The 50,249-nt window shown below is 72.3% G+C and carries 50 protein-coding genes; 28 read left to right on the plus strand and 22 right to left on the minus strand.

All coding sequences use genetic code 11. The features are described 5' to 3' along the window. Window positions 1-1,109, minus strand: a 1,109-nt coding sequence (locus tag JFN87_RS12225; RefSeq protein ID WP_209340027.1) for a LacI family DNA-binding transcriptional regulator, incomplete at its 3' end; no start/stop codon positions are given. 250 nt (window positions 1,110-1,359) lie between these two features. Next, a complete protein-coding gene (locus JFN87_RS12230; protein ID WP_209340028.1) occupies window positions 1,360-2,064 on the minus strand; it encodes an ABC transporter substrate-binding protein in 705 nt (234 codons plus the stop codon). 39 nt (window positions 2,065-2,103) lie between these two features. Between JFN87_RS12230 and JFN87_RS12235 the strand changes: the two genes are divergently transcribed. Next, window positions 2,104-3,261, plus strand: coding sequence for an RNA-guided endonuclease InsQ/TnpB family protein (locus JFN87_RS12235; protein ID WP_209340029.1), 1,158 nt, complete (start codon window positions 2,104-2,106; stop codon window positions 3,259-3,261). A gap of 194 nt (window positions 3,262-3,455) precedes the next feature. Here JFN87_RS12235 and JFN87_RS12240 read toward each other — a convergent pair whose 3' ends face one another. Then, the gene (locus JFN87_RS12240) at window positions 3,456-3,608 is read right to left on the minus strand and encodes a hypothetical protein (RefSeq protein WP_209340030.1); all 153 of its coding nucleotides are present in this window, start codon (window positions 3,606-3,608) and stop codon (window positions 3,456-3,458) included. A 379-nt stretch (window positions 3,609-3,987) separates the two neighbouring features. On the opposite strand from JFN87_RS12240, the gene JFN87_RS12245 reads away from it, so the two are divergent. The 6 genes from JFN87_RS12245 to JFN87_RS12270 all read left to right on the plus strand — a co-directional run bounded on the left by JFN87_RS12245 (window position 3,988) and on the right by JFN87_RS12270 (window position 8,880). Beyond that, complete coding sequence (locus tag JFN87_RS12245) at window positions 3,988-4,224, plus strand: HFCD family protein (RefSeq protein WP_209340031.1); 237 nt, start codon at window positions 3,988-3,990, stop codon at window positions 4,222-4,224. A gap of 63 nt (window positions 4,225-4,287) precedes the next feature. Beyond that, window positions 4,288-4,737, plus strand: a complete 450-nt coding sequence (locus tag JFN87_RS12250) for a cupin domain-containing protein (RefSeq protein ID WP_307865413.1) — start codon at window positions 4,288-4,290, stop codon at window positions 4,735-4,737. A 115-nt stretch (window positions 4,738-4,852) separates the two neighbouring features. Further along, window positions 4,853-5,533 (plus strand): ABC transporter permease, encoded by a 681-nt coding sequence (locus JFN87_RS12255; protein ID WP_209340033.1) that lies wholly within the window; start codon window positions 4,853-4,855, stop codon window positions 5,531-5,533. Further along, entirely contained in the window at window positions 5,530-6,204 is a 675-nt protein-coding gene (locus JFN87_RS12260) for an ABC transporter permease (RefSeq protein ID WP_209340034.1), read from the plus strand. The genes JFN87_RS12255 and JFN87_RS12260 overlap by 4 nt, the downstream gene beginning before the upstream one ends. After that, window positions 6,201-7,169 (plus strand): ABC transporter substrate-binding protein, encoded by a 969-nt coding sequence (locus tag JFN87_RS12265; RefSeq protein ID WP_209340035.1) that lies wholly within the window; start codon window positions 6,201-6,203, stop codon window positions 7,167-7,169. Before JFN87_RS12260 ends, JFN87_RS12265 begins: the two co-directional genes overlap by 4 nt. A gap of 172 nt (window positions 7,170-7,341) precedes the next feature. Then, entirely contained in the window at window positions 7,342-8,880 is a 1,539-nt protein-coding gene (locus JFN87_RS12270; protein WP_209340036.1) for an APC family permease, read from the plus strand. Between the two features lie 4 nt (window positions 8,881-8,884). On the opposite strand, the gene JFN87_RS12275 is transcribed toward JFN87_RS12270, so the two are convergent. After that, window positions 8,885-10,048: an ABC transporter ATP-binding protein gene (locus JFN87_RS12275; protein WP_209340037.1), complete on the minus strand. Its 1,164-nt coding sequence runs from the start codon at window positions 10,046-10,048 to the stop codon at window positions 8,885-8,887. Window positions 10,049-10,151: 103 nt separating this feature from the next. On the opposite strand from JFN87_RS12275, the gene JFN87_RS12280 reads away from it, so the two are divergent. The 6 genes from JFN87_RS12280 to JFN87_RS12305 all read left to right on the plus strand — a co-directional run bounded on the left by JFN87_RS12280 (window position 10,152) and on the right by JFN87_RS12305 (window position 15,198). Beyond that, complete coding sequence (locus JFN87_RS12280; protein ID WP_209340038.1) at window positions 10,152-10,892, plus strand: PIG-L deacetylase family protein; 741 nt, start codon at window positions 10,152-10,154, stop codon at window positions 10,890-10,892. Window positions 10,893-11,061: 169 nt separating this feature from the next. Next, window positions 11,062-11,331 carry a DUF5133 domain-containing protein gene (locus JFN87_RS12285; RefSeq protein WP_307865414.1) on the plus strand — a complete coding sequence of 90 codons (270 nt, stop codon included), beginning with the start codon at window positions 11,062-11,064 and terminating at the stop codon, window positions 11,329-11,331. A 198-nt stretch (window positions 11,332-11,529) separates the two neighbouring features. Continuing rightward, entirely contained in the window at window positions 11,530-12,495 is a 966-nt protein-coding gene (locus JFN87_RS12290) for an NADPH:quinone oxidoreductase family protein (protein WP_209340039.1), read from the plus strand. Next, on the plus strand, window positions 12,495-13,730 hold the full coding sequence (locus tag JFN87_RS12295) for an acyl-CoA dehydrogenase family protein (protein ID WP_209340040.1): 1,236 nt from the start codon (window positions 12,495-12,497) through the stop codon (window positions 13,728-13,730). The genes JFN87_RS12290 and JFN87_RS12295 overlap by 1 nt, the downstream gene beginning before the upstream one ends. Next, window positions 13,727-14,875 carry an acyl-CoA dehydrogenase family protein gene (locus JFN87_RS12300; RefSeq protein WP_209340041.1) on the plus strand — a complete coding sequence of 383 codons (1,149 nt, stop codon included), beginning with the start codon at window positions 13,727-13,729 and terminating at the stop codon, window positions 14,873-14,875. Before JFN87_RS12295 ends, JFN87_RS12300 begins: the two co-directional genes overlap by 4 nt. Before the next feature lie 128 nt (window positions 14,876-15,003). Then, window positions 15,004-15,198, plus strand: a complete 195-nt coding sequence (locus JFN87_RS12305; RefSeq protein ID WP_209340042.1) for a hypothetical protein — start codon at window positions 15,004-15,006, stop codon at window positions 15,196-15,198. Window positions 15,199-15,222: 24 nt separating this feature from the next. On the opposite strand, the gene JFN87_RS12310 is transcribed toward JFN87_RS12305, so the two are convergent. The 3 genes from JFN87_RS12310 to JFN87_RS12320 all read right to left on the minus strand — a co-directional run bounded on the left by JFN87_RS12310 (window position 15,223) and on the right by JFN87_RS12320 (window position 18,801). Next, complete coding sequence (locus JFN87_RS12310) at window positions 15,223-15,477, minus strand: Smr/MutS family protein (RefSeq protein ID WP_209340043.1); 255 nt, start codon at window positions 15,475-15,477, stop codon at window positions 15,223-15,225. Window positions 15,478-15,520: 43 nt separating this feature from the next. Beyond that, window positions 15,521-16,606: a L,D-transpeptidase gene (locus JFN87_RS12315; RefSeq protein ID WP_209340044.1), complete on the minus strand. Its 1,086-nt coding sequence runs from the start codon at window positions 16,604-16,606 to the stop codon at window positions 15,521-15,523. 335 nt (window positions 16,607-16,941) lie between these two features. Further along, entirely contained in the window at window positions 16,942-18,801 is a 1,860-nt protein-coding gene (locus tag JFN87_RS12320; RefSeq protein WP_209340045.1) for a glycoside hydrolase family 2 protein, read from the minus strand. A 130-nt stretch (window positions 18,802-18,931) separates the two neighbouring features. Here JFN87_RS12320 and JFN87_RS12325 point away from each other — a divergent pair, with 130 nt between their 5' ends. The 4 genes from JFN87_RS12325 (at window position 18,932) to JFN87_RS12340 (ending at window position 23,293) form a co-directional block, all read left to right on the plus strand. Continuing rightward, window positions 18,932-19,966, plus strand: a complete 1,035-nt coding sequence (locus JFN87_RS12325; protein ID WP_307865415.1) for a LacI family DNA-binding transcriptional regulator — start codon at window positions 18,932-18,934, stop codon at window positions 19,964-19,966. 129 nt (window positions 19,967-20,095) lie between these two features. Beyond that, entirely contained in the window at window positions 20,096-21,436 is a 1,341-nt protein-coding gene (locus tag JFN87_RS12330) for an extracellular solute-binding protein (protein ID WP_245179292.1), read from the plus strand. A 12-nt stretch (window positions 21,437-21,448) separates the two neighbouring features. Then, the gene (locus JFN87_RS12335) at window positions 21,449-22,408 is read left to right on the plus strand and encodes a carbohydrate ABC transporter permease (RefSeq protein WP_209340046.1); all 960 of its coding nucleotides are present in this window, start codon (window positions 21,449-21,451) and stop codon (window positions 22,406-22,408) included. Between the two features lie 12 nt (window positions 22,409-22,420). Then, the gene (locus JFN87_RS12340) at window positions 22,421-23,293 is read left to right on the plus strand and encodes a carbohydrate ABC transporter permease (protein WP_209340047.1); all 873 of its coding nucleotides are present in this window, start codon (window positions 22,421-22,423) and stop codon (window positions 23,291-23,293) included. Between the two features lie 89 nt (window positions 23,294-23,382). On the opposite strand, the gene JFN87_RS12345 is transcribed toward JFN87_RS12340, so the two are convergent. The 3 genes from JFN87_RS12345 to JFN87_RS12355 form a co-directional block, all read right to left on the minus strand. Beyond that, complete coding sequence (locus JFN87_RS12345) at window positions 23,383-23,643, minus strand: hypothetical protein (RefSeq protein WP_209340048.1); 261 nt, start codon at window positions 23,641-23,643, stop codon at window positions 23,383-23,385. Next, window positions 23,640-24,341: an RNA polymerase sigma factor gene (locus JFN87_RS12350; RefSeq protein ID WP_209340049.1), complete on the minus strand. Its 702-nt coding sequence runs from the start codon at window positions 24,339-24,341 to the stop codon at window positions 23,640-23,642. The genes JFN87_RS12345 and JFN87_RS12350 overlap by 4 nt, the downstream gene beginning before the upstream one ends. Before the next feature lie 71 nt (window positions 24,342-24,412). Next, window positions 24,413-25,786 carry a hypothetical protein gene (locus JFN87_RS12355; RefSeq protein ID WP_209340050.1) on the minus strand — a complete coding sequence of 458 codons (1,374 nt, stop codon included), beginning with the start codon at window positions 25,784-25,786 and terminating at the stop codon, window positions 24,413-24,415. A 308-nt stretch (window positions 25,787-26,094) separates the two neighbouring features. On the opposite strand from JFN87_RS12355, the gene JFN87_RS12360 reads away from it, so the two are divergent. The 6 genes from JFN87_RS12360 (at window position 26,095) to JFN87_RS12385 (ending at window position 31,224) form a co-directional block, all read left to right on the plus strand. After that, on the plus strand, window positions 26,095-27,381 hold the full coding sequence (locus tag JFN87_RS12360) for a molybdopterin-dependent oxidoreductase (RefSeq protein ID WP_209340051.1): 1,287 nt from the start codon (window positions 26,095-26,097) through the stop codon (window positions 27,379-27,381). Next, window positions 27,378-27,947: a hypothetical protein gene (locus JFN87_RS12365; protein ID WP_245179294.1), complete on the plus strand. Its 570-nt coding sequence runs from the start codon at window positions 27,378-27,380 to the stop codon at window positions 27,945-27,947. The genes JFN87_RS12360 and JFN87_RS12365 overlap by 4 nt, the downstream gene beginning before the upstream one ends. A 1-nt stretch (window position 27,948) precedes the next feature. Then, complete coding sequence (locus tag JFN87_RS12370; RefSeq protein ID WP_209340052.1) at window positions 27,949-29,010, plus strand: NAD-dependent epimerase/dehydratase family protein; 1,062 nt, start codon at window positions 27,949-27,951, stop codon at window positions 29,008-29,010. 74 nt (window positions 29,011-29,084) lie between these two features. Further along, window positions 29,085-29,801: a glycosyltransferase family 2 protein gene (locus JFN87_RS12375; protein WP_209340072.1), complete on the plus strand. Its 717-nt coding sequence runs from the start codon at window positions 29,085-29,087 to the stop codon at window positions 29,799-29,801. Window positions 29,802-29,806: 5 nt separating this feature from the next. Further along, window positions 29,807-30,430, plus strand: coding sequence for a TIGR04282 family arsenosugar biosynthesis glycosyltransferase (locus tag JFN87_RS12380; RefSeq protein WP_209340073.1), 624 nt, complete (start codon window positions 29,807-29,809; stop codon window positions 30,428-30,430). Then, the gene (locus JFN87_RS12385) at window positions 30,427-31,224 is read left to right on the plus strand and encodes a methyltransferase domain-containing protein (RefSeq protein WP_209340053.1); all 798 of its coding nucleotides are present in this window, start codon (window positions 30,427-30,429) and stop codon (window positions 31,222-31,224) included. Before JFN87_RS12380 ends, JFN87_RS12385 begins: the two co-directional genes overlap by 4 nt. 39 nt (window positions 31,225-31,263) lie before the next feature. Here JFN87_RS12385 and JFN87_RS12390 read toward each other — a convergent pair whose 3' ends face one another. Then, a complete protein-coding gene (locus JFN87_RS12390; RefSeq protein ID WP_209340054.1) occupies window positions 31,264-32,898 on the minus strand; it encodes an ABC-F family ATP-binding cassette domain-containing protein in 1,635 nt (544 codons plus the stop codon). A gap of 282 nt (window positions 32,899-33,180) precedes the next feature. Continuing rightward, window positions 33,181-34,578, minus strand: a complete 1,398-nt coding sequence (locus JFN87_RS12395) for an MFS transporter (protein WP_209340055.1) — start codon at window positions 34,576-34,578, stop codon at window positions 33,181-33,183. A 161-nt stretch (window positions 34,579-34,739) separates the two neighbouring features. Between JFN87_RS12395 and JFN87_RS12400 the strand changes: the two genes are divergently transcribed. Next, on the plus strand, window positions 34,740-35,201 hold the full coding sequence (locus JFN87_RS12400; RefSeq protein ID WP_209340056.1) for an RrF2 family transcriptional regulator: 462 nt from the start codon (window positions 34,740-34,742) through the stop codon (window positions 35,199-35,201). 12 nt (window positions 35,202-35,213) lie between these two features. Here the strand turns inward: JFN87_RS12400 and JFN87_RS12405 are convergent, their stop codons facing one another. The 7 genes from JFN87_RS12405 to JFN87_RS12435 all read right to left on the minus strand — a co-directional run bounded on the left by JFN87_RS12405 (window position 35,214) and on the right by JFN87_RS12435 (window position 44,806). Continuing rightward, window positions 35,214-36,437, minus strand: coding sequence for a globin domain-containing protein (locus JFN87_RS12405; RefSeq protein WP_209340057.1), 1,224 nt, complete (start codon window positions 36,435-36,437; stop codon window positions 35,214-35,216). Window positions 36,438-36,553: 116 nt separating this feature from the next. Next, window positions 36,554-37,669, minus strand: a complete 1,116-nt coding sequence (locus JFN87_RS12410) for a sulfite oxidase (protein WP_209340058.1) — start codon at window positions 37,667-37,669, stop codon at window positions 36,554-36,556. A 25-nt stretch (window positions 37,670-37,694) separates the two neighbouring features. Further along, window positions 37,695-38,876: an FAD-dependent oxidoreductase gene (locus JFN87_RS12415; RefSeq protein WP_209340074.1), complete on the minus strand. Its 1,182-nt coding sequence runs from the start codon at window positions 38,874-38,876 to the stop codon at window positions 37,695-37,697. A gap of 136 nt (window positions 38,877-39,012) precedes the next feature. Continuing rightward, window positions 39,013-40,599, minus strand: a complete 1,587-nt coding sequence (locus JFN87_RS12420; RefSeq protein ID WP_209340059.1) for a GMC family oxidoreductase — start codon at window positions 40,597-40,599, stop codon at window positions 39,013-39,015. Window positions 40,600-40,683: 84 nt separating this feature from the next. Beyond that, a complete protein-coding gene (locus tag JFN87_RS12425; RefSeq protein ID WP_307865418.1) occupies window positions 40,684-42,231 on the minus strand; it encodes an APC family permease in 1,548 nt (515 codons plus the stop codon). Further along, window positions 42,228-43,697, minus strand: coding sequence for an aldehyde dehydrogenase family protein (locus JFN87_RS12430; RefSeq protein WP_209340061.1), 1,470 nt, complete (start codon window positions 43,695-43,697; stop codon window positions 42,228-42,230). Before JFN87_RS12430 ends, JFN87_RS12425 begins: the two co-directional genes overlap by 4 nt. A 95-nt stretch (window positions 43,698-43,792) precedes the next feature. Next, window positions 43,793-44,806, minus strand: a complete 1,014-nt coding sequence (locus tag JFN87_RS12435) for an acetamidase/formamidase family protein (RefSeq protein WP_209340062.1) — start codon at window positions 44,804-44,806, stop codon at window positions 43,793-43,795. A gap of 331 nt (window positions 44,807-45,137) precedes the next feature. On the opposite strand from JFN87_RS12435, the gene JFN87_RS12440 reads away from it, so the two are divergent. Further along, complete coding sequence (locus JFN87_RS12440) at window positions 45,138-46,235, plus strand: fatty acid desaturase family protein (RefSeq protein WP_209340063.1); 1,098 nt, start codon at window positions 45,138-45,140, stop codon at window positions 46,233-46,235. Between the two features lie 90 nt (window positions 46,236-46,325). Then, the gene (locus JFN87_RS12445) at window positions 46,326-46,508 is read left to right on the plus strand and encodes a tail-anchor membrane protein (protein WP_209340064.1); all 183 of its coding nucleotides are present in this window, start codon (window positions 46,326-46,328) and stop codon (window positions 46,506-46,508) included. Between the two features lie 99 nt (window positions 46,509-46,607). Here JFN87_RS12445 and JFN87_RS12450 read toward each other — a convergent pair whose 3' ends face one another. The 3 genes from JFN87_RS12450 to JFN87_RS12460 all read right to left on the minus strand — a co-directional run bounded on the left by JFN87_RS12450 (window position 46,608) and on the right by JFN87_RS12460 (window position 48,669). Beyond that, window positions 46,608-47,489 (minus strand): hypothetical protein, encoded by an 882-nt coding sequence (locus JFN87_RS12450; RefSeq protein WP_209340065.1) that lies wholly within the window; start codon window positions 47,487-47,489, stop codon window positions 46,608-46,610. Window positions 47,490-47,578: 89 nt separating this feature from the next. Further along, window positions 47,579-48,211, minus strand: a complete 633-nt coding sequence (locus JFN87_RS12455; RefSeq protein ID WP_209340066.1) for a class I SAM-dependent methyltransferase — start codon at window positions 48,209-48,211, stop codon at window positions 47,579-47,581. Window positions 48,212-48,240: 29 nt separating this feature from the next. Beyond that, window positions 48,241-48,669, minus strand: coding sequence for a PPOX class F420-dependent oxidoreductase (locus JFN87_RS12460; RefSeq protein ID WP_209340067.1), 429 nt, complete (start codon window positions 48,667-48,669; stop codon window positions 48,241-48,243). A gap of 164 nt (window positions 48,670-48,833) precedes the next feature. Here JFN87_RS12460 and JFN87_RS12465 point away from each other — a divergent pair, with 164 nt between their 5' ends. Together JFN87_RS12465 and JFN87_RS12470 are read left to right on the plus strand one after the other, a co-directional pair. Further along, entirely contained in the window at window positions 48,834-49,244 is a 411-nt protein-coding gene (locus JFN87_RS12465; RefSeq protein ID WP_030904621.1) for a roadblock/LC7 domain-containing protein, read from the plus strand. 126 nt (window positions 49,245-49,370) lie between these two features. Then, the coding region (locus JFN87_RS12470; protein WP_209340068.1) for a DUF6397 family protein at window positions 49,371-50,249 on the plus strand (879 nt) is incomplete at its 3' end.

A 50,249-nucleotide genomic window follows, 5' to 3' on the forward strand; every position in this document is an offset into this window, starting at 1 on the left:
GGCGCCTGGCGCACGGCGGCGGCCCCGGGCCCTGCCGTGGAGGCGCGGACGACCAGCCGCGGCGCGACGGTCACGCGCCCGACGGCGCCACCGGTGACGGCACCGCCGGAGGCGGCACCACCGGCGACGGGGCGACCCGACGTGGCGCCACCGGCCACCGCCGCGGCGGGTTCGAGGCGCGCGACCAGCATCTCGGCCGCGAGCCTGCCGCGTTCACCCGATCCCAGGTCGACGCTGGTCAGCGCGGGATGGCTGGCGCGGGCCAGCTCGCTGTCGTCCATACCGACGACCGCCAGGTCCTCGGGTATGCGCAGCCCCCGGTCGTGCGCCGCGTGCGCCGCGCCCAGCGCGAGCTGGTCGTTGGCGCAGAACACGCTGTCGATGCCGAGCCCGGCGTCGAGCAGCCGTCCCGCCGCGGCCGCGCCCGCCTCGACGGAGAAGTCGGTGGCCACGGTCAGCGCCGGCTCGGGGGCGAGGCCCGCCTCCACGAGCGCCGAGCGGTAGCCGGCCGCGCGGTGGGAACCCGGCACCGTGTCGGCGGGGCCGTTGACGAACCCGATCCTGCGCCGCCCCAGCTCCACCAGGTGGCGCACCGCCAGCATCGCGCCCGAGACCGAGTCGGCCCGCACGCTGTCCACGCCCGCGCCCTCCGGCAGCGAGCCGATCACGACCACGGGTCCTGAGGCCGAGGCGAGCGCGGCCAGATGCGCGTCCGTCACCCGGATGGGGCAGATGATGAGCCCGTCGCTCGTACGGTCGGCGAGGCTGCGCACGACGTCCAGCTCGTCCTCGGCGACGGCGTCGGTGGAGTGCAGCAGCAGCCGGTAGCCCAGCGGCTTCGTCACCGTCTGTATCTGCCGCACCATCGAGACATAGGCCGGGTTGCCGATGTCGGGCATGGCGAAGGTGAGTTGGCGGGTCCTGCCGCCCTTCAGCGACCTGGCGACCCTGTTCGGCACGTAGCCGAGCTCGGCCGCGGCCCGCTCCACGCGCCGCACGGTGTCGGGGCGACCCCCGTGACCATTGAGAACGCGGGAGACGGAGGCGATGGAGACCCCCGCAGCCTCGGCGATGGTCTCCACGGTCGGCGGCCCGCCCGAACTCGTCATTGATCGCCCCTTCGCGAATCGGCACGTCATCCCCCGCGAACTGGAAACGTTTACAGTTTCGGCGCTCGTGCCCGTCCGCGAGTGAGGTGGTTTCCCCAATGTTGCGCGGGAGTTTCACTGTCCGTCAATGGAATGTGAGGTCCGTCCCACATGGATGCAAGGCTCTTGACATGCGGGAGGGTGCGGTGCGTCGACGCACGCGTGCCGCGGCCCGTCAGGGCGCCGCGGCGCCGCGGCGCCCTGACCGGGGTCAGTGCCCGGGCGGGAAGTACGTGTCGTCCACGATCTTCGACAGGTCGAGGCCGGAGACTCCGGGTGTCTTCGCCAACGCGTCCTTCGACGTTTGGAGTTGGGCGACGGTCGGTGTCGGCCGGCTCGGCAGGACCTCCTTGGCGAAGTACTCCCACGTCTGCTTGAGCGCCTTCGGATCGCTGGTCTTCAGATGCTTCGCCAGCTCGCTCTCGGCGTACTTCTCATCCGACTTCTCGCGGTCGATGGCCTGCTGGAGCGCCGTCATGAACTTCTTGATCTCCTTCTTGTGGCCCGTCGCGTAGGCGGTGGTCGTCGCGAGACCCACGTTGGAGGTGGGTATCTTCTGCTTGGCCAGGTCGAGGATGCTGTGGTAGCCGGCGGCCTCGATGCGCGTCGACGCCGGCGGGTGCGAGAGCGCCGCGTCCACACTGCCCGCGACCAGGGCGTTGTTGACGTTCGTCACGGAGCCCAGCGAGACCAGGTGCACGTCCTTGGGACTGAGGCCCAGCTGCTTCAGCGCCGCCAGGGTCGCCACGTAGATGGAGCCGCTGCTGGTCGTGACGCCGATGCGCTTGCCTGGGGCTCGTCGGCGCTCCTCACCTGGCTTCTCGCTTAAAGGCCTGCCCTTCAGGGCTAGGAGGAAAAGCGTCCTCGGGCCGGAGTCGCGCAGCTTTCGGGGGCGACCTGCCCCGATCTGCACCACGATTTGATGGCCCGTCAGGATTTGCGTTAAGGTGTCTGCGTGAAGATTGTTGCGCAGGTGAAGTTGTCGCCTGCGTCCGCTCATGACGCGGACGCACTGGCGGCGACCCTGCGTGCCTGCAACCGGGCCGCGAACCACGCGTCCGAGGTGGCGTTCGCCAAGAACCTCAAGCGGCGCAACGGGTTGCAGGATGCCGTGTACCACCGGCTGAAGGCCGACTTCGATCTCGGGGCGCAGGCTGCCGTGCGTACCATCACGAAGGTGTGCGACGCCTACGCCACGCTCAAGGCGAACCTCAAGGCCGGGAACTACGGGCCGGAAGGGTCCGGGCGCCGGGCCAGGGTCGTGTCGAAGTCGATCCGTTTCCGTGAGTCGTCGGCGCAGCCGTTCGACGACCGGATGCTGACCTGGAACCTCGACCAGAGGTCGGTGTCCATCTGGACGCTGGCCGGACGGTTGAAGGGCATCCCGTTCGTCTGCTCCGACGAGGCGATGAAGCTGCTGGCCTCTCGCAAGGGGGAGTCGGATCTGGTGATGCGGGACGGCATGTTCTTCCTGTACGCCACCATCGACATCCCCGAAGGCGAGAGGTATGAGCCCAGCGGCTTCTTGGGCGTGGACCTCGGCATCGTCAACATCGCCACCACCTCTGACGGCCGGATCATGTCGGGCCGGCAGGTCAACCGCTACCGGCAGCGCAAGCGTGACCTGCGGACCAAGTTGCAGAAGAAGCGCACGAAGTCGGCTGCCCGTGCGCTCAAGCGCAATCGGCGCAAGGAAGCCCGGTACGCCACGCAGCGCAATCACATCATCGCCAAGAAGCTCGTCGCCCACGCTGAACGCACCTCGCGGGGTATCGGTCTGGAAGATTTGACCGGTATCCGGCAGAGGGTCACGGCCAAGAAGGACCAGCGGGCACGACTGCACTCCTGGGCATTCGCCCAACTCGGTACGTTCATCGAGTACAAGGCCCGGCGTGCCGGTGTTCCAGTGGTTCGTGTGGATCCGAGGAACACCTCCCGTCAGTGCTCGGAGTGCCGGCACACCCACCGCTCCAACCGGGTGACTCAGGCACGGTTCGTGTGCAGGTCCTGCGGGACGGTTCTGCATGCGGACCACAACGGCTCCCGCAACATCGCCCACCGGGCCGATGCTGTGTGGCAGCGGGGCGCAGTCAACCGCCCCCGTACCGCATAGCGGTACCGGACGCAGGAGAACACAGTGAGACCTCACGTCACACTCTGCCTGCAAACCCAGCCCCTCGGGGCCGGGTAGTTGACCTTGGAGAAGAACTTGTACGGGAACCACCGGTGTCAGTGTGGCGAAGTAGCTGACCTTGGCGCCCGAGGCGGCGGACGAGACCGTCTCCGCCATCTGTGTCCGCCCGGAGATCAGCACGGGAAGCAGTCGGAGCCGCTGAGGCTCGTCAGGGTGACGTCGAGCCCCTGCTTGAACAGACCGGAGCCAGAGGCGGTCCGCAACGGCAGTTCGTCGGCGACTACCTGGCTGTGGCTCATCGTCGCCGCGCCGCCCTTCCCGGACACGGAGCCACCGCTGTGCGCACGCACCCCTGGCGCGCACACCGTGGCCGTGCGTGCCACGGCGGCTGCGGCAGTCAGGAGGCCGAGTGTTCCTCTCTGCTGCGTTCTGTGAATCGTGGTGCCCTTTTCGCTGTGAAGCGCCGGGTCAGCGAATGTTTTGCGCCAGGAGTCGAAGCGCTGCTCAACCCGCTGGGGGAGGGTGTTCAAGGTCACAACGCTGAGAGCGAAGATGGCAGCGCTTGGCTTGCCGCGAGCCCGAGGTTGCGGTGATGAACGGCACGGTTCCCGGCAGGGCGATCGTGCGGAAGATCTGCGGGTCGGTGCCGCCGAAGCACCGCGCCTCTCGCAGCACGGGGTTCAGGCTGCGCACTCCGCTGTCGAGTTGATCAGGGTGGAAGGCCCTCAAAGGCGGCTGGTCATCGGGGTGTCGGGGTCCAGCGCCCCGCAACTCGCGGTGGTCTTCCTCGAACTCACCCGGGAACTGGGCACCATCCTCCCGCCCGTCCTGTCCTTCTACCACCGGCCGCGGTCCGTCGACGACCTGCTGCGGCAGACCTACGGAAAGGTGCTCGACCAGTTCGGCATCGACAACGAGGCGTTCCCGCGCTGGACGGGCTGACCCCGCCCGGGCACCGTCGCACGGCGGCGCATCGCGCCCCGGGGCCGTGCGATGATGCCGGGCGTGACCGATGACATCTCGCCACTCGTCCACCAACTCGGCCTCGAACCGCACGTGGAGGGCGGCTGGTTCAAGGAGACCTGGCGCACCGCGGCCACGGCGCGCCCCGACGGCTACCAGGGGACGCGCGCGTACGCGACCGGCATCCACTACCTGCTCCACCCGGGCGAGCGCTCGCGCTGGCACCGCGTGCGCTCCGACGAACTGTGGCTCTGGCACAGCGGCGGCCCGCTCCTGCTCCGCCTCGGCGGAACGGGTGAGGCCGCCGCCGAGCGCACCACCGCGCTGCTCGGCATGGACGTCGAGGCCGGCGAGCGCCCCCAGGTCCTCATCCCGGCGGGGGAGTGGCAGGCCGCGGAGCCCGCGGGCGACGAGCCCGTGCTCGTGTCCTGCGTGGTCGCGCCCGGCTTCGACTTCCAGGACTACGAGGACGACAGCGACCACACGGACTGACAGGGCGCCGCGGGCAAGCCGCGGCCGGCGGTGACGGCCCACGGGCCGGTGCGCGCGCCACCCGGACGGCCCACCGCGGCGCGCGCACCGGACGGCCCGCCGCTGGAATGGACGGATGACGGCCGCTCCGCACGACTGCCTCGCGCGCAACGAGTGGATCTGCGGCACGTACCTGTCCACCCGCCGCCACATCCTGGCGGACGCGGTGGTCCAGCACCTCCAGCTCACCGCCGTCTCGATCGGCATCGCCGTCGTCATCGCCGTGCCGCTGGCGCTCGCCGCGCGTCACCGGCGGTGGGCCGCGGGGCCGGTGCTCGGCGTCACGACGGTCCTCTACACCATCCCGTCCCTCGCCATGTTCTCGCTGCTGCTGCCGGTCTACGGCCTCTCGGCGTCCCTCGTGGTGGCGGGGCTCGTGCTCTACTCCCTGACCCTGCTCGTGCGCAACATCCTCGCCGGGCTGCGCGCCGTGCCCGAGGAGACACGCCAGGCCGCGCGCGGCATGGGCTACGGCCCGCTCCGCCTGCTGTTCGCCGTGGAACTGCCCCTCGCGCTGCCCGCCGCCATGGCCGGGCTGCGCATCGCGACGGTGTCCGCCGTCTCGCTCGTCACGATCGGCGCGATCGTCGGCCACGGCGGGCTCGGCAACCTCATCTACGCGGGCATGAACACGTTCTTCAAGGCGCAGGTGCTCACCGCGTCCGTCCTGTGCGTGGTCATCGCCGTACTCGCCGATCTGCTGCTGCTCGGCGTGCAGTGGCTGATCACCCCGTGGGCGAGGAGGCAGCGCCCGTGAACGTCCTCACCGGATCCTGGTCGTGGCTGACGAGCACGGCACACTGGGAGGGCCCCGACGGCATCGCGCACCGGCTCGCGCAACACCTGTTCCTCACCGTGGTGTGCCTCGCCCTCAGCTGCGCCGTCGCCCTGCCGGTCGCGCTGGTGCTCGGACACCTGGGCAAGGGAGGCGCTCTCGCCGTCAACCTCTCCAACGTCGGCAGGGCGGTGCCCACCTTCGCCGTCCTGGTGCTGCTGCTCCTCACCCCGATCGGCACCTACGGGCAGTGGCCGACGATCATCGCGCTCGTCCTGTTCGCGATCCCGCCCCTGCTCACCAACGCCTACGTCGGCATGCGCGGCGTCGACCACGACGTCGTGCGGGCGGCGCGCGGCATGGGGATGACCGGCGCCCAGCAACTGCGCGGTGTGGAACTGCCGCTCGCCCTGCCCATGGTCCTCACGGGTGTGCGGATCGCCGCCGTGCAACTCGTGGCGACGGCCACGCTCGCCGCGCTGGTGGGCGGCGGCGGGCTCGGCCGGATCATCACCGCCGGGTTCAGCCTGGCCTCCACCCCCGAGGTCGTGGCGGGCGCCGTCCTCGTCGCCGTACTCGCCCTGCTGGTGGAGGGCGCCTTCGCGCTCGTCCAGCGGCTGTCACCGCACCGGGCGGGGGACGCGGCGCGGTGAGACCCACGCACACCTTCGCGCTCGTCGCCGCCGCGCCGCTCACCGCCCTCGCGCTGCTGCTCGCCGGGTGCGGCACCGGGCCGTCGCTGGAGAACCAGGGCACGGTGACGGCACCGCCCGGAGACTCCACCCACCTGACGATCGGATCCGCCGGCTTCACCGAGAGCGACCTGCTCGCCCAGATGTACGCCCTGCTGCTCGACCACGCCGGCTACCGCACACGCGTCCTGTCCGTCACCAACAGGGAGATCTACGAACCGGCGCTGGAGAGCGGCCAGATCGACGTCGTGCCCGAGTACGCCGCGACCTTCGCCGACTGGCTGAACGCCAAGGTCCACGGCTCCGGCGCCGCGCCCGTCGGCTCGCCCGACCTCGCCACCACCATGAAGGCCCTGCGCCGCCTCGCCGCCGGCCGCGGCCTCGCTGTCCTCACCCCCGGCAGGGCCGTGGACCAGAACGCGTACGCGGTCACCAGAGCGTACGCGAGGAAGCACGGGCTGAAGAACCTCAGCGACGTCGGCAGGGCGGGGCTGCGCGTCAGGCTCGCGGCAGGCGACGAATGCGTGTCACGGCCCTACTGCGCGCCTGGCCTGCGGGGGACGTACGGCATCAGCGTCACCGGGATCGACCCCAAGGGGATCGGCACCACCCCGTCGAAGCGTGCCGTCCAGCGCGGCAAGGACCAGATGCTGGTCACCACGACCACCGACGCGACCCTCGACGACTTCGGGCTCGTCCTCCTCGACGACGACAAGCACCTGCAGAACGCCGACCACGTCGTGCCGGTCGTGGGCAGGGCCCGGGCAGGCAGCCACCGCATCGCCGCCGCGCTCGACCCCCTCGGGCGCGTCCTGACCACCCGTGACCTGGCGTCGATGAACGAGCAGGTCGACAGCTGGCGCAGGCTTCCCGAGGACGTGGCACGCGCCTACCTGCGCGCTAAGGGCCTGCTCCCGGCCGGCTGACCCGGAAGCACACCGGGGCGGCCCGGCCGCTCGCCGCGGTGGGGACACGGTCCGCGGCCGTGGCGTACGCGCCCTGTTCACCCGGCAGGCGCCGCCCTAGGCTCTGCCTCCGGCCGGGGGCCGAAGCCCCTGCCGCCCGCCGTACGCGGCGGGCCGGAGAGGGAGGAGCGCGATGACGGGCATTCCGGCGGACCCCGCGCGTGCGGGACGAGAAGAGGCGGCTCCCGGCGGCGGCACGGGCCCCGAGGGCATGGGCACGGGCGCCGAGGACACGGGCGCGGGCCCCGAGGACACGGGCGCGGGCCCCGAGGACATCGAAAAGTACGGCTACCAGCAGCAGTTGCGCCGCTCGCTCTCCTTCCGCGACCTGCTGGTCTACGGTCTCGTCTTCATGGTGCCCATCGCGCCCATGGGCATCTTCGGCAGCGTCTTCGAGGCGAGCGGCGGCATGGTCGCCCTCGCGTACGCGGTCGGCATGGTCGCCATGATGTTCACGGCGCTCTCGTACGCGCAGATGTCGCGCGCCTTCCCCATGGCCGGCTCCGTCTACTCGTACGCGGGCCGGGGGATCGCGGCGCCCGTCGGCTTCCTGTCGGGCTGGATGCTGCTGCTGGACTACGTACTGATCCCCAGCCTGCTCTACCTGACCTCCGGGGTCGCGATGAACTCGCTGGTCCCGGCGGTGCCCGTGTGGGCCTGGGTGGTCTTCTTCGTCGTCCTCAACACCGTGGCGAACTACCGGGGCATCGAGATGACGGCGCGCCTCAACAAGATCATGCTGGTCTTCGAGGCGGTCGTGCTCGCGGTCTTCCTCGTGGTCGCCGTCGTCGCGCTCGCGCAGGGCAAGGGCCACGGGTTCAGCTGGTCACCGGTCTACGACGCGCACACCTTCTCGTGGTCGCTCGTCTTCGGCGCGGTGTCGGTCGCCTGCTTAAGCTTCCTCGGCTTCGACGGCATCTCGATGATGGCCGAGGAGAGCAGGGAGTCCTCGCGCGCGATCGGGCGTGCCATGGTCGGGGCACTGCTGCTGGCGGGCACGCTGTTCATCGTCCAGACGTTCGTGGCCTCGCTGCTCGTCCCCGATCCGGGGCGCCTCGTCAGTCAAGGCGACCCGGGCGGCACGGCCTTCTACGACGCGGCGCGCGTCGCCGCGGGCGGCTGGCTCGCCGACCTCACGGCGCTCGCCACCGCCATCGCCTGGGGGTTCGCCAACTCGCTGGTCGCACAGGCGGCCACGTCACGGCTGCTGTACGCGATGGCACGCGACCGCCGGCTGCCCGCGTTCCTCGCGAAGATCCACCCCACCCGCAGGGTGCCGGTCAACGCGACGCTGCTGGTGGCCGCCGTGTCCCTGCTGCTCGGCCTGTGGATGGCCTCGCGGGACGACGGGATCACCCTGCTCTCCACGCTCGTCAACTTCGGCGCGCTGACCGGCTTCCTGGTGCTGCACGTCGCGGTCGTGTGGCACTACGTCGTACGCGGCCGCAGCCGCCGGTACTTCAGCCATCTCATCGCGCCGGTCATCGGCTTCGCCATCCTCGCCTACGTCGTCGTCAACGCCCAGGTCGCGGCCCAGCGCCTCGGGTTCGTCTGGCTGGGCGTCGGCGTCGTGCTGCTGCTCGGCCTGCTCCTCGCGGGACGCAAACCCGACCTGTCGGCCATGGGACCACCCCCACGGGACGGGGACGACGACCGCCACGACAGGACGTGACTGACTAGGCGTCCGACACCGACGAGAAGTCGACGTCGCCGCGCGTGACGCCCCGCGCGTCGGCGTCGACCGACCTGCGCAGGGCCTCGTGCAGGCCGGCCGGGGTCAGGACGCCCGCGAACCGCTCGCCGTCCAGCACGGCCACCCACCCCGCGTCATGCTGGAGCATCTCGCCGAACGCCCGCTTCAGCGGAGAGCCGAGCGGCACCCACGCCTCCATCCGCCGCGCCCACTCGCCGACGCGGTCCGCGTCACGCGCCCGGGACAGCTCACGCGCCGAGGCCCAGCCGTGCGGCTCGCCGCCGCTGCCGAGCACCACCGCCCAGCGCGCGCCCGCCGCTTCGAGGCGCGCCGCCACGTGGCGTGCCGGCTCGTCGGCCCGCGCCACCTGCGGCTGCTCCAGGTCGCCGGCCATGACGGCCGTCACCGACAGCCGCTTCAGCCCACGGTCGGCGCCGACGAACCGCGCCACGTACTCCGAGGCGGGAGCGCCGAGCACCGCCGCCGGTGTGTCGTACTGCTCGACGCGGCCCTCTCCGTACACGGCGATCCGGTCGCCCATCCTGACCGCCTCCTCGAGGTCGTGCGTCACGAACAGCACCGTCTTGCGCACGGTCGCCTGCAGGGCGAGGAACTCGCTCTGCAGCCGCTCCCGCACCACCGGGTCGACCGCGCCGAACGGCTCGTCCATCAGCAGGACCGGAGGGTCGGCCGCGAGGGCGCGCGCCACCCCGACGCGCTGGCGCTGGCCACCGGAGAGCTGCGCCGGGTAGCGGTGGCCGTACGTGCCGGGGTCGAGCCCCACCAGGTCCAGCAGCTCCGCGGCCCTGGCCCGCGCCTTCGCCCTCTTCCACCCCGCGAGCACCGGTACCGTCGCCGCGTTGTCGAGGACGGTGCGGTGCGGGAAAAGACCGCCCTGCTGGATGACGTAGCCGATACCGCGCCGCAGCCGCACCGGGTCGGCGCCGGCGATGTCCTCGCCGCCGACGAGGACCCGCCCCGACGTCGGCTCGACCAGCCGGTTGACCATCATCATCGTGGTCGTCTTCCCGCACCCCGACGGACCCACCAGCGTGACGAGTTCGCCCTCCCGTACGTCGAACGACAGCCCGTCGACGGCGGTCGTACCGTCCGGGTACACCTTGCCGACGTCCTCGAAGCGGATCACCTCCTCACCGTAGAAGCGGCCGGGCGGCGCCGCGAACGGTCCGTGGCCGGCCGGGGGACCCTTCGCCACGGCGGGTGCGCGCGTGCATGCCTATAGTCACCCCATGACGGAGCCGACCGAGCAGCTGTCCCCGATGCCGACCGACTGGGAGCGCGCGCTCGCCGTCGTCGCGCACCCCGACGACCTGGAGTACGGCTGCGCCGCGGCCGTCGCCCAGTGGACGGACGAGGGCAGGGAGGTGACCTACGTCCTGGCGACGCGCGGCGAGGCAGGCATCGACACGATCGCCCCCGACGCCTGCGCACCCCTGCGCGAACGCGAGCAGCGGGCCAGCGCCGCCGTGGTGGGCGTGAGCGCCGTCGAGTTCCTCGGCCACCGCGACGGCGTCATCGAGTACGGCACCGGCCTGCGCAGGGACATCGCCGCCGCGATCCGCGCGCACCGCCCCGAGCTCGTCGTCACACTGAACCACCGCGACACCTGGGGCGGCGCCGCCTGGAACACACCGGACCACCGTGCCGTCGGCCGCGCGGCGCTCGACGCCGCGGGCGACGCGGGCAACCGGTGGATCTTCCCCGAGCTGGCCGAGCGCGGCCTCGCGCCGTGGGACGGGGTGCGATGGGTGGCCGTAGCGGGCTCCGACACGCCCACCCACGCCGTCGACGCGGGCCCGGGGCTCGAACGCGCGGTCGCCTCGCTGCTCGAACACCGCACGTACATCGAGGTCCTCACCGACCAGGAGCCCGAGGACTACTGCCGCTCCTTCCTCACCGGGGTGGCGCAGGCGGCGGCGGACCGCTTCGGCGGCCGGCCCGCGGTCACCTTCGAACTCCTGCCGCGGTGAGCCGGGCCGCACCGGCCCCACCACGCGTCTCGACATGCGCGGACGCGGCGACCGGGTGACACTGGGGTGGGGGACGGAGCGTCGCTGCGCGCGGCGCACGGCCCGTACCCCACCCGCGTCGCCACGTCCGAAGACGCACGGCTCGAAACGGCGAGCGGGACCACAGACCATGCTGGAACTGGAAGTGGTAGAGATGCTGCTGCCGGACCGACACCTGGTCGCCGACCTGCTGGGCCGTTACCGGGCATGGGAACGGCTGGTGCTCGCCGACCCGCAGGACGACGCGACCCGAAGGCGCTTCGAGGACGTGGCCTACACGCTCTGTGTGCTGATGGGGCAGCGCACGGCACGCGAGGCGATCCTCAAGGCGGAGTCCTATCTGCGCCACATGCGGCCCGTGCCGCTCCTCGCCGACGCGGAGCGCCGCGAGAAGGCGTGACCTCCACTCCCGGCCCGCCGGCCGGACCAGTGGCGCAGGGCGTGAAGGAGGCGGCCCGGCCGGGGCATCCGGCCGGGCCGCCCCCTGCGCACCCGGCCCGGCGCCCCGGGCACTCCCGCCTCCCTGTTCCCACACGCGCAAGCGACCGCTTAGTATGCGACGGGACGCCCTACTGCCCATCGTGTGTGGAGGCCCTGAATGCAGGCATGGCGAGTGCACCGCAACGGCGAGCCGGCCGAGGTGATGCGGCTCGAGTCCACCGAGCCGCCCGAGCCGGCGAAGGGCCAGGTCACCCTGGCGGTCAGCGCCGCCAACGTGAACTTCCCCGACGCGCTGCTGTGCCGCGGGCAGTACCAGATCACACCGCCGCTGCCCTTCACACCGGGCGTGGAGATCTGCGGCAGGACCGAGGACGGGCGCCGCGTCATCACCACCGTCGCCCTCCCGCACGGCGGCTTCGCCGAGTACGCGCTCGCCGACGAGGCGGCCCTGCTGCCCGCGCCCGCCTCCCTGGACGACGCCCAGGCCGCCGCGCTGCACATCGGCTACCAGACCGGCTGGTTCGCTCTGCACCGGCGCGCGCACCTCCAGGAGGGCGAGACGCTGCTCGTGCACGCCGCCGCCGGGGGAGTGGGCAGTGCCGCCGTCCAGCTGGGCAAGGCTGCCGGGGCCCGGGTCATCGGCGTCGTCGGAGGCCGCGAGAAGGCCGCCGTCGCCGAGGGGCTCGGCTGCGACCTCGTCCTCGACCGGCACACCGACGACATCATCGCCGCCGTCAAGGACACCACCGGCGGCCGCGGGGCCGACGTCGTCTTCGACCCGGTCGGCGGCGACGCCTTCACCAAGTCGGCCAGGTGCGTCGCCTTCGAGGGCCGCATCGTCGTCATCGGCTTCACCAGCGGCACCGTCCCCGCGCCCGCGCTCAGCCACGCCCTCGTCAAGAACTACTCGATCCTCGGCCTGCACTGGGGCCTGTACGCCGCGAAGGACCCCGCAGCCGTCCTGCGCTGCCACGAGCGCCTCACCGAACTCGCCGACCAGGGCAGGATCGCGCCCCTGGTCAGCGAACGTGTCGGCCTCGACGCCGCGGCCGACGCGGTCCAGCGCGTCGCCGACGGCACCACCACGGGACGCGTCGTGGTCGTACCGGAAGGAGCCAAGTGATGGCACCCACCACCGGCGCGCCCGAAGCCACCCCGCCGGGCGCCACCCCGCCGGACGCCGTGCAGCTGCGCGAGCGTACGCGCCGGCTGCTCGCCGAGCATCCGCCCGCCACCACCGCACCCGCGGACTTCCTGGACGCGCGCTTCGACGCCGGCCTCGCGTGGGTGCACTTCCCGGCCGGACTCGGCGGCCTCGACGCTCCCCGCGCCCTGCAGCCCGTCGTGGACGCCGAACTCGACGCCGCCGCCGCGCCCGGCAACGACCCGCGCCGCATCGGCATCGGCCTCGGGATGGCCGCGCCGACCCTGCTGCGCTACGGCACCCGCGAGCAGCAGGAACGCTTCCTGAAGCCCCTGTGGACGGGGCGCGAGGTGTGGTGCCAGCTCTTCAGCGAGCCGGGCGCCGGATCCGACCTCGCGGCGCTCGCCACCCGCGCCGTACGCGACGAGGGCACCGGCGACTGGATCGTCAGCGGCCAGAAGGTCTGGACGTCCAGCGCGCACCTCGCCCGCTGGGCCATCCTCATCGCCCGCACGGACCCCGGCCTGCCCAAGCACCGCGGCATCACGTACTTCGTCTGCGACATGACCGACCCCGGCGTGGACGTCAGGCCGCTGCGCCAGATCACCGGCGAGGCCGAGTTCAACGAGGTCTTCCTCACGGACGTGCGCATCCCCGACGCCCACCGGCTCGGCGACGTCGGCGAGGGCTGGGGCGTCGCCAGGACCACCCTGATGAACGAGCGGGTCTCGATCGGCGGCGCGCGCCTGCCACGCGAGGGCGGCATGATCGGCCCCGCCGCCGCGACCTGGCGCGAGCGCCCCGAACTGCGCACCCACGACCTGCACCGGCGCCTGCTCGACCTGTGGGTCGAGTCGGAGGTCGCCCGGCTCACCGGCGAACGCCTCGGGCAGCAGCTCGTCGCGGGCCACCCGGGGCCCGAGGGCAGCGGCATGAAGCTGACCTTCGCCCGCCTCAACCAGGCCGTCAGCGGCCTGGAGGTCGAACTCCTCGGCGACGAGGGGCTGCTGTACTCGGACTGGACCATGCGCCGGCCGGACCACGTCGACTTCACCGGGCGCGACGCCGGCTACCGCTACCTGCGCTCCAAGGGCAACTCCATCGAGGGAGGCACCAGCGAGGTGCTGCTCAACATCATCGCGGAACGCGTCCTCGGCCTGCCGCCCGAGCCGCGGGACGACAAGGACGTCGCATGGAAGGACCTGGCGCGATGACCACGGAACAGACAGCGAGCGCCGCGGAGACCGAGCGCACCGCGGCGGAGACCGCGCCCGACCTGCTGTACGGCGCCGCCGAGGAGGACCTGCGCGCCGCGGTGCGCGCGCTGCTCGCCGACCGCGCCGATCCGGCCGCCGCGCTCGCCCGCGCCGAGTCGGGCGACCCGTACGACGCGGGCCTCTGGGACCGGCTCGCCGGCTCCATCGGCGCCGCCGGCCTGCTCGTGCCTGAGGAGCTCGGCGGGCAGGGCGCGAGCGCCCGCGAGGCCGCCGTCGTGCTGGAGGAGCTGGGACGCGCCGTCACGCCCGCGCCGTACCTCACGAGCTCCGTCGTCGCCACGCAGACCCTGCTCGGCTGCGACACCGGCGAGCCCGACGTCGCCGGTCTCGTCACGGCGCTCGCCACCGGCACCCGCGTGGCCGTGCTCGCGCTGCCGCTCACGACCGCGCCCGGCGACCCGCTGCCAGGCACCACGGACACCGTCACGAGCGTCGCCGACGCGGCGCGCGCCGACGTCCTGCTGCTCGTGCGCGACGACGGCCTGTACGCGGTCGAGACCGGCGACCCGGCCGTCACCGTCGCGCCGCTCACGCCACTCGACCTCACGCGCCCGCTCGCCGCCGTCACCGCGGGCCCCGCGGCGGGGCTCAGGCTCGCCGACGCGGCCACGGCACGCACGGCGGTGCGCCGCGGCCTGCTCAGCGGGGCGGGGCTCCTCGCGTCCGAACAGCTCGGCATCGCCGAGTGGTGCCTGGAGGAGACCGTCAGGTACACGAAGGAGCGCCACCAGTTCAACCGGCCCGTCGGCTCGTTCCAGGCGCTCAAGCACCGCATGGCCCAGCTGTGGGTGGAGGTCGTCTCGGCGCGCGCCGCCGCGCGGGGCGCCGCGGACGCGCTCGCCACCGGACGCCAGGACGCGCCGCTCGCCGTCGCGGTGGCCGGTGCCTACTGCGGCCGGGTCGCCGTCCACGCCGCCGAGGAGTGCGTGCAGCTGCACGGCGGCATCGGGATGACCTGGGAACACCCCGCGCACCTCGCCCTCAAGCGCGCCAAGGCGGACGAGGCCGCGTTCGGTACCGCGGGCCGTCACAAGGACACGGTCGCCGCCCTCGTCGACCTGCCCGCCCCCGCACCCCGCTGACCGGCCGTAACGGCGCCCGGGACACTGTCACCCGAACGGCCGACGCGTCATTCGCCCGGACGGCGCTCGCCCTCCGCCACACTGGCGCCCACATGCCGCGACAGGGTGCGGCGGAGGAGAGGTGCACGATGGCGATCACGGTCTCCCTGTTGCTGCTGCTCGCGGTCATGACGGTGGCCTTCATCCGCAGCGGCGGCCTCAAGGTCTGGCACGCGGTGATCTGCGTCCTGCTGGGATTCATGCTGGCCAGTACGAGCATGGCGCCGACCATCAGCAACGGCGTCTCGGCGACCGCCGACATGGTCAGCGGCATCAGGCCCTGACGGCGGTCGCGGCGTGCGCCAGGCTCAGGCGGAGGCCCTGAGGTGGACCAGGATGCGCCCGCCGTTCTCCGGGTCGACCTCGAAGCGGTCGTAGAGCCGCTTGACGTGCGGCTGGCCGAGGAACGCGATCACGCGCGCCTTGAGCTTGCCCGACCCCTTGCCCGGGATCAGTTCCAGCACGGGCTCGCCCGTGGCGGCCGCCCTGAACAGAGCCTGACGCAGGGCCAGTTCGATGTCCCGGTTGTTACGGAAGATCGGATGCAGGTCGACCGTGATCATCGGCGCGCCCAGGGGTGAAGGCGCCGCGCGCGGCCCGGTGCCGTCACGAGCCGGCCGTGTGCGCGCCGCTCGCACTCCCTGACAGCCACTGCGACCACGACAGGTTGTAGTCGGCGTAGCCGTTGTCGGGGGCCGCCTTGCCCCGGGGGGAGCCGGTGATGGTGATCGGGTCGCCCTGCTTCACGATGTTGTAGAACCACTTCGCGTCCTTGAGCGACAGGTGCACGCAGCCGTGCGAGCCCACGCTGTGACCCGGGTACGGGTCGCCGCTCGAGTAGTGCAGGTACGTGCCCGAGTTGGTCAGGTGGACGTCCCAGGGCAGGGTCAGGTCGTAGTAGTCCTTGCTCTTCTTGTCGCAGCTGATGCCGACGCTGCACGAGGTCATGTGCACCTTGGGCTGCTTGTCGATGACCGCCATCGTGCCGTCCCAGGACGGCCACGACTTGCTGCCCGCGTCGATGGGCATGGTGCGTACGGTCTTGCCGTCCCGGGTGACCTTCATGGTGTGCCCGGTCACGGAGACCGTGGCCTCGGTGTCCCGTCCGATGGTGAAGGCGTGGTGGTAGCTGTGCGTGCCGGCGCGGCCATAGCCGTCGCCCACACCGGCGAGGTCGGCGTCCACCGACACCTTCGTGCCCGACTGCCAGTAGGACTTCGGGCGCCAGTCGACGCGGGTCGAGCTGAACCAGTGCCATGCCCCGGTCGTCGGCACCGAGGCGGACACCTTGAGGTGCCGCTCGACGGAGGCGCGCGCCGAGGGCGCCACGGGATGGGTGAAGACCACGGACACCGGCATGGCGACCCCGACGGTGTCCCCGTCGGCCGGCGTGATGGTGTTCAGCAGCATCGGCGGCTTGGACGCCGTCTTCGTCGCCGAGGGTGTCGAGGCGGGCACGGCGCTCCGGGCGGCGGTGTGCCGCGCGGTCGCGGTCGCTGAGGGCGTCGCCGATGCGGTCGGGGACGCGGACGCGGAAGGGGAGGCGGAGACGGTGGGAGCGGCCGGCGCGGAGGCCGGTGTCGTGGCGGCGGCGGATGCCGTGGCCCCGCCTGCCCCGCACGCGCTCGCCCCGGCGACCACGGCGCCCACCACGAGCGCCGTGCCTATGCTTCCTCTGCTGCGACGGCCCATGCTCGATGCCCCACTCATCCTCACTCGTCAGAGATCCGAAAGTCACCGGATATGCGGACCCCTCCGAGAGTGGCACACGACGAGCGCCACGAACACCGAATCCGGGTTCCTGAGCGCCATCGCGGGCGAGAGTGTTGTCACACGGCATCGGGAACCGGCCAACTCCCGGACGGTCACCGAGGGTAGCCAGTGTGTTACATGTCCGGCTTGTTCCGCTCACCGGTGGTACGCGCACGGGCCGTCCCGGCAGGTCGGCCCCCGGGACGGCCCGCGCCTCACCACGGAGCCGATCATGGCCGGTGATGCCCCCTGCGCTGCCGGGGCATCACCGGGGCTCACGCTCCTGCCGCGTCACCGTCCTTCACTCCGGTGACGATGGCGCGGATCGTCTCCAGCGGCAGCTTGGGCGTGCCGTCGGAGAACAGCAGGCCGTTGGTCTCCTGTGCGGTGTCCATGAACTGCGTGTAGCAGAACCCCGCCACCAGCGGGCTCGTCCGCAGCACGCCGAACAACTCGCCGAGCAGCGCGGCGTACTGGGTGTCGGAACCGGTCTGCGTGTAGAAGAACTCCCCGTCGTCGCCCTTGAGGGACAGGCCGCCGAACTCCGTGATCATCAGCGGCGCGTCGCCCGCGGCGAACCGCTCGTCCTGCCGCTCGTCGAGGGTGAGCACACGGCCTTGCGGCCCCGGGCCGTTCAGCACCGCGTCGAAGCCGGCGGCGTCGCCGTAGCGCGCCCTGAGCACGGCGGGATCGGCGCAGTAGTCGTGGACGCCGAGGATGTCACTGTCGGTGTGCTCCCATCCCTCGTTCGACATCACGGGCCGCGTCGGATCGAGGGCGCGTGTGAGGCCGGCCAGGGCCGTCACGTAGTGCCGCTGCGCCGCGTCGTGTGCGATGTCGGAGGTGCCCCAGCTCTCGTTGACCGGCACCCAGGTGACCACCGAGGGGTGGCTGCGGTCACGCCGCACCAGGTCGAGCCACTCGCGGGTGAGCAGCTCTACGGCCTCCGTGCCGAACTCGTAGGCCGCGCCGGTCTCGCCCCACACCAGCAGGCCGAGCCGGTCCGCCCAGTACAGGAACCTGGGGTCCTCCGCCTTCTGGTGGACGCGGACGGCGTTGAACCCCATCGCCTTGATCATCTCGACCTCGCGGCGCAGCTCGTCCGTGCCGCTGCTGGCCAGCAGCGTCCTCGGCCGGTAGCCCTGGTTGAGCACCGAACGGACGTAGCAGGGGCGGTCGTTGAGCAGGAACACGCCGTCGCCCACGGCCGCGCTGCGCAGCCCCAGGTAGCTGTCCACGGCATCGACGACGTCCGCGGCGCCCGCAGAATCCCACGCGGGTGTGGCGGCGTCGCGCACGCTCACACGGGCGTCCACCAGGGTCGGCGACTCGGGCCGCCACCACAGCCGCTCCCTGTCGATGCCGTTGCGCAGGGCGGGGATCGCCAGGTCGACGCGGACGCGGCGGCCCGTGGTCACGGTGGACGCCTCGGCCAGGACCCGGTCGCCCAGGCGCAGCACGACGTGTACGGCGAGCGGCCGGGACACCGGGCGCGCGAGCGTCACCTCGGCCACCACGCCGTGCGTGGGATCGGTGGTCCACGCCAGGTCGCCGATGTGCTGCTCCGGCACGGTCTCGGTCCACACGCTCTGCCAGATGCCGGTGGTCCGCTCGTACCAGACGGCGTGCGGGCGCTCCTGCCAGTCCTGCTTGCCGCGCGGCACGCAGAGGTCGGCCGGGTCGTCCTCTGCGCGTACGACGAGCACGTGCTCGCCGGCGCCCGGCCGCATCGCGTCCGTCACGTCCGCCGTGAACGGCGTCTGCCCGCCGACGTGTTCGGCCACGAGGTGTCCGTCGAGCCAGACCCGCGCGCGGTGGTCGACCGCGCCGAAGTGGATCAGCGTCCTGCCCTCCGGCGCGCCGGCCGGAACGAGCGTCCCGTGCGGCACGCGAAGGCGGTACCAGACGACCGGGTGCGGCCCGGTGTCGCCGATGCCGGAGGCGGGAGCCTCCGGCGGGTACGGGACGGTGATCTCCCGGTCGAATCCGCCGCTCTCCACGTCCGAGAACCATCCCTCGCGCTCCCCGGCGTCGGCGTCGTCGTAGCCGAACTCCCAGGTGCCGTCCAGGCTGCTCCACTGCTCGCGGCAGAGCATCGGCCTCGGGTACGACCCTTCCTGTTCACTCGCCCTCACGGGTCGTTCCTCCTTCTGCCTCGCCGGCAACGGGTTCCGTACAATCGGGTTCCGTTCATCATGTGTGATCGTTTGCATCGATGCAAGGTCGCGATGGGCGCCAGCCGACCCGACCGAAGGAGTTCCCCCGGTGGCCAGAGTGCGGATGCGGGACGTGGCCGAACACGCCGGCGTATCGGTGCGGACCGTGTCCAACGTGGTGAGCGGTTACCGGCACGTCAGCCCCCAGACGCGCGCGCGTGTGCAGCGCTCGCTGGACGAACTGGGCTACAAGATGGACTACCTCGCGCGCGGCCTGCGCTCGGGCCGCACCGGGTTCGTCGCGCTCGCCGTGCCGTTCCTCGCGGAGCCCTACTTCGCCGAGCTCGCCCAGGCGGTGATCAAGGCCGCGGCGCGCCGCGGCATCACGGTGCTCGTCGAGTCGACCGCGGGCGACCACGAGGCGGAGCGGCGCATCCTGGAGGGCGGGCTGACGAACGTCGCGGACGGTGTGCTGTTCAGCGCCATCACCGTACCGGCCGCCGACGTCACGGCCACCGCGCCGGACTTCCCGCTGGTCATGCTCGGCGAGCACGACGTCGGCGACCGCTTCCCGCGCGTCGGCATCGACAACGTCGCCGCCGCGCGCACCGTCGTGGAACACCTCGTCGCGCAGGGCTGCCGGCGCGTCGTGGCGCTCGGCAGGAACGGCAGCGAGAACGGGAGCCAGCGCGCCGAGGGCTACCGGCAGGCACTGTCCGCGGCCGGCGTGCGGCGGGTCAACTGGCTCGTCGAGCCCGTGGAGGACTGGAACAGGGCGCAGGGCTACGAGGCGGTGAGCCGGCTGCTCGAAGGCAGCGGCCCGCTGCCCGACGCGATCTTCGCCTTCAACGACGCCCTTGCCGTCGGGGCGCTGCGGGCGCTCGACGCGTCAGGGGTGCGCGTGCCCGACGAGATCGCGGTGGCCGGCATCGACGACGTACCGGAGTCGGCCTACACCCACCCGCCGCTCACGTCCATCGCCCCCGACCTGGACGCGATCGCGGAGCGCGCGCTCACGCTCCTCGACGAGCAGGGCCGGGTCAGCGACGGGCAGGACACCGCGCCGCGGTCCGCCCGGCGGGAGGCGACGCCGTTCCGTCTGGTCGTGCGCGAGTCCTCGCTGCGGCCGCCGCCGGCGCCCTGAGCGGCTGCCGCGAGCCGGCGCCGGGACTCGCCTCGGTGTCAGTTTGCGAACGGCTATTGCATCGATGAAAAGACTGTGTCAACGTCTGCGCCATCGAGTTCACATCGATGTAACGAGGTGCATACCCCCATGAGCGGAGCGATGACGCGCCGGCGCCTGCTGGCACTCGGTGGCGGCCTGGCCCTGACCGGAGGGCTGTCGGCCTGCGCGTCCCCGTTGGCCTCAGGCCTGACGGGCTCGCAGCCGAACACCGCTGATGTCATCTACTGGAACCTGTTCACCGGCGGCGACGGCGCCAACATGGTGCTGATGGAGAACGCCTTCAGGAAGCAGCACCCCGGTGTGACACTGGAGGCCACCGTTCTGGGCTGGGGCAACCCGTACTACACGAAACTGGCGCTGGCGACGGCGAGCGGCACACCACCGGACGTCGGGATCTCGCACCTGTCCCGGCTCCCGCTGCTCGCCGCGGCGAAACTGCTCGAACCGGTGGAGAACACCGGCGTCACGGACCTCGGCATCACACGCGACCGTTTCACGCCCGCCGCCTGGCAGAAGGCGACGGTCGACGGCACGGTGTACGCCGTCCCGCTCGACACCCACCCCTTCGTGCTCTACTACAACGTCGACCTGGCGAAGAAGGCCGGGCTGCTCAACGCCGCGGGCGACGGCCTGAAGCCGATGAAGGGCGCGCACGAGTTCGTCGACGCGGTCAAAGCGATGAAGGACGCGGGCGCCAAGTACGGCGCCGCGATGTCCATCACCGGCGACCCTGCCACCGCGTGGCGCTACTTCAGCATGATCTACCGCGGACTCGCGGGACCGGTCGTCACCGACTCGGGCACCCGGATCGACATCGACACGGACGCGATGCGGGAGACGTTCGCCTTCATGCAGAGCCTCACCGGACCCGGCCTCATGCCCAAGAGCCTCAACGGCTCGGGCGCGAACGTGCTGTTCTCCACGGGCAAGGCGGGGTTCCTGTTCGACGGCGAATGGCAGATACCGTCGTACCGGCTGGTCAAGGGCCTGCACTTCAATGTCGTGCCCTTCCCTGCGCTGCTCGGACCCAAGCCGGTCGCCTACGCCGACTCGCACGCCCTCGTCGTGCCGCGCAACGCGAACCGCTCGCCGGAGCGCACAGCGAACGCCGCCCGGTTCATCAAGAGCCTGCTCGACCACAGCGCGACCTGGGCGCAGGGCGGCCACGTGCCAGCCTGGCTGCCGGTCCAGCGCAGCAAGGCGTTCCTTGACCAGTCCCCGCAACGCAACTACGTCCAGGCCGCCTTCAACGCGCAGTACGACCCGGTCGCCTGGTACACGGGCGCCGGCTCGGACTTCCAGAACACCGTGGGCGGGACGATCATCGAGGTCCTCGCCGGGAGGCTCGGCCCCAGGAGCGCCGTCGCCGCCATGCGTACCGACCTGAAGCGCTACACCACGGCCCGACCGCCGGTCACGATGAAGTAGGAGTCTGCCACCATGACGACCGTCGCCTCGACGCGACCGGCACACCCGATGGCGCCCGTACACACGGTGGGGCAGCGACCGCGCCGCTCGGGCCGCCGGGCCGGCGTGCTGTTCAGCACCCCGTTCCTGATCATCTACCTGCTCTTCCTCGTCGGCCCGCTGCTCATGGGCATCGTCCTGAGCTTCTTCAACACCACCACCGTCAAGGACGGCCTCGGCGGCTGGGTGGGAGTGTCGAACTACGCGAAGGTGCTGGGGGACTCCCTCTTCTGGGACGCCATGTGGCACTCCGTGCTGTTCACACTGATCACCACACCACTCCTGGTGGGGCTCGCGCTGCTGTTCGCCATCCTCGCGTCCCGCATCCGGCGCGGCCGGGTCTTCTACCGGCTGGCGTTCTTCGCCCCGTACGTGGTGCCCTCCTCGGTGGTCGCGCTGATCTTCCTGTGGATGTACACCCCCGAAGTCGGCCTGATACCCAAGCTGTTCAGCGCCGTCGGCCTGACGGCGCCCGACTTCATCGGCTCCACGTCGGGCGGCTGGACCGCCGTCATCCTCATGACGCTGTGGTGGACGTTCGGCTTCAACTTCGTCCTCTACACCGCCGCCATCCAGGACGTCCCGCCGGACGTCTACGAGGCCGCCGCCATCGACGGGGCGAGCCCCTGGCAGCAGATCCGGCTGATCACCGTGCCGCTCCTCAACCCGACCACCAGCCTCGTGCTGATCCTGCAGATCCTGGCGTCCCTGAAGGTGTTCGACCAGATCTACCTGCTGCTCGGCGGCGGTCCCAACCAGTCGACCCGGCCCGTCATCGAGTACATCTACGACACCGGCTTCACGTCCTACAGGGGCGGCTACGGCGCAGCCGCCACCATGGTCTATTTCGTCATCATCGTCGCGGTCTCGGCAGCCTGGTACGGGCTGCGCCGGTTGCGCGCGACCGGTACCGCGGCCCGCGCCGCGGCCTGAGCGGAGGACACCTTGAGCACCATCACCCAGCCGAGGCGCACCCCGGCCGGAGGGTCGGCCACCGTGAACGGGGCGAAACTCTTCAACCGGCTCTGCGCCGTGTGCCTCACGCTCTTCGCCCTGATCTGGTTCGTCCCGTTCGCGTGGGCGATCATCACCTCGCTGAGGCAGGACGGCTCGATCACGCAGGCGCCGATGTCGCCGTTCGCCGGCGGCTGGTCCCTGCACGCCTACAGCTTCGCCTGGCACAACTACCCGATCGGCTACTGGTACCTCAACAGCCTGGTCATCGCCGCCCTCGCGGTCGTCTTCACCGTTGCCTTCTGCTCGATGGCGGGCTTCGCCCTGGCCTTCCTGCGCTTCCCCGGCAGGAACGTGGTCATCGCGCTCGTCACCGCCGGCCTCATGCTGCCCACCGAGGCGCTGGTGCTGCCGCAGTTCATCGAGTACCGGTCGCTGCACCTGCTCGGCACCTACTGGGCCCTCGTCCTGCCGTCGGTCGCCGCCCCGGTGTCGGTCTTCATCTTCCAGGCGTTCTTCAAGGGCATCCCCACCCCGCTGATCGAGGCGGCGCGCATCGACGGGGCGAGCTGGTGGCGCGTCTACTGGACGGTCTGCATGCCGATCTGCCGCCCGGCCGTCTCCACGGTGTCGATCCTCACGTTCATCAGCTCATGGAACGCCTTCCTGTGGCCGCTGCTGGTGCTGAACCAGACCAAGTCCCAGACGATCCCGGTGGGCCTGTCGTCGCTGGTGAGCAACACCAACATCCAGTACGCGGAGGTCATGGCCTCGTCCGTGCTCGGGTTCCTGCCGCTGATAGCGGTGTTCCTGGTCTTCCAGCGGCGGATCGTGCAGGGCGTGGCGACCACCGGCATCAAGTGACGACCGGCATCGAGTGACGACCGGCATCGAGTGAACGCCGCAGGGCGGCGCCCCGCCTGCCGCGGGGCGCCGCCCTCCACGTACGTGTGTCACGGTGCGGACCCGGGGCCGTCGGGCCACGGGTCCTGTGACACCGCCGCGAGCAGCCCGTCGAACTCGTCCGAGCACGGCCCGCACGCGCGCAGGTGGGCGACGACCCCGGCGAACCTCGCGGTGTCCGCGCCCGCCGCCACGTAATCCACGTACACGTGCAGGACCTCCATGGCACCCGCGCAGCCCACGTCGCGCGGGTCCGTGGCGAGGAACGCGCTCAGCCGCCCGGCGGGGGAGCGGTCGCCTGTGTCAGTCATCGTCGCCCCCGGGCGCTCGCGTCCAGATGGCCCTGCGCCTCGAGCCGGGCCCGCAGCTTGCGCCGCGCGTCGAACATCGTCTTGTAGATCGCGTTGCGGTTCGTGTCCAGCTCCGCCACGAGCGCTTCGAGCGGCACGGCGTCCAGCACCAGCGCCACGAACACCCTGCGCTGGTGCGGGGTGAGCACCTCGTCCACGGCCCTGCGCAGCGCGTCGGTCAGCTCGCGGGCCTCGGACTCGCGCTGCGGATCCATGCCCAGCCGGTCCGGCAACTGCTCCCAGCCCCCGGCGTCGAGCGGCACGCCCTCCGTGCGCCAGAAGTGGCGGCCGAGCTTGGTCGACACCTCGAACACCACGAACTTGTAGGCCCACGTCGTGAAGCGGCTCTCGCCCCGGAAACCGCCGATCTTCCGCGTGATGGCGAGCAGCGCGTCGCCGGCCGCCTGGTGCGCGAGATCGTCCAGTTCGGGGCCCGTGATGCGGTGGCGGCCGCGTCTGCGGTGCAGTTCCTTGAACGCGATGCGCAGCAGTTGCCCGTGCAGCCGCGTGCACGCCCGCACGTGCCGTTCGCCGGTGGACGAGAGCGCGTCGAGCCACTCGCGGGAGTCGGGATCGAGGCCGTGCGGCGGCTGCCCGGAGTCCGCGCGGGGGCGCGCGGGCACGGGCTCACCGTGCTCATCGGTGTCCGCGGGAGCCATGCACCTCATCCTTACCGTGCGGGAACGTGGAGAAACCCTGGACAGCGGTCCCGGGGCCTGCGGGCGTCGCGTCACCATCCCGTCAGCAGCAGGTGGTTGATCAGCAGCGCCGCGCACGCCTGCGCGGCCAGCCATCCGCGGTGGTCGCCCCGTGGCAGCAGAGCCGCCGACGCCGGCAGCCACAACGTGAACGGCAGCCAGATCCGCTCGGTCTCCGCCTTGCTCATGCCCGACAGGTCGGCCGCCACGATGGCCAGCAGGAACGCGCAGCAGAGCAGGACGAGCCCGCGGTGGCGTCGCAGCGGAAAGCGCAGGACGCGGCCCATCCCCGCCACCGACGCGAGCCCCGCGGACGCGACCGCCGTGGCCAGGTCGCCGAACAGCCAGTAGGAGTAGGGCCGTACGCCGCCGAGCCCCTGGTCGTACCGCTCGACCAGCAGCGGATAGGCGTCCCACCAGCGAAAGCCGAGCACGGCGAACACCGCCACCACCGCGGCCACCGCGCCGAGTACGTACGGCAGGGGCCGCAGGTTGCGGGCGGCGAGCAGCACCGCGAGGCCGGGCAGGGCGATCAGCGTGAGCCCGTACGACACGTGGACCGCGAGCCCGAAGAGGAGACCGCTGCCGAGCGCCGCGGCCACCGGGGCGCGCACGCGCCGGGTGGCGGCGAGCGCCAGAAGGGCGAGCGCCCAGGCGGCGACACACGCGAAGTACCCGTCGGCGGACGCGCCCACCCAGATGGCACCGGGCGTCAGGACGAGGAACGGCGCCGCACGCCGGGCCGTGGACTCCGAACACAGACAGCGCAGCGTGACCAGGGCGGCGACGGCCACGGACGTGCCTGCCACGATGCAGAACACGCCGGCCCAGGCCCCGCCGCCGAGCCCCAGGCGGTCCAGCAGGACGAAGGTCAGCACGGCGCCCGGCGGATGGCCCGCCACATGCGCGGGCCAGTAGCCGGGGTGGCCGCCGACGATGTGCTGCGAGAACGTCTGCAGGGTCGGCAGGATGTCGTGGAAGCGAGGCACCGCGGGCACGTACTCGTGACGTGTAGTGAGGCGCCCCGCGATCCCGCGCTGCCACCCGTCGATCAGGGCGAGCGAGAACGTCCACACCAGAGCGGCGGCCCACGCGGACGCGAGCAGCGCGCGCCAGGGGAGCCGCGCCGCGACCGCGGGCCCGTACGCGACGAGCAGCACCGCGGCCGCCACGGCCGCGGGCGTCCCCGGGCCGACGTGCGGCATCCAGTGGGCCAGCAGGGGCGGCCAGGACGTGCCCAGGGTGCCGTCGGCCCGCTGGATGAAACCGCCCACGACGGCGGTGGCCGCGAAGAGTACGAGCGCCGCCACCACCGGGACGAGATCGCGGCTTCTCGCGATCGGCCTTTCCCCCCCTTCGCTGCTGGTGGGGCTGCCTGCTGGACGGCGCGAGGAGGAAACGGTCACGGGCGTCACTCTAATACTTCCGGGCCGTCACACTTTCGTAAGGAATGGCGGAGGAATACCCGAGCCGCCTCGTGTTCAGGCTGATGACATGGAATACGTGCACCGCGTAGGGATCTCCCATCAGTTGGCGGCCATGGGGCGCCGATTCTTACCCGGCGCCGCGAAGGTTCCCGGTACGCGGCGCTGACCTGCGCGTTCAATGAAGGGGGGAAGTTTCGCCGGTACTCCGGACGCTTCCTGGTCGGTCATTGTTTCGTCATCCGCCGAACGCGCGGAAGCCCTGCTCACGTGGTCTAGAGTCCCGCACCATGAAAGTCTCCCGTCGCCTTCCGGAAAGCCCCTGGCGCAGCCCCCTGCGAGGACCCTGGCTGACATCCGTTTTCGGGGTGGTGCTGCTCGTCGGTATCCCGGTGCTCTTCGTCACGGGACTGCTCTCGTACGCGGCGTACAACCCCGACCTGGCGATGATCAATGACAAGACGCCGGACAAGGGCCTGCTGGGCTTCTACCTCTTTTCCTGGCCCACGCACCCCTACTGGCTGTACCGGGTGACGCAGGGCGTGCACGTGACACTCGGCATCGTCCTGGTGCCCGTGCTGCTGGCGAAGCTCTGGTCCGTCGTGCCCAAGCTGTTCGTCCTGCCTCCCGTGCGCTCGCTCGGCCACGCGCTGGACCGCGTCTCCCTGCTCCTGCTGGTGGGCGGCGGGCTGTTCGAGTTCGTCACCGGCGTGCTCAACGTACAGCTCGACTACCTGTTCCCCGGGTCCTTCTACCCCCTCCACTTCTACGGGGCATGGGTGTTCACGGGCGCGGTGCTCGCGCACGTCGTCATCCGGCTGCCCCGCACCGTGCGGGCGCTGCGCAGCCGGGACTTCCGCGCCGAACTGCGCACGAACACCGCGCACACGCGCCCGGAGCCGCGCGACGAGACCGGGCTCGTGGCCGCCGAACCCGCGGCCCCCACCACGTCGAGGCGCGGTGCGCTCGGCATGGTCGGCCTGGGCTCGCTCGCCCTGCTCGTCGTGACGGCGGGGCAGTCCATCGGCGGCCCGCTGCGGCGCACCGCTCTCCTGGCGCCGCACGGCAGCCCGGTGGGGGACGGGCCGAACGGCTTCCAGGTGAACAAGGGCTACCGGGCCGTGAACATCCGCCCGAAGGACGTCGGTGAGGACTGGCGCCTCGTCGTCAAAGGCCGCGGGGGGCGGGTGCCCCTGTCCCTCGACGAGGTGCGGCGCCTCGCCCAGCACGGTTCGGCGCTGCCCATCGCCTGCGTGGAGGGCTGGTCGACGGGGAACCAGCACTGGGAAGGCGTGAGGCTGATCGATCTGGCGAGGATGGTGGGGCATACGGATGACGCGCCGGACGTGTTCGTGGAATCGGCCCAGCTGACCGGCTCTTTCCGCGCCGTCGCCCTGCGCGGCAACCAGGTGCGCGACCCCAGGTCCCTGCTCGCGCTGAGGGTCAACGGCGCGGAGCTGTCGCACGACCACGGCTACCCGGCCCGGGTCATCGTCCCAGGGGCCCCCGGTGTGATGAACACCAAGTGGGTACGCCAACTGACATTCGGAGTGACGACGTTCGGAGCGCAGGCATGACGCCGCAGGACCAGGACACACCACCCGGACCACCGGCCGGCGCGCGCTCGGGAGCGTGGCGGCCGGGAGCGTGGCGGCCGGGCGACCGGTTCCGCAGGCTCTACGGCGAAGAGCCGCTCCACCTGCTCATCCTCATCGTCTCGTTCGCCGTGTGCGGCTACGCGGCCGTCCGCTGGCTGTCCGACGACTGGCTCTCCATCGCCGTCTGGTTCGTCGGGGCGGCCGTGCTGCACGACCTCGTCCTCGTACCGCTGTACGCGGGCACGGACTGGATCCTGCACCGCGTCGGCGGCGGCCGCGGCCGGACAGCGGACGACCCGCCGCGCACCGCGGTGAACCACATCCGCGTCCCGGCCTTCGTGTCGCTGCTGCTCCTCCTCGTCTACTGGCCCCTCGTCTTCAGGAACTCCCCCCACTACTCCGTGTCGACGCACCTGTCCGACGCGGTCTTCCTGAGACGCTGGCTGCTGATCACCGCCGTCCTGTTCGGTGCGTCCGCCGTCTGGTACGCCGTCGGCCGGTACCGGACGCGTCCGCGAGAACGAACCACGCCGAAGGAGCGCTGACATGCGCGTACTGCTCACCGGCGGAGCCGGTTTCATCGGCTCGCACATCACGGAGGCCCTGCTGGCGCGGGGGGACGACGTCGTCGTCCTCGACGCGCTGCTGCCCTCGGCTCACCCCGTCCCCCACACCCCGCACCCCGGCGTCAGCTGGATCCACGGCGACGTACGGGACACGGCCGCGGTGTCCGGCGCGCTGCGCGGTGTGGACGTGGTGTGCCACCAGGCCGCCATGGTCGGTCTCGGCAAGGACTTCGCCGACGCCCCCGCCTACGTCGGCTGCAACGAACTGGGCACCGCCACCCTGCTGGCGGCCATGGCCGAAAGTCCCGTCCGGGACCTCGTGCTGGCGGGCTCCATGGTGGTGTACGGCGAGGGCCGCTACGACTGCGCGCGCCACGGCCGCGTCACACCGGGCCCGCGCGCCGAAAGCGACCTGGCCGCCGGGGCGTTCGAGCCGCGCTGCCCGCGGTGCGGCGACGCCCTGGCCCCCGGCCTCGTCGGCGAGGACGCGCCCACCGACCCGCGCAACGTGTACGCGGCGGGCAAACTCGCCCAGGAGCACCTCGCCGCCGCGTGGGCGCGCGCCACCGGCGGCAGAGCGGTGTCGTTGCGCTACCACAACGTCTACGGCCCCGGAATGCCACGCGACACGCCGTACGCGGGCGTCGCGTCGTTCTTCCGCTCGTCGCTCGCCAGGGGCGAGGCCCCGACGGTCTTCGAGGACGGCGGGCAGCGGCGCGACTTCGTCCACGTACGGGACATCGCCGCCGCCAACGTCCTCGCCATGACGGCCCTGACGCACCGTGAACCCGGCTCCTTCCGCGCCTACAACGCCGGCAGCGGAACGCCGCACACCGTCGGCGAGATGGCCCGGGCACTCGCCGAGGCGTGCGACGGCCCGGCCCCCGTCGTGACGGGCGAGTACCGGCTCGGGGACGTACGCCACATCACGGCCTCCTCCAAGCGGCTGCGCGACGAGCTCGGCTGGCGGCCGGACATCCCGTTCGAGGCGGGTGTGCGCGAGTTCGCGCACGCCCCGCAACGCGCGGTCGCCCTGAACTGACGGCGCCACACCAGCACACACCGGTGACCGAGCCCCCGGCACCGGACGTCCCCTTCCCACCGCACCCCACATCGATGGACGTGACCGCTTTGACCGCCACGACCGCAGACGTCGTACTTCCGTGCCTCGACGAGGCCCGCGCCCTGCCCTGGGTGCTCGAACGCATCCCACGGGGATGGCGGGCCATCGTCGTCGACAACGGCTCGACCGACGGATCCGCCGAACTCGCCGCGCGGCTCGGCGCCACGGTCGTCCACGAGCCCACGCGCGGCTTCGGCGCCGCCTGCCACACGGGCCTGCTCGCCGCAGAAGCCGAGTACGTCTGCTTCTGCGACTGCGACGCCTCCCTCGACCCCGGACTGCTCACCGGGTTCGTCGGGCGGCTCGCACAGGACCGTGCAGACCTCGTCCTCGGGCGACGCAGGCCCGGCAGGGCCGGCGTGTGGCCGGCCCACGCGCGCGTGGGCAATCTCGCCCTGGCCCGCATGACACGCACCAGGACAGGGCTGTCCCTGCACGACCTCGGCCCGCTGCGGGCGGCGCGCAGGCAGGCCCTGCTCGGCCTCGGACTGAACGACCGGCGCAGCGGCTATCCGCTGGAGATGGTGGTGAAGGCAGCCGACGCCGGATGGCGCGTCGAGGAGCACGACGTCCCCTACCTGCCCAGGCAGGGAAAGTCGAAGGTCACCGGCACCTGGCGCGGCACCTGGCACGCCGTGCGCGACATGCGCGGCGTCCTCGCCGCACCGCCGGCGCCCATGGCCGCCGAGCGGAAGGCGGACGCCAGGTGACGACGCTGCTCGTGATCGCCAAGGAACCCGTGCCCGGCCGGGTCAAGACGCGCCTCACCCCGCACTACACACCCGGCGAGGCCGCGAGGCTGGCCGAGGCGTCGCTCGCCGACACCCTGCGCACGGCACTCGCCGCACCCGCGACCCGCAGGGTCCTCGTCCTCGACGGCGCGCCAGGGCCCTGGCTGCCGGCGGGTGTCGAGGTGGTACCCCAGGCCGCGGGAGGGCTCGACCGGCGGATCGCCGCGGCCTTCGGGCTGTGCGAAGGGCCGGCGGTGCTCATCGGCATGGACACCCCCCAGGTCACCGCGGACCTGCTGGCGCCGGCGCTCGACGCGGCGGCTTGGGACGCGCGCACCGCGTGGTTCGGCCCGGCGGCGGACGGCGGCTTCTGGTGCCTGGGCCTCGCGGACCCCGACCCGGCGCTCCTCGTCGGCGTGCCGATGTCGACGCCCGAGACCGGGGCACGCCAGCGTGAACGGCTCGTCGCCGCGGGGCTCGACGTCCGGGACCTCCCGGTGCTGCGGGACGTGGACACCGCCGAGGACGCGCGCCTCGCCGCCGCCGAAGCGCCGGACGGCCGGTTCGCCGCACTCGTGCGCGAGCTGGCCCCGGCTGGTGCCCGATGAACCGCGTACCGGCCGCCGTGGTCCCCGCCGCCCACGGCTCGTGGACGCGGGAGCCGGCGGGGTGGCGGGCGGACCCGTACACCGCGGCCCTGACCACCGGTCAGGGCCCCCTCTACCTGCGCAGCAGGGAAGGCGGTGTGGTGCCGCTCGGCGTGGAGCGGTGGTGCGCGGCGCCCGACGCGGCCGACCGCACGGTCATCGCACGGTGCGAGGGCACGGTGCTCGACATCGGCTGCGGTCCTGGCAGGTTCGTCACCGCTCTCGCCCTCGCGGGGTACCGGACACTCGGCATCGACGTCAGCACCGCGGCGGTGCATCGCACCGTACGCCACGGCGGCGCGGCGCTCGTGCGGTCGGTGTTCGAGCCGCTGCCGCGTGAGGGCTGGTGGAACACCGCGCTCCTCGTCGACGGCAACATCGGCATCGGCGGCGACCCGGATGCGCTCCTCACCCGCACGGCGGACGTGGTCGCGCCCGGCGGGCTGCTGATCGCCGAGGTCGCCGACGGGGACGTCGACGAGCGTCTCGACGTATGTGTCGACGACGGACGATCGGACCACACCCACGGCGGCCACGGGCCCGCGGGCCAGGGCCGTGCCCGGGCGGACGACGGCGGGTTCTTCCCGTGGGCCCGCCTGGGCGCTCGCGCCCTGGTGCGCCACGCGCGCGCCACGGGCCGGTGGTCGCGGCAGGCCGCGTGGGAGCTGGAGGGGCGGACCTTCGTGGCACTGCGCCGGAAGCGTGAGCGTCCCGCGCCCAGCCTGCCGGGGCCCGTGCCGCCGCCGTCCGGGTGACGTACGGCCCCACGCCCCACCGGCCGGCCCGCCGGACGCTCACATCCCGGGCGCCCCGGTCTCCGTCAGCTCACCGCCGTCCAGCCGCAGGCGCCGGTCGGCACCGATCCCCGCGAGGAACCTCTCGTCGTGGCTGACCACCACGAACGCCCCCTGGTACGAGACGAGCGCGCCCTCCAGCTGGGCGGTGGAGACCAGGTCGAGGTTGTTGGTCGGCTCGTCGAGGAGCAGCAGGTGCGGCGCCGGCTCCGCGCACAGCACGCAGGCCAGCGTCGCGCGCAGCCGCTCGCCCCCTGACAGCACCTCCACCGGGAGATGGGCCCGCGGACCCCGGAAGAGGAAGCGGGCCAGCAGGTTCATCCGGTCCGCGTCCGTGCGGTGGGGAGCGAAGGCGGCGAAGTTCTCGGCCACGGTACGGCCCTCTTCCAGCAGGTCGAGCCGTTGGGAGAGGTACGCGACCCCGCCCTCTGCCCGCCTGGTGCTGCCGCCGTCAGGCTCGATGTCGCCGCCGATCAGGCGCAGCAGTGTGCTCTTGCCCGCGCCGTTGGGTCCGGTCAGCGCGATGCGCTCGGGCCCCCTGACCGTCAGGTCGATGCCCCCGCCCGCGAACAGGGGCTGACCGCCGCGGCGGACCTGCATCCGCTCGCCGAGGAAGAGCGTCCGTCCCGCGGGGACCCCGGTGTCCGGCAGGTCGAGCGTGATGCGCTGATCGTCGCGCAGGGCGCGCCCTGCCTCGTCAAGACGCGCCTTGGCCTCGCCGACCCGCGCGGCGTGTGTCTGCCCCGAACGTCCGGCGGACTCCTGCGCGCCCCGCTTCATGTTCCCGGCGAAGATGCGCGGCAGGCCGGCGCTCTTCAGGTTGCGGGCGGCGTTGCTCGCACGGCGCTCGGCGCGCTCGCGTGCCTGCTGCATCTCGCGCTTCTCGCGCTTCAGCTCCTGCTCGGCGTTGCGCACGTTCTTCTCCGAGACCTCGCGCTCGGACCGCACGGCTTCCTCGTACTGCGTGAAGTCGCCTCCGTAGAAACGCAGTTCGCCCCGATCGAGCTCGGCGATGCGCTCCATGCGGTCGAGCAGCGCGCGGTCGTGGCTGACGAGCAGCAGGCAGCCTCCGAAGTCCTCGAGCGCGCCGTAGAGCCGCAGGCGGGCATCGAGGTCGAGGTTGTTGGTCGGCTCGTCGAGGAGCAGCACGTCGGGGCGTTTCAGCAGCTGGGCCGCGAGGCCGAGCGACACGACCTGGCCGCCGCTGAGCGTGTCGAGACCGCGGTCGAACGCGAGGAAGCCGAGCCCGAGCCGGTCGAGCTGGGCGCGTGTGCGCTCCTCGATGTCCCAGTCGTCGCCGATGGCCGTGAAGTGCTCCTCGCCGACGTCGCCCGACTCGACGGCGTCCAGCGCCCGGATCACCGGGGCCACCCCCAGGACGTCGGCCACCGTGAGAGCGCCGGCCAGGGGAAGGGTCTGCGGGAGGTGGCCGAGGGTGCCGGTCACGGACACGGATCCGGCGCTGGGCGCGAGTTCGCCGGCGATCAGCTTGAGCAGCGTGCTCTTGCCCGAGCCGTTGGGTGCGACCAGGCCGGTGCGCCCGCCTCCCACGGCGAAGGACAGGTCACGGAAGACAGGGGTGTCGTCGGGCCAGGAGAAGGACAGGTTCGAGCACACGACGGAAGCGTCGGACATGGGAAGAGACCTCGTACGCGATGCGGACGGCGGGGGAAGCGCCGCCCGGACATGGTGGGAAAGGGGACGTCGAAACGGCCGCGACAGCGGCACCCCTGGGCACCGGCCGGCGGCCTGTCAGCTCCGGGTATCACCCGGAGATGTCGTCGTCACCCACCATGTCTGCTCTCCTCGATACGGGACCGGCCGTTTCGGATCGACTCCCGGCCGGTCGGCGCGGTCCCCGATTTTATCAGCATCGGCCCTGCGTGCCCGGGATTTTTCCGCACCGTGCCTGTCCCGTCAGCTGTCCTCCCGGGTGGACCCGCCGGCCTTCAGGGGCATCCGCCCGGCCGGCACCACGCACAGAGCGCACACCGCGGCCGCGATGGCGAACGCGAGTACCCACGAGCCGGTGCCCCTGCCGGTGAGCACCAGGATGCCCGCGCTGACCTGGCTTCCCAGTCCGCCACCGACCCGCCGCACCGTGCTGTTGACGGCCGTGGCCACGGCCGCGTGCTCCTCGTCGGCGCCGAGCGATGCCAGGGTGCTGGTGGCGCTGATGGCGAGCCCCGCACCGCATCCGAGGACGAACCCGGCCGCCAGGAACACGGGGACGCTGTCACGGCCGAGCGTCGCGAAGCCCGCCGACCCCAGGGCCAGCGCCGCCATCCCCGCGGCGAGGGGCCTGCGAGTCGTGCCCCGTCCCCTGATCCGGGTGGCGAAGGCGCTCGCGAGCAGCTGCCCCACCGCGGCGGGCAGCAGGAAGAGACCCACGACCGCCGTGCCGGCGGCGAACCCGTGGGTGGGGTCCTGGACGAACTGCGGCACCAGGTAGTAGACGCCGAACAGTGCGTAGCCGACGCCCACGGTGATCGCGTTCGTCCACTTCTCGGTGGGTGAGCGCAGCGTCCACAGGTCGACCAGCGGTGCCGGCGCCCGGCGCTCGTGGCGCAGCCACGCCACGCCGGCGAGGAAGGACACGGCCAAGAGCCCTCCCGGCACGGCCCAGCCCGCGCCCGACTGCTGCGGTGCCAGGGTGAGCGCGACCAGGAGGAGGGCGAGGCAGGCGCCGAGCAGCCCCGCGCCCCGCAGGTCCACGGCGCCGGACGAGGGCCCCGGGCGGCTCGGCACCCACCGCACGACCAGGGGCAGCGCCAGCGCGACCATCGCCGCGCCCACCGCGAAGACCAGCCGCCACGAGACGGCGGAACTCAGCGCCCCCGACGTGGCGAAGCCCAGCGCCGTGCCGATTCCGAACGCGGCGGTCAGCGTGCCGGTGGCGCCGCCCACCCGCTCCTTGGGCAGCTCCTCGCGGGCGATGGAGAGGGAGAGCGGGAACACCGCCCCGCCCACGCCCTGCAGGGCACGGAAGACGATCAGGACCGCGGCGTTCGGCGCGCAGGCGGCGCCGACGGAGCCGGCGAGGAAGACGACGAGCCCGAGCAGCAGCATCCGCCGCCTGCCGCGCCGGTCGGCCAGCCTGCCGAGCAGGGGCGTGGACACCGTCGCGACGAGGAGGTAACCGCTCAGCAGCCAGGCACCCCACGTCTGCGAGAGGTGCACGGCCTTCTCGATGTCCGGGATGACGGGCACCACGGCCGTCTGCTGGTAGGCGAACGAGATGTCGGCGACGGCGAGCGCCACGACGGTGCCCCGGGCGTGAGCCGCCGCGTGGGCCGTCCGCTCCGTGCCTGCCATCCGAGCCGTCCACCTCCGGTCTGTCCTCCGCGGATCGCGGATCGGCGGATCGCGGGTCCGCCGATCGCGCCAGCGCCCCAGTGCCCTTGACCGCTTGTGCCCAAACCGGCGCTCGACGGCAAGCACGCGGATGGACGCCGGCGCGGCATAGGGTGGGGCGTATGCGCCTGATGAAGTCCACGGATCTCGCACTGCGGCTGCTCATGCGCCTCGCCGTGCGGTCCGCCGCGGACACACCGCCTACCACACGCGACGTGGCGGCGACCTTGGGCGCGGCCTACACGCACATGGCCAAAGTGGTCGCGCGGCTGCAGCACCTCGGGCTCGTGGAGGCGCGGCGCGGCCGTGGCGGCGGTCTGGTGCTGACCGTGGCGGGACGGTCGGCCACCGTGGGGGCGGTCGTGCGCGCCTTCGAGGGCTCCGGCGACCTCGCGGACTGCACGGGTGGCGACGTGTCCTGCCCGCTCAACTCGGCCTGCCGGCTGCGCGGCGCGCTGCTGGCCGCGCAGGAGGAGTTCTACGCGTCGCTGGACCGCGTCTCCCTCACGGACATCGTGGCCGCGCCCACCGGCCCGCTGCTGCTCGCGATCACCGGGCGCCCCGTCGGCGCCGACTGCGGGTAGGACAACGGCTTCTCAGGCCGCGCCGAGCCAGAGGTCGGGGCCGAACACCTCGTAGTGGACGTCGGCAGCGGGCACGCCCTTCGCCAGCAGCTGACCGCGCACCGCGCGCATGAACGGGAGCGGCCCGCAGAGGTAGGCGATGGTGCCGTCGGGAACCTCCAGATCGGCGAGGTCGGCCCGGCCGGCGCGGTCGTTCTCACCGGCGGCCTCCTCGTACCAGTACGCGACGCGGCCGTCCGCCAGCTTTCCGGCGAGCGCCGACTGGTCCGCGCGCAGCGCGTGCTCGGCGGGGGAGCGGTCGGCGTGCAGGACGAGCACGGGGGCCGTGTGCTCGCGCGCGTTCAGCTCGTGGAGCATCGAGAGCATCGGGGTGACCCCGATCCCGGCCGAGGCGAGCAGGACAGGGCGCTGCTGAGCCCCGCCGGCCGTGGCGCCCAGCGCGCCCTCGTCGAGCACGAGGTCGCCGAAGGGCGCGGAGACGCGCAGCCGGTCGCCGACGTGGACATGGTCGTGCAGGTGGTTGGAGACCTCGCCGGCCGGGGTCTCCTCGCCGCCGTGCTCGCGCTTGACGCTGATCTGGCGCACCGCGGCGTCGGGCGCCCCGACCATGCTGTACTGGCGTATCTGCCGCGCCCCGTCCGCCAGTTCGACCTGGACCGACACGTACTGGCCTGCCCTGAACGGCTGCGGCGCCGCGCCGCCGAGTGGGCGCAGCAGGAAGGACGCGACGTCGGCGGTCTCCTCGGAGCGCCCGATGACCTCCCACTCGCGCCAGGTGCCGCCGGTCAGGACCTCCTGGCCCTGGTAGAGGCGGCTCTCGATGGCGATGAGGGCGTTGGCCATCAGCCAGTAGACCTCGTCCCACGCCTCGGCGACCTCGGGGGTGGCCGCCTCGCCGAGCACCTCGCCGATCGCCGCGAAGAGGTGCTCGTGGACGATCGGGTACTGGGTGGGCGAGACGCCGAGGGAGGCGTGCTTGTGCGCGACCCGGCCGAGCATTACGTCGGGGCGGGTGTCCGGGTGCTCCAGCAGATGCGTCGCGAAGGCCGCGATGGAGCCGGCCAGCGCCTGGCGCTGGGTGCCTGCGGCCTGGTTGCCGCGGTTGAACAGGTCGCGCAGCAGGCCGGGATGGGCGGCGAACAGCTTCTCGTAGAAGAGTTCCGTGATCTCGCCGATGGCGGCGCCGACGGCAGGGAGTGTCGCGCGGACGGTGGCGGTGGACGTGTCGGAGAGCATGGGTGACCCCTTGCGGCCGTGAGCTGATCGGGCGCGCTCAAATTAACATGCATCTAAGATGCATATTTAAGTGGGGTCGCCCACGTGCAGGCCGGCGTGCTCGCGCAGTGCGCCGCTCACTCGCAGGTGACGTGGACGCGCGCCCACGAGTTGTTGGCGTAGCCCTTGGGGTTCCACAGGTGCACGGGCGACTCGGGCTGCGCCGCGCCGGTGCTGTCCCAGGCGCGTGCGGTGATCTCCACCTCACCGGCCGGCAGGTCGGCGGTGGTGCGCCAGTGCTGCCACACCCACGGGCTCTCCGCCGTGTCCACATCGGCCTGGACCCAGTGGCGGCCGCCGTCCACGGAGACGTCGACGCGGGCCACGGTGCGGTCGTCGCCCGCCAGCGCGTAGCCGATGATCTCCGTCGGGCCCGACGGCAGGCGGCGACCGCCGCGCGGGGAGAGGACGTCGCAGTTCAGGGCGATGGGCCCGAGGGGGATGCCGTCCGCGTGGCCGTCCGTGCCGGGGCGGTCCTGGCCGGGGCCGCCCGGGCCGGGGCCGTCCCCGGCGGGCAGCAGGCGGTAGGCGGAGGTCTGGAAGAAGTTGTCCGACGGTTCGCGCCGCGCGGTGAGGCGGGTCAGCCACTTGACGCTGCGTGCGCCGATCCAGCCGGGCACCACGACCCGGAGCGGGGCGCCGTGCACCCGGCTCAGGGGTGCGCCGCTCATCCCCCAGGCGAGCAGGACCTCGGCGCCCCGCGCCTTCGCGAGCGTGATCGAGCCGCCGTAGGGCTGGGCCGGCTCGGCGAGCCGGGAGACGTCGGGGGCGCCGAAGGCGATGTGCTCCGCATCCGGCAGGGGACCGGCCTCGGCCAGTACGTCCGCCAGGCGCACCCCGCACCAGCGCGCGGTGGAGGTGGCGCCGGGCCCCCAGGGATCCTCGCCGGGGATGTCGCGGACCTCGATCAGCCCGGCGCGGCGGTTGCCGGCGCACTGGAGCGTCACGGCCGCCTCGACCTCTTCGAACCGCTCGCGCAGTTCCGCGAGCGACAGCTCCAACGGCTGCTCGACCAGGCCGTCCACGGTCAGCCGCCAGGCGGCCGGGTCGATGTCGGGGATCTCGCCGTGGTTGCGGCTGTAGAACGTGTCCAGGGGTGTGGTCCTGCCGGCCAGCGCCGCCGGCGGTGGCTCCGCGTTGAACGGTTCGCGTTCGTGCACCACCATGTCGTCCCGTTTGTCCCAGAGGCTCATGCCCCACAGGTACCCCCCTGCGCCGTCAGCCGCCACCTCCGCCGTGCGCGCAGCCGGTCCGGATGTCCGCGTCCCACTCCAGGTGCCGGATCAGCTCGTCGTCACCCGGCCTGCGGGCGGCCTGCCCGCGTGCGGGGCCCGGTGGCGCGGTGGCGGCGCGGGAGATCCGGCCGCTCGCGGCGATGTTGTACTCCACGCGGGGACGGCGGAGCGTCTCGTAGAGGGCCAGCGCGCTGCCGGTGTCCGGCGTGTCACGGAGCGCCTTCGCCAGGACGACCGCGTCCTCAAGCGCCATCGAGGCGCCCTGCCCGGTCGCGGGGGAGGCGGCGTGCGCCGCGTCACCGACGATCAGCACACGACCGGAGCGCCACGGCATGCCGAGCGGCATCTCCGTCGCGCCGGTGACCATGATGCGGTCGCCGGTGGCCGCGACGATGCCCGCGGCCGGGGTGGCGTCCTTCCGCAGCAGCTCCACCAGCGGCTCGCGCCACCGGGTGGGCGTGGACTGCGCGATCTCGTCCGCCGCCGGCGGCTCGCCCGCGACACGCGCGAACCAGTACGTCTCCCCGGCGGGTGACATTGCGCAGCCGAAGGCGGCCGCGCCGCCGCGCACCATGGTGATGGTCCCGGGCGCCCCGGCCGGGGCCGCATGGTCCGCGTAGCCGTAGAAGACCCGCTGCCCGGCATGGAGCGGTTCCGCTCCGGGGGCGATCAGCCGCCTGACGGTGGAGCGCAGCCCGTCCGCGCCGACGAGCAGGTCGCCGGTCGCGGTGGCGCCGCCGGTGAAGTGCGCGGTGACGGCCGAGGGGCCTTCCTCGACGGAAGCGAGCCGGGCGCCGTGCCGGATGCTGATGCCACGGCGCGCCACCTCGGCCTGCAGCGCGGCGTTGAGCTCGCCGCGACGCAGGCACCGGTAGCGCAGGAGCGGGTCACCGCTCTCCCCGAGCGGCGCGTTCGCCACCTCGGCGCCCGAACCGTCCAGCACGCGCAGTGTCGTCAGCGGATAGCCGATCGCGGTGACCGCGACCGAGGCGCCGAGCGCCGCGAGGGCGCGCATGCCGTTGCTCGCGAGCGTGAGGAACGCGCCGATGTCCTCCGCGCCGTCGGGGTACGCCTCGTACACGCTGACGTCGAACCCCGCCTTGTGCAGACCGAGTGCCGCGGCCGTGCCGGCGATCCCGCCCCCGATGACGATCACGCGCACGATGCCACTCCGCCCGTCCTCGCGCGGCCCCGGGCGGGCCGCACACGTACGGACCATGAACGCCCGGGCGGCGACCGGCGTTCCGGGCCGGACGCGTGCGCGTCACCGCGAGGACACGGCTCGGACGCGGCTCGGCGCGTCAACTCAGCGCGGCACGGTCCGACTTGATCATGTCCGCGCATTTCTCCCCGATCATCATCGTCGTGATGCACGGGTTGACGGCGGGCAGGAACGGCATCACCGACGCGTCCGCCACCCGCAGCCCGCTGACGCCCTTGACGCGCAGCCGGGGGTCGAGCGGCGAGTCGGCGTCGGACTCCGCGCCCATCCGCACGGTACCCGCCGGGTGGTACACGGTGTTGTGCGTCTCCCTGATGTACGAGAACAGCTCCTCGTCACTCTGCGCCGCGGGTCCAGGGGCCAGTTCCGTGCCCGTCCACTCGGCGAGCGGAGCCTGCGCCGCGATCTTCCGTGCGAGCCGCAGCCCGTGCGTCATCACCCGCACGTCGTGCTCGTGCGTGAAGTAGCGCGGGTCGACCTTCGGCTTGTCGCGGAAGTCCCGGGTGCGCAGCCTGACCGTGCCCGTCGACCGCGCCCTGGTGACGTTCGGTGTGAGGCAGAACGCGTTGTCCGAGGTGGGATAGCCGCGCCGGTAGGTGTTCATGTCGAACGGCACGGACCCGTAGTGGAACATGAGGTCGGGCCGGTCAAGACCGTCCTCGGTCTGCGTGAAGATGCCGATCTCCCACCACTGCGTCGACGACGTCACCATGGGGCGCTTGGCCTCCCACATGATGACGCCCTCCGGGTGGTCCTGCAGGTGCGAGCCGACACCGGGGGAGTCGACCCGTACCTCCACACCCGTCTCGTGCAGATGGCCGGCCGGGCCGATGCCCGACAGCATCAGCAGCTTCGGCGAGTCGATCGCCCCGCACGCCACGATGACCTCCCGCCGCGCGAGCACCCGCTGCCTGTGCACGGTGTCCGGCATCAGGAACTCGACGCCCGTACACCGCCGGACGTCGTCGAACAGCAGCCGCGCCGCCTGGAGCCCGGTGCGCACCTCCAGGTTGGGCCGCTTGCCCAGCACGGGATGCAGGTACGACACCGACGCCGACGAACGCGTCCCGTCCTCACGGGCGTTGATCTGGAACCAGTGCGCGCCCCGGGTGACGGTGCTGCCCGTGTTGAACGGTGTCGTCGGGATGCCCGCGTCCGCGCAGGCGGCGAGCAGCGCCGTGCCGCACGGGTCGCGCGGCGGGACGGTGCGGATGGTGACGGGGCCCGAGCGGCCGTGGTGGTCGCCGGGCGCGTCGTTGGTCTCCAGCCGCCGGTACAGCGGGAAGCAGTCGGCGGCACTCCAGCCCGTGCAGCCGAGCGCCCCCCACTCGTCCAGGTCCTCGGCCGGCGCCCAGAAGGCGATGGCGGAGTTGTGCGAGGAGCAGCCGCCCAGCACCTTCGCGCGCGCGTGGCGCATGAAGCTGTTGCCGAACTCCTGCGGCTCGACCGGGTAGTCCCAGTCGTAGCCGGACTCCAGCAGCGCCATCCACGCTTCGAGCCGCAGCACGTTGTCGTCGCCGACGTCCGACGGGCCCGCCTCGACCACGCACACCGACACGTCCGGATCCTCGCTGAGCCGCGCGGCCACCACCGATCCCGCGGTACCTCCGCCGACCACGACGTAGTCGTAGACGGGTTCGTGCGTGTCTGCGGGCCGATCGGACATCAACTGCTCCAATATCGAGTCGTGTTGAGCGGACAAGGGCAAAAGGGCGGGCGGGAGCCGGCCGCGGCACGGCGGCTCGCGCCGTTACACCGCGGTCTGCCGCGCCGGGCCGGGCCCGGCGGCCCTGCTGTCCTCGATCACGTCGAGGCGGCCCCGCTTGCGGAACCAGTAGTAGGCGAAGCCGGCGACGGCGATCACACCGATGTAGAGGAACGCGCCCCACCGCAGGTACCAGTGGTGCGGGGAGGTCGCGTCGTACACGCTGGCACGCGGCCACGCGAGGTTCAGCGCCATCGCGGCACCCCACAGGACGGCCACGATGTTGACGGGCAACCCGACCTTGCCCAGGGAGAAACCGCCTTCGGCCGGCTGCCACCTGCCGCGCAGCCGCTGCCACAGCATGGGCAGCGTCACCGAGAGGTACGCCAGGTAGATCATGATGATCGCGATGCTGGTGACGACGGAGAAGATCTGCGGCTGGTCGATGTTGAGGACGAGGATGCCGATGGCGACGAGACCGATCACCACGGCCGGCACGATCGGCGTCTGGAACCGCGGGCTGACCCGCGCCACCATGCGGGAGGCCGGCAGGCCGTTGTCGCGTGCCATGGCGAACGCGAGGCGGATGCCGGCCGTGTGCACGGCCAGTTCGCAGACCGTGATGGCGATGAACACGCACCACAGCACCGCCTGGCCCACCGTGGAGCCGAGGGTGGACAGCACCACGTACTGCAGCCCGCCCGTGGACAGTTGCTTGGACGCCAGGTTCGGCACGGCCAGCAACGCGAACAGCAGGATCAGCCCGCCGATGACGAACGAGGCGATGAGGGCGCGCAGGATCGCCCTCGGCGCGTTGCGGCTCGGGTTCTTCGACTCCTCACCGAGCGAGGACGCCGTGTCGAAGCCGTACATCACGTAGGCGGACGCGAGTGACGCCGTGAGGAACGCGCCGAAGTAGCCGAGTGACTGGCCCTGCCCGAAGCCGTGGCTCTGGGTGATCGTCGACGGCCCCCGGGTGATGTGGACGGCGAGAAGGACGACCAGGACCACGGCGGCGATCAGCTCGATCAGCACGCCCGCCGAGTTGATCCTCGCCATCAGCTTGACGCCGAACGCGTTGACGAGCGTGGTGAAGACGATGAGGCAGGAACCGAGGAACACGGCGTTCTTCGCCGCGTCCCCCGGCGCGCTGCCGTCGCCGATGACCCAGAACACCGAGGAGATCTGCGGCAGGGTCTGCTGGTAGGCGAGCGCCACGGCCGACAGCGACACCATCGTGGCGGCGACCATCATCCAGCCGCCCAGCCAGCCTATGTGCGGGCCGCCCAGCTTCTTCGACCAGTTGTAGATCGAACCCGCGACGGGATAGCGGGCCGCCAGCTCGCAGAAGCACAGCGCCACCATCAGCTGGCCCACGAACACCATCGGCCACGACCACCAGTAGCCGGGCCCCGCGAAGCCGACACCGAAGTAGAACAGCTGGAACGTGCCGGTCAGGATGGAGATGTAGCTGATCCCCGCAGCGAACGTGTGGAAGTTGCCCAGTGAGCGCTTGAGTTGGGGCTTGTAGCCGAAATCCGAGAGTGACTTGTCGTCGTCGTCCTGCGCGCCGTCCGGTATCGGCGCGCTCACGCGAACCACCTGAGCGGCTTCGGTTCGAGGTTGCGCCACACGTGCTTGGCCTCCTGGTACTCGGCGAGCCCGGCGGGACCCAGCTCGCGCCCGAATCCCGACTGTTTGAATCCGCCCCACTCCGCCTGGGGCACGTACGGCTGGAAGTCGTTGATCCACACCGTCCCGGCCCGCATGCGCGCCGCCACCCGGTGGGCCTTGCCGACGTCCTGCGACCACACCGCGCCGGCGAGGCCGTAGACGGTGTCGTTCGCCAGCGCCAGCGCCTCCTCCTCGGTGTGGAACCGCTCGACGGTCAGGACCGGCCCGAACGACTCGTCACGCACCACGGACATACCGGCGGCGCACTCGTCCAGGACGGTCGGCGGGTAGTAGAACCCGTTCGCGAACTCCGGTTCCTCCGGCCGCTTTCCGCCGCACCGCAGCACCGCGCCCTCGGCGATCCCCGCCGCCACGTACCGCTCGACCTTCTCGCGGTGGGCGGCCGAGATCAGCGGCCCGGTGCGCGCGTGCTCGTCGAACGGGCCGCCCATCGGGATGGCGCGGGCCCGCTCGACGACGTCACCGACGAAGCGGTCGTGCAGCCCGTCCTCCACCAGGAGGCGCGCCCCGGCCGAGCAGACCTGCCCGGAGTGCAGGAAGACCGCGGTCAGCGCGTAGTCGACGGCCGCCTCGTAGTCGGCGTCCGCGAAGACGATGTTGGGGTTCTTGCCGCCGAGTTCGAGCGCCACCTTCTTCACCGTCGGCGCCGCCGCCGCCATGATGCGCCGGCCGGTGACGAGCCCGCCGGTGAACGACACCATGTCGACGCGCGGATCCTCCGTCAGCGGGGCGCCGGCGGTGGCGCCGGCTCCGAGCACCAGGTTCGCCACACCGTCGGGCAGGCCGGCCTCGGTCAGCAGGCGCATCAGATGGATCGCCGTGTGCGGCGTCAGCTCGCTCGGCTTGAGGACGAACGTGTTGCCCGCGCCGATCGCGGGCGCCACCTTCCACGCCGTCTGGAGCAGCGGGTAGTTCCACGGGGTGATCAGCGCGCACACACCGACCGGCTCGTGCACGACGCGGCTGTCCACGGCGGAGTCGCCGGTGTCCACGACGCGGTCCGTGCCGCCCGCAGCGACCAGGTTGCCGAAGTAGCGGAAGCAGTTCGCGATGTCGTCCATGTCGAACTCGCTCTCGACCAGCCGCTTCCCCGTGTCCAGGGACTCGGCGCGGGCGAGCGCCGCCCTGTCGCGCTCCAGCAGCGCGGCGACGCGCAGCAGCAGCCGCCCGCGTTCCCCCGCGGGGGTGCGAGGCCAGGTACCGCCGTCGAAGGCGGCGCGGGCGGCGGCGATCGCCGCGTCGGCGTCGCCGGGCCCGGCCTCGTCGACGGTGGCGACCAGCGTCCCGTCCGCGGGGCAGCGGATCTCCCGCACCCGGCCCTCCGCCGCCGAGGTCCACTTACCGCCGATGAAAAGCTCAGGCATGCACACTCCTACCGTTTGATCGGGGTGCCTACCCGGAAGATCGCCCGGCACACCCGCCCGGCCGAACCCGTGCGGTGCGCGCGCGGCGGCGGGCGTCAGCGCGTCAGGACCGCCGCGGTCTCCCGCAGATGCCGGTGCAGGCCGCGGTGCGGCTCGCCCGCGGGCAGCCACTCCTTGCGGATCTTCGCGACCGACGTGTAGTTGGTGTCGCAGACGTTGGCGAGCGGGGCCTCACCGGCCTGCGAGAGCAGCTGGTAGGCGTCGAGCTCCGACAGCCCGTAGTCGCGCGCGAGCCACTGCACCAGATCCAGCTGCGAGATGCGGAACGCGTCCTCCAGGGGCCTCGCCGAGCCCGTCGACATGATGTGCGTGTCCGATTCGATGCGCGGCCACGGCGTCTGGACACCCTTCAGCAGCTCGACGATCACGACCGTGTTCATCGCGCACTCCACGGCCACACCGCAGGTCTCGCCCTCGCCCTGGCGCGCGTGCCCGTCACCGAGGCTGAGCAGCGCGCCCTCGACGTTCACGCCGAGGTAGCACGTCACCCCTGAACGCATCTCGGGCGTGTCCATGTTGCCCCCGTGCGCGTCGGGCACCAGCGCGGAGCGCACTTCGAGGTTGGCCGGCGCCACCCCGACCGTGCCGTGCATCGGGTCCATCGGCAGGTCGATCTCGATGTCGCTGTCGCGGGCCGTGAACCGGCACGTTCCGCGCTCACGGTCCAGCTGCCACATCCACACCACCTCGGGCAGCGGCGGCTGGAGCGTCGCCGTGGTGTGCGTGGACGTGAGGGCACCGAACAGCGGGACGGTGGTGGAGGCGGCCCAGTCCCGCGCGGGCTCGATCGACACGAAGTGCACGGCGACGGTGTCGCCGGGCTCCGCGCCCTCCACGTGGAACGGCCCCGTCTGCGGGTTGAGGAACGGGAAGTCGCACACCTCGGAGACGAAGTCACGCGTCGAGCGGACCCGGCCCGCGAAGCAGTCCTCGGTGAACAGGTCGAGCACCGTGCCGGGGGTGATCCGCGCGACGGGCGCGCTCCCTCCGAACGTCCAGGCGTACTCGCCGGGTTCGGGACGTACGGTCAGGATCCTCGGATCGCTCATGACAGGCTGCTCCAGTCGTCGGGGTGGGACGGGCATGTGCCGGTGCGGTGGGTGCGTGCCGTGGCGCTCGCCGGCACCGGACGCGGCGGACGCGGGCCCACCGTACGATCACGTTCCCGCCGCACGGAAGGCCACCTGCCACCCCCGGGGGCTCGGACCCGCGCGAGGTATGGCCAGCACCACCGTGGGTGCGGGGGTCAGCAACGGCGGACCGGGGTGGTGACGCCATGGTTCGGCGCAGCGCGCTCTTCTACGTTTCTAGAGGTCAGCGCGGTTCGCGCCGTCGCCTTTCCCTCTCGCCACGCCCCCGATCACAGACCGGAGACCCGTGATGTCCCAGGCCGTAGCCACCGCCGTCGAGGCGGAACCGGAGCAGGGCCCCGAGCCTGCCCGGCCGACCAGTCGCACGAGCGCGGGCAGCGAGTTCGCGCCCCTGCTGCGCCAGGTGAAGGAACAGGGACTGCTGGAGCGGAGGGTGGGCTGGTACGCGCGCGGTATCGGCGTCAACCTGATCGCTCTCGGCGGCATCGTCCTCGGACTCGTGCTGCTCGGGCCCTCCTGGTGGGCGCTCCTGCTCGCGCCGCCCTTCGCGGTCGTCACGGCCCGTATGGCGTTCATCGGGCACGACGCGGGACACGCGCAGATCACCGCGGACCGGGCCAGGGGGCGCCTGGTCCAGCTCGTGCACGCGAATCTGCTGCTCGGCATGAGCCAGGAGTGGTGGAACGACAAGCACAACAAGCACCACGCCAACCCGAACCATGTCGACAAGGACCCCGACGTGGCGCCCGACGTCATCGTCTTCAGCCAGGACCACGCCGCGAGCCGTACCGGGTTCGACGGCTGGCTCACCCGCCACCAGGCGTGGCTGTTCTTCCCGCTGACCATGCTGGAGGGCATCGCGCTCAAGGTGCACGGCTTCCGCGCGGTCTTCTCCCACCAGGGCGACCGCATCGCGCGGAAAGACCGCATACGGGAGGGCGCGCTGCTGCTCGTCCACGTCGCGCTCTACGTCTCGCTGCTGGTCACGACGCTGTCCCTGCCGCAGGCCCTGGTCTTCCTGCTGATCCACCAGATGCTCCTCGGGCTCCACCTGGGCATGTCCTTCGCGCCCAACCACAAGGGCATGCAGATGCCGGAGCCCGAGGTGTACGAGACGCTCGGCCACCTGCGCAAGCAGGTCCTGACGTCGCGCAACGTCCGCGGGGGCGCGCTGACGGACTGGTTCCTCGGCGGGCTCAACTACCAGATCGAGCATCACCTCTTCCCGAGCATGCCGCGGCCGCACCTGCGACTCGCCCAGCCGCTGGTGCGGGCACACTGCCGGGAGCTGGGCATCCCCTACACGGAGACGGGGCCGCTCGAGTCCTACCGGCAAACCCTCGGACACCTGCACGAGGTGGGCGAACCGCTCAGGTCGGACGCATAGTGGACGGGGCGGGCGCATAGTGGAACCGATGGGCGCGGCCAGGCGTTACATCAAGCAGTAGCGGCGACAGCCGCGGAGGAGGCACCGAAGATGTCGACAAGGGCAAAGATAGCCGTCGGGGGAGTGGCCATCGGCCTCGTCCTGTGGATCATGACCAGCTTCTGGATCGCGCTGATCGTGATGGTCGGCGTGCCCGCTGCCGCCTACCTGGCGCTCGACTCCTCGCAGCGCAAGAGGCTGCGCAGGGTCAGCCGCAGGGAACTCGGCCGCTGACGACACGGCCACGGCACCGCCCGCGTTCGCGCGGGCGGTGCCGTGTCGCGTTGCGGCCCGGCTCCGGTCCGGGGTGCCGAGGCGGGGCCGGAGCCGGGCTCATGCCGGCCGGACGGCCATCGCGTCGAGCGCGGTGAGCAGTCCCGGCAGCTCCGGGCCCCGGCCGACGGGGATGACCGTGCCCGGCGCCTCGTCGAGGAGCACGAACGCCATGTCGTCCGTCCTGGCCACGAAGGACCACCCGGGGCCGTCGGCCCTCAGGATGCGCGCGCCCCCGGGCGCGAAGCTGGAGCGCACACGCCCCGTGGGCGGCGGCTGCTCCAGGTAACCGTGCAGCTCGGCGAGGACGTCGTGCACCTCGGGATCGGGCGACTCGGGGCGGGCGCCGCCTTCGGCCGTTACTCCGTCGGCCGCTCCGTTCGCCTCGACCTCGACCTCAGGGTGAGGCTCGGCCGATGCGCGGCCACCCTCGCCCTCCGGCTGAGGTCCAGCGTCCGGCGCCGGAGCGTCGAACCGCGCACGCCAGACCGTCCACTGGGTGGCGACCTCGTCGGCGCCCAGCCTGCGCTGCGCCGGCCCCCACACGCCCGTCTCGGGGGGAGCGAGGGGCTCAGCCTGGCCCTCGGGGTCGTGCGGCTCCGGCACGCCGGGCGCGGCGACGGCGAGGGCCAGCGGCCACCCCGGCAGGGCGGCGACGACCGAGCGGTCCGGTGGCGAGAGCTCCTGTTCCATGCCGCAGTCCCACGCCGCGATCGCGACGGCCACGAGCGACACGTCGTCCACGGCCACCGTCCACCGCGCTCCCGCACCGTCCTGGCCGAGGACGAGACCGTAGCCGTTCTCGTCGGGCGGCAGCCCGAGTGCGGCGCACGCCTGGGGGAAGTCGTCGCCGAGCACGGCAGGGAACTGCGCGGGCGTCAGCAGCACCGCCGTCAGTACGTACAGCGAATCCTCATCGATAGCCCCCTCGGTCAAGGCCACGGCAACTCCCGTCGTTCGGCTGCCGGTGACCTTAACCAGTCGGTAACCGCCGCGTCGAGAGCCCTGCTACGCCCCGCCCACCTGCGGCTTTACGGTTGCCCCGATTTGTCCCCCACCGGCACACCGGTCTCCCGCAGAGCGAGGGCGAGGAACCTGTCGTCCTCGTCGACGTACGAGGCGAGCCGCCAGCCCGCCGCGGCGAGCAGCGGCCGCAGACGCGGCTGTGCCCTCAGGTCGTCGTCCGCGATCCGCCGCCCCTGGCGCGCGGCAAGTGCGGCCCGGCCAATGGGGTGGAACAGCGCGAGCACGCCGCCCGGCCGCACGGCGCGCGCGAGTTCTCGCAGGCCGGAGGCGGGATCGGGCAGGTGGGAGACCAGGCCGGCGGCGAACACCGCGTCGAGCGCCCCGGAGCGCACCGGCAGGACGGTGGCGTCCGCAAGCAGCAGCGCGCCGCTGGAGCGGCGGCCGCGCCCGGCCGCCTCGGCCAGCATCTCGGGCGTGGCGTCGACGCCCAGCACACGGCCGGCCAGCCCGACGGCCGCGCGGAGTGCGGGCAGCGCCCTGCCCGTACCGCAGCCCGCGTCCAGCACGGTGGCGCCCGGCCGCAGGCCCATCGCCGCCACGGCCGCGGCGTAGGCGGGTCCGTCGTCGGGGAACCTGCTCTCCCAGCCGGCTGCCCTGACACCGAAGAAGGCCCGCGTGCGGGCGAGGTCCTGGCTCATGCCCCCATGCTTCCAGCCGCCTGGCGCGCTCAGTCCGAGACGGCGGAATACGCGGTGACCTTGTCCAGGCGCAGCCTCACGACCAGTTCGCCCGGCACACCGTTGCGCTCCCCGAACTGCCTGCCGCGCGCCTCGCCCATGTAGCGGGTGGCGATCCTGATCGCGCTGTCGAGCAGGTCGCCGGGCTCCTCGCTGATCGCCACGGAGCCGCGCACCAGCACGAAGGCGTACGGTTCGCGTTCGTCGTCCACGCACAGCGCCGCCCGCCCCTCCCGCAGGAGATTGCGGCCCTTCACGGTCTCCCTGCCGGTGTTGAACACCAGGTCGGGGCCGTCCACCAGGAACCAGACGGGCGCGACGTGCGGACTTCCGTCGGCGCTGACGGTCGACAGCTTCCCGGTGCGGGTCCCCTCGGAGAGGAAGGCACGCCACTCGTCCTCGTTCATTCGATCGGTCATGGGCGCCATCATCCGCCGCGGCGGCGCCCACTCGCGCGCGACTCCCCGGGGAGCGGACACTCCTTGCCCCTGGCCGGGCGGTGCGACAGGCTGTTGACGGTGCGCGGCGCTCACGCGCACGGCGGGGCGGTGAACGGTGAACGGCTGGACACGAAGGGGCGGGGATGGCGGCCGACAAGGGACTCGACTGGCTTCTCGACGATCTGACCGAGCGCGTCGAGCACATCAGGCATTCGCTGGTGCTCTCGAACGACGGACTGGTCACGGGCGTGAGCTCCGGGCTGCCCAGGCAGGACGCGGAGCACCTCGCGGCGGTCGCCTCGGGGCTGCAGAGCCTGGCGCGCGGCTCCGGCCGCCACTTCGGCGCCGGGCAGCCGCGCCAGACCATGGTCGAGTTCGACGACGCCCTGCTGTTCGTCACGGCGGCGGGGGACGGGAGCTGCCTGTGCGTCTTCAGTGGAGCCGAGGCGGACGTCGGGCAGATCGCCTACGAGATGACCCTGCTCGTTCACCGCGTCGGTGAGCACCTCGGCCTCACGCCACGGAACGAGGGCACGACGCTGGGAGGCCTCTGACCTGCTGGTCTCCGTGATCCTCAGGAGTTTTCCACAGGGGTCGCGGACCGTGTTCCCTCCGCGTTACGGTGATCACCGAGCGTAGTCGCGGCCGGTGGTGGCCGCACTGGACGGGGGAGTACGGGCATGGCCGAGAGCAGGTACACGAAGGAGACCGATGCCGGCGAGGCGGTGGGCGCGGATCGCGCCGCCCGGGAGCTCGGCCTCAAGCGCGGCGAATTCACGCTCGCGGTGGAGCTGGGACACGTCCGCGTGGCGGACGGGAGCACGGCCGGGCGGATCCGGGTCCCGCGCGGGGAGATCGACCGCCTGCGCGCGGCCGAGGGCTTCCCCGAAGCCCTGCGTGAGCGGGTGCTCACGATGGGCACGGCGCGGGGCGCCGAGCTGATGGGTATCAGCCCGGGCCGGTTCACCCGGCTCGCGAGGGCCGGCCTGCTGACCCCGGCGCGGTTCTTCCTCAACCGCTACCGGACGATCGTGTGGCTCTATCTCGCCGAAGAACTGCGGGCCCTGCGCGCGGCGGAGCCACAGCTGATGCACGGGCGCCTGCCGGAGCCGCTGCGCACCCTCGCCGACGGCGGGGACCGCCGCGCGCGCAACTGGCGCAGCAGGCGAGTCAGCGCCCTGCTGCGGGACGCGCCGGGCCCCTGGGAGCGGGTGGCCGCGGCCGCTGCCGCGCTGGAGCCGGCGGAGCTGGCCCTGCTGCTGCCCGGTCCAGGCGAGCGCGAGCGTGTCGCGGCCGCGACACCGGACCTCGCCCACTTCAGACCGACGTCGGATCGTGCGGCCGAGGTGGTCCGGGCGCTGGTGACGGTGGAGGAGCCCGACGAATCGGCCTGGTACGCGGCCAACGCCCGAGCGCTGCTCACCGAGGCCAGGGCGTCGGAACCCCTGGGGCGTGCCCCTGCCGCCCCCGCGCCCCGCCCCTCGGCTGCCACCGCCGCGGCGCTCACCGCGGCAGGCGCCGCGGCATCGGTGAACGCCGCCGTCGGGGTGGCACGCGGC

It is taken from the genome of Streptomyces montanisoli, assembly GCF_017813245.1.
In the GTDB taxonomy this organism is placed as follows: Bacteria; Actinomycetota; Actinomycetes; order Streptomycetales; family Streptomycetaceae; genus Streptomyces; species Streptomyces montanisoli.

Coding starts and splice junctions, on each gene's coding strand:
- JFN87_RS12455 (WP_209340066.1), bottom strand. CDS start 48,211: ATGAGCCAGGACCTCGCCCGCACGCGGGCCTTCTTCGGTGTCAGGGCA.
- JFN87_RS12405 (WP_209340057.1), bottom strand. CDS start 36,437: ATGCTCTCCGACACGTCCACCGCCACCGTCCGCGCGACACTCCCTGCC.
- JFN87_RS12440 (WP_209340063.1), top strand. CDS start 45,138: ATGTCCCAGGCCGTAGCCACCGCCGTCGAGGCGGAACCGGAGCAGGGC.
- JFN87_RS12360 (WP_209340051.1), top strand. CDS start 26,095: ATGAAAGTCTCCCGTCGCCTTCCGGAAAGCCCCTGGCGCAGCCCCCTG.
- JFN87_RS12285 (WP_307865414.1), top strand. CDS start 11,062: ATGCTGGAACTGGAAGTGGTAGAGATGCTGCTGCCGGACCGACACCTG.
- JFN87_RS12350 (WP_209340049.1), bottom strand. CDS start 24,341: ATGGCTCCCGCGGACACCGATGAGCACGGTGAGCCCGTGCCCGCGCGC.
- JFN87_RS12390 (WP_209340054.1), bottom strand. CDS start 32,898: ATGTCCGACGCTTCCGTCGTGTGCTCGAACCTGTCCTTCTCCTGGCCC.
- JFN87_RS12300 (WP_209340041.1), top strand. CDS start 13,727: ATGACCACGGAACAGACAGCGAGCGCCGCGGAGACCGAGCGCACCGCG.
- JFN87_RS12375 (WP_209340072.1), top strand. CDS start 29,085: ATGGACGTGACCGCTTTGACCGCCACGACCGCAGACGTCGTACTTCCG.
- JFN87_RS12305 (WP_209340042.1), top strand. CDS start 15,004: ATGGCGATCACGGTCTCCCTGTTGCTGCTGCTCGCGGTCATGACGGTG.
- JFN87_RS12330 (WP_245179292.1), top strand. CDS start 20,096: ATGAGCGGAGCGATGACGCGCCGGCGCCTGCTGGCACTCGGTGGCGGC.
- JFN87_RS12395 (WP_209340055.1), bottom strand. CDS start 34,578: ATGGCAGGCACGGAGCGGACGGCCCACGCGGCGGCTCACGCCCGGGGC.
- JFN87_RS12270 (WP_209340036.1), top strand. CDS start 7,342: ATGACGGGCATTCCGGCGGACCCCGCGCGTGCGGGACGAGAAGAGGCG.
- JFN87_RS12430 (WP_209340061.1), bottom strand. CDS start 43,697: ATGCCTGAGCTTTTCATCGGCGGTAAGTGGACCTCGGCGGCGGAGGGC.
- JFN87_RS12280 (WP_209340038.1), top strand. CDS start 10,152: ATGACGGAGCCGACCGAGCAGCTGTCCCCGATGCCGACCGACTGGGAG.
- JFN87_RS12420 (WP_209340059.1), bottom strand. CDS start 40,599: ATGTCCGATCGGCCCGCAGACACGCACGAACCCGTCTACGACTACGTC.
- JFN87_RS12370 (WP_209340052.1), top strand. CDS start 27,949: ATGCGCGTACTGCTCACCGGCGGAGCCGGTTTCATCGGCTCGCACATC.
- JFN87_RS12460 (WP_209340067.1), bottom strand. CDS start 48,669: ATGACCGATCGAATGAACGAGGACGAGTGGCGTGCCTTCCTCTCCGAG.
- JFN87_RS12385 (WP_209340053.1), top strand. CDS start 30,427: ATGAACCGCGTACCGGCCGCCGTGGTCCCCGCCGCCCACGGCTCGTGG.
- JFN87_RS12435 (WP_209340062.1), bottom strand. CDS start 44,806: ATGAGCGATCCGAGGATCCTGACCGTACGTCCCGAACCCGGCGAGTAC.
- JFN87_RS12310 (WP_209340043.1), bottom strand. CDS start 15,477: ATGATCACGGTCGACCTGCATCCGATCTTCCGTAACAACCGGGACATC.
- JFN87_RS12465 (WP_030904621.1), top strand. CDS start 48,834: ATGGCGGCCGACAAGGGACTCGACTGGCTTCTCGACGATCTGACCGAG.
- JFN87_RS12365 (WP_245179294.1), top strand. CDS start 27,378: ATGACGCCGCAGGACCAGGACACACCACCCGGACCACCGGCCGGCGCG.
- JFN87_RS12295 (WP_209340040.1), top strand. CDS start 12,495: ATGGCACCCACCACCGGCGCGCCCGAAGCCACCCCGCCGGGCGCCACC.
- JFN87_RS12400 (WP_209340056.1), top strand. CDS start 34,740: ATGCGCCTGATGAAGTCCACGGATCTCGCACTGCGGCTGCTCATGCGC.
- JFN87_RS12315 (WP_209340044.1), bottom strand. CDS start 16,606: ATGGGCCGTCGCAGCAGAGGAAGCATAGGCACGGCGCTCGTGGTGGGC.
- JFN87_RS12445 (WP_209340064.1), top strand. CDS start 46,326: ATGTCGACAAGGGCAAAGATAGCCGTCGGGGGAGTGGCCATCGGCCTC.
- JFN87_RS12410 (WP_209340058.1), bottom strand. CDS start 37,669: ATGAGCCTCTGGGACAAACGGGACGACATGGTGGTGCACGAACGCGAA.
- JFN87_RS12335 (WP_209340046.1), top strand. CDS start 21,449: ATGACGACCGTCGCCTCGACGCGACCGGCACACCCGATGGCGCCCGTA.
- JFN87_RS12345 (WP_209340048.1), bottom strand. CDS start 23,643: ATGACTGACACAGGCGACCGCTCCCCCGCCGGGCGGCTGAGCGCGTTC.
- JFN87_RS12255 (WP_209340033.1), top strand. CDS start 4,853: ATGACGGCCGCTCCGCACGACTGCCTCGCGCGCAACGAGTGGATCTGC.
- JFN87_RS12290 (WP_209340039.1), top strand. CDS start 11,530: ATGCAGGCATGGCGAGTGCACCGCAACGGCGAGCCGGCCGAGGTGATG.